General features: G+C 51.8%; 45 protein-coding genes (1 of these 45 running past the window's edge). 17 read left to right on the top strand and 28 right to left on the bottom strand.

Annotation, left to right across the window (positions count from 1 at the left end):
• Together A3193_RS00250 and A3193_RS00245 are read right to left on the bottom strand one after the other, a co-directional pair.
• On the bottom strand, positions 1 to 3 hold the 5' portion of the coding sequence (locus A3193_RS00250) for a hypothetical protein (RefSeq protein WP_069004210.1). 270 nt of this gene lie to the left of the window's left edge; only the first 3 of its 273 coding nucleotides appear in the window; it begins with the start codon at positions 1 to 3; the stop codon falls past the left edge of the window.
• 127 nt (positions 4 to 130) lie between these two features.
• Complete coding sequence (locus A3193_RS00245; RefSeq protein WP_069013767.1) at positions 131 to 946, bottom strand: sterol desaturase family protein; 816 nt, start codon at positions 944 to 946, stop codon at positions 131 to 133.
• A 497-nt stretch (positions 947 to 1,443) separates the two neighbouring features.
• On the opposite strand from A3193_RS00245, the gene A3193_RS00240 reads away from it, so the two are divergent.
• Positions 1,444 to 2,409 carry a TolB family protein gene (locus tag A3193_RS00240; RefSeq protein ID WP_162273721.1) on the top strand — a complete coding sequence of 322 codons (966 nt, stop codon included), beginning with the start codon at positions 1,444 to 1,446 and terminating at the stop codon, positions 2,407 to 2,409.
• A complete protein-coding gene (locus A3193_RS00235; protein ID WP_069013765.1) occupies positions 2,410 to 5,736 on the top strand; it encodes a M20/M25/M40 family metallo-hydrolase in 3,327 nt (1,108 codons plus the stop codon).
• A 33-nt stretch (positions 5,737 to 5,769) separates the two neighbouring features.
• On the opposite strand, the gene A3193_RS00230 is transcribed toward A3193_RS00235, so the two are convergent.
• Positions 5,770 to 6,804: an acyltransferase family protein gene (locus tag A3193_RS00230; protein WP_069013764.1), complete on the bottom strand. Its 1,035-nt coding sequence runs from the start codon at positions 6,802 to 6,804 to the stop codon at positions 5,770 to 5,772.
• Positions 6,805 to 8,126: 1,322 nt separating this feature from the next.
• Between A3193_RS00230 and A3193_RS00225 the strand changes: the two genes are divergently transcribed.
• Positions 8,127 to 9,071, top strand: coding sequence for a glycosyltransferase family 2 protein (locus A3193_RS00225; RefSeq protein WP_083218230.1), 945 nt, complete (start codon positions 8,127 to 8,129; stop codon positions 9,069 to 9,071).
• A gap of 355 nt (positions 9,072 to 9,426) precedes the next feature.
• Positions 9,427 to 10,437, top strand: coding sequence for a glutamine synthetase beta-grasp domain-containing protein (locus tag A3193_RS00220; RefSeq protein ID WP_069004204.1), 1,011 nt, complete (start codon positions 9,427 to 9,429; stop codon positions 10,435 to 10,437).
• Between the two features lie 99 nt (positions 10,438 to 10,536).
• Here the strand turns inward: A3193_RS00220 and A3193_RS00215 are convergent, their stop codons facing one another.
• From A3193_RS00215 to A3193_RS00165, 11 genes are all read right to left on the bottom strand, one after another.
• Positions 10,537 to 11,493 (bottom strand): serine/threonine protein kinase, encoded by a 957-nt coding sequence (locus tag A3193_RS00215; RefSeq protein WP_069004203.1) that lies wholly within the window; start codon positions 11,491 to 11,493, stop codon positions 10,537 to 10,539.
• A 400-nt stretch (positions 11,494 to 11,893) separates the two neighbouring features.
• Positions 11,894 to 13,726, bottom strand: a complete 1,833-nt coding sequence (locus tag A3193_RS00210; RefSeq protein WP_069013763.1) for a nitric oxide reductase activation protein NorD — start codon at positions 13,724 to 13,726, stop codon at positions 11,894 to 11,896.
• The gene (locus A3193_RS00205) at positions 13,726 to 14,709 is read right to left on the bottom strand and encodes a 4Fe-4S binding protein (protein ID WP_083218528.1); all 984 of its coding nucleotides are present in this window, start codon (positions 14,707 to 14,709) and stop codon (positions 13,726 to 13,728) included. The genes A3193_RS00210 and A3193_RS00205 overlap by 1 nt, the downstream gene beginning before the upstream one ends.
• Positions 14,702 to 15,100, bottom strand: coding sequence for a magnetosome magnetite crystal formation protein family (locus tag A3193_RS00200; protein WP_083218229.1), 399 nt, complete (start codon positions 15,098 to 15,100; stop codon positions 14,702 to 14,704). The genes A3193_RS00205 and A3193_RS00200 overlap by 8 nt, the downstream gene beginning before the upstream one ends.
• Positions 15,093 to 15,875 carry a CbbQ/NirQ/NorQ/GpvN family protein gene (locus A3193_RS00195; protein ID WP_069004200.1) on the bottom strand — a complete coding sequence of 261 codons (783 nt, stop codon included), beginning with the start codon at positions 15,873 to 15,875 and terminating at the stop codon, positions 15,093 to 15,095. The genes A3193_RS00200 and A3193_RS00195 overlap by 8 nt, the downstream gene beginning before the upstream one ends.
• Positions 15,876 to 15,885: 10 nt before the next feature.
• Positions 15,886 to 16,167 carry a cytochrome C oxidase subunit IV family protein gene (locus A3193_RS00190; RefSeq protein ID WP_069004199.1) on the bottom strand — a complete coding sequence of 94 codons (282 nt, stop codon included), beginning with the start codon at positions 16,165 to 16,167 and terminating at the stop codon, positions 15,886 to 15,888.
• A 7-nt stretch (positions 16,168 to 16,174) separates the two neighbouring features.
• Positions 16,175 to 16,756, bottom strand: coding sequence for a cytochrome c oxidase subunit 3 family protein (locus tag A3193_RS00185; RefSeq protein WP_069004198.1), 582 nt, complete (start codon positions 16,754 to 16,756; stop codon positions 16,175 to 16,177).
• Positions 16,757 to 16,840: 84 nt separating this feature from the next.
• Entirely contained in the window at positions 16,841 to 18,229 is a 1,389-nt protein-coding gene (locus tag A3193_RS00180) for a cbb3-type cytochrome c oxidase subunit I (protein WP_069004197.1), read from the bottom strand.
• A 14-nt stretch (positions 18,230 to 18,243) separates the two neighbouring features.
• Complete coding sequence (locus A3193_RS00175; RefSeq protein ID WP_069004196.1) at positions 18,244 to 18,690, bottom strand: c-type cytochrome; 447 nt, start codon at positions 18,688 to 18,690, stop codon at positions 18,244 to 18,246.
• 100 nt (positions 18,691 to 18,790) lie between these two features.
• Positions 18,791 to 18,994 (bottom strand): zinc ribbon domain-containing protein, encoded by a 204-nt coding sequence (locus A3193_RS00170; protein WP_235614873.1) that lies wholly within the window; start codon positions 18,992 to 18,994, stop codon positions 18,791 to 18,793.
• The gene (locus tag A3193_RS00165) at positions 18,991 to 19,731 is read right to left on the bottom strand and encodes a Crp/Fnr family transcriptional regulator (RefSeq protein ID WP_069004195.1); all 741 of its coding nucleotides are present in this window, start codon (positions 19,729 to 19,731) and stop codon (positions 18,991 to 18,993) included. Before A3193_RS00165 ends, A3193_RS00170 begins: the two co-directional genes overlap by 4 nt.
• Positions 19,732 to 20,501: 770 nt before the next feature.
• On the opposite strand from A3193_RS00165, the gene nhaD reads away from it, so the two are divergent.
• Positions 20,502 to 22,034, top strand: coding sequence for a sodium:proton antiporter NhaD (gene nhaD / locus A3193_RS00160; protein WP_201258760.1), 1,533 nt, complete (start codon positions 20,502 to 20,504; stop codon positions 22,032 to 22,034).
• 748 nt (positions 22,035 to 22,782) lie between these two features.
• Here the strand turns inward: nhaD and A3193_RS00150 are convergent.
• On the bottom strand, positions 22,783 to 25,317 hold the full coding sequence (locus A3193_RS00150) for an EAL domain-containing protein (protein ID WP_083218527.1): 2,535 nt from the start codon (positions 25,315 to 25,317) through the stop codon (positions 22,783 to 22,785).
• A gap of 887 nt (positions 25,318 to 26,204) precedes the next feature.
• Between A3193_RS00150 and rsmA the strand changes: the two genes are divergently transcribed.
• A complete protein-coding gene (gene rsmA, locus A3193_RS00145; RefSeq protein WP_069004191.1) occupies positions 26,205 to 26,999 on the top strand; it encodes a 16S rRNA (adenine(1518)-N(6)/adenine(1519)-N(6))-dimethyltransferase RsmA in 795 nt (264 codons plus the stop codon).
• Positions 27,000 to 27,180: 181 nt separating this feature from the next.
• Here rsmA and A3193_RS00140 read toward each other — a convergent pair whose 3' ends face one another.
• Entirely contained in the window at positions 27,181 to 27,915 is a 735-nt protein-coding gene (locus A3193_RS00140) for a hypothetical protein (protein WP_141694744.1), read from the bottom strand.
• Positions 27,916 to 28,470: 555 nt separating this feature from the next.
• On the opposite strand from A3193_RS00140, the gene A3193_RS20235 reads away from it, so the two are divergent.
• Positions 28,471 to 29,868, top strand: coding sequence for a cytochrome b/b6 domain-containing protein (locus A3193_RS20235; RefSeq protein ID WP_235614872.1), 1,398 nt, complete (start codon positions 28,471 to 28,473; stop codon positions 29,866 to 29,868).
• A gap of 25 nt (positions 29,869 to 29,893) precedes the next feature.
• Here the strand turns inward: A3193_RS20235 and A3193_RS00130 are convergent, their stop codons facing one another.
• Positions 29,894 to 30,313, bottom strand: coding sequence for a hypothetical protein (locus A3193_RS00130; RefSeq protein WP_069013758.1), 420 nt, complete (start codon positions 30,311 to 30,313; stop codon positions 29,894 to 29,896).
• 524 nt (positions 30,314 to 30,837) lie between these two features.
• On the opposite strand from A3193_RS00130, the gene A3193_RS00120 reads away from it, so the two are divergent.
• The 4 genes from A3193_RS00120 (at position 30,838) to A3193_RS00105 (ending at position 32,856) form a co-directional block, all read left to right on the top strand.
• Complete coding sequence (locus A3193_RS00120; RefSeq protein ID WP_069004187.1) at positions 30,838 to 31,260, top strand: c-type cytochrome; 423 nt, start codon at positions 30,838 to 30,840, stop codon at positions 31,258 to 31,260.
• Between the two features lie 43 nt (positions 31,261 to 31,303).
• A complete protein-coding gene (locus A3193_RS00115) occupies positions 31,304 to 31,741 on the top strand; it encodes a DUF302 domain-containing protein (RefSeq protein WP_083218226.1) in 438 nt (145 codons plus the stop codon).
• The gene (locus A3193_RS19945) at positions 31,738 to 32,334 is read left to right on the top strand and encodes a TlpA family protein disulfide reductase (RefSeq protein ID WP_071938081.1); all 597 of its coding nucleotides are present in this window, start codon (positions 31,738 to 31,740) and stop codon (positions 32,332 to 32,334) included. Before A3193_RS00115 ends, A3193_RS19945 begins: the two co-directional genes overlap by 4 nt.
• A gap of 84 nt (positions 32,335 to 32,418) precedes the next feature.
• Positions 32,419 to 32,856: a c-type cytochrome gene (locus tag A3193_RS00105; protein WP_069004184.1), complete on the top strand. Its 438-nt coding sequence runs from the start codon at positions 32,419 to 32,421 to the stop codon at positions 32,854 to 32,856.
• A 139-nt stretch (positions 32,857 to 32,995) separates the two neighbouring features.
• Here A3193_RS00105 and A3193_RS00100 read toward each other — a convergent pair whose 3' ends face one another.
• The 6 genes from A3193_RS00100 to A3193_RS00075 all read right to left on the bottom strand — a co-directional run bounded on the left by A3193_RS00100 (position 32,996) and on the right by A3193_RS00075 (position 39,964).
• Positions 32,996 to 33,766 (bottom strand): ankyrin repeat domain-containing protein, encoded by a 771-nt coding sequence (locus A3193_RS00100; protein WP_162273719.1) that lies wholly within the window; start codon positions 33,764 to 33,766, stop codon positions 32,996 to 32,998.
• Between the two features lie 54 nt (positions 33,767 to 33,820).
• Positions 33,821 to 34,729: a sulfurtransferase gene (locus A3193_RS00095; protein ID WP_069013757.1), complete on the bottom strand. Its 909-nt coding sequence runs from the start codon at positions 34,727 to 34,729 to the stop codon at positions 33,821 to 33,823.
• Positions 34,729 to 35,658, bottom strand: a complete 930-nt coding sequence (locus A3193_RS00090; protein WP_069013756.1) for a metal ABC transporter solute-binding protein, Zn/Mn family — start codon at positions 35,656 to 35,658, stop codon at positions 34,729 to 34,731. The genes A3193_RS00095 and A3193_RS00090 overlap by 1 nt, the downstream gene beginning before the upstream one ends.
• 23 nt (positions 35,659 to 35,681) lie before the next feature.
• The gene (locus A3193_RS00085; protein WP_069013755.1) at positions 35,682 to 36,263 is read right to left on the bottom strand and encodes a hypothetical protein; all 582 of its coding nucleotides are present in this window, start codon (positions 36,261 to 36,263) and stop codon (positions 35,682 to 35,684) included.
• The gene (locus tag A3193_RS00080; protein WP_069004179.1) at positions 36,263 to 37,378 is read right to left on the bottom strand and encodes a NapC/NirT family cytochrome c; all 1,116 of its coding nucleotides are present in this window, start codon (positions 37,376 to 37,378) and stop codon (positions 36,263 to 36,265) included. The genes A3193_RS00085 and A3193_RS00080 overlap by 1 nt, the downstream gene beginning before the upstream one ends.
• Before the next feature lie 234 nt (positions 37,379 to 37,612).
• Positions 37,613 to 39,964, bottom strand: coding sequence for a multiheme c-type cytochrome (locus A3193_RS00075; protein WP_069004178.1), 2,352 nt, complete (start codon positions 39,962 to 39,964; stop codon positions 37,613 to 37,615).
• A gap of 869 nt (positions 39,965 to 40,833) precedes the next feature.
• Here A3193_RS00075 and lon point away from each other — a divergent pair.
• The gene (gene lon, locus A3193_RS00070) at positions 40,834 to 43,215 is read left to right on the top strand and encodes an endopeptidase La (RefSeq protein ID WP_069004176.1); all 2,382 of its coding nucleotides are present in this window, start codon (positions 40,834 to 40,836) and stop codon (positions 43,213 to 43,215) included.
• A 43-nt stretch (positions 43,216 to 43,258) separates the two neighbouring features.
• Here lon and A3193_RS00065 read toward each other — a convergent pair whose 3' ends face one another.
• Positions 43,259 to 43,513 (bottom strand): hypothetical protein, encoded by a 255-nt coding sequence (locus A3193_RS00065; RefSeq protein ID WP_069004175.1) that lies wholly within the window; start codon positions 43,511 to 43,513, stop codon positions 43,259 to 43,261.
• Between the two features lie 439 nt (positions 43,514 to 43,952).
• On the opposite strand from A3193_RS00065, the gene A3193_RS00060 reads away from it, so the two are divergent.
• Together A3193_RS00060 and A3193_RS00055 are read left to right on the top strand one after the other, a co-directional pair.
• Positions 43,953 to 45,149, top strand: a complete 1,197-nt coding sequence (locus tag A3193_RS00060) for an NnrS family protein (protein WP_069014681.1) — start codon at positions 43,953 to 43,955, stop codon at positions 45,147 to 45,149.
• A 158-nt stretch (positions 45,150 to 45,307) separates the two neighbouring features.
• Positions 45,308 to 45,628, top strand: coding sequence for a sulfur globule family protein (locus A3193_RS00055; RefSeq protein WP_069013754.1), 321 nt, complete (start codon positions 45,308 to 45,310; stop codon positions 45,626 to 45,628).
• Positions 45,629 to 45,720: 92 nt separating this feature from the next.
• On the opposite strand, the gene A3193_RS00050 is transcribed toward A3193_RS00055, so the two are convergent.
• Positions 45,721 to 46,467, bottom strand: a complete 747-nt coding sequence (locus A3193_RS00050; RefSeq protein WP_305781986.1) for a sulfite exporter TauE/SafE family protein — start codon at positions 46,465 to 46,467, stop codon at positions 45,721 to 45,723.
• Positions 46,468 to 46,662: 195 nt separating this feature from the next.
• Here A3193_RS00050 and A3193_RS00045 point away from each other — a divergent pair, with 195 nt between their 5' ends.
• Entirely contained in the window at positions 46,663 to 50,097 is a 3,435-nt protein-coding gene (locus tag A3193_RS00045; protein WP_069013753.1) for an EAL domain-containing protein, read from the top strand.
• Positions 50,098 to 50,169: 72 nt separating this feature from the next.
• Here A3193_RS00045 and ssb read toward each other — a convergent pair whose 3' ends face one another.
• On the bottom strand, positions 50,170 to 50,625 hold the full coding sequence (gene ssb, locus A3193_RS00040; protein ID WP_069004173.1) for a single-stranded DNA-binding protein: 456 nt from the start codon (positions 50,623 to 50,625) through the stop codon (positions 50,170 to 50,172).
• Between the two features lie 51 nt (positions 50,626 to 50,676).
• Positions 50,677 to 52,065, bottom strand: coding sequence for an MFS transporter (locus A3193_RS00035; protein ID WP_069004172.1), 1,389 nt, complete (start codon positions 52,063 to 52,065; stop codon positions 50,677 to 50,679).
• A 105-nt stretch (positions 52,066 to 52,170) separates the two neighbouring features.
• On the opposite strand from A3193_RS00035, the gene uvrA reads away from it, so the two are divergent.
• Entirely contained in the window at positions 52,171 to 54,993 is a 2,823-nt protein-coding gene (uvrA, locus tag A3193_RS00030) for an excinuclease ABC subunit UvrA (RefSeq protein WP_069013752.1), read from the top strand.
• A gap of 5 nt (positions 54,994 to 54,998) precedes the next feature.
• On the opposite strand, the gene A3193_RS00025 is transcribed toward uvrA, so the two are convergent.
• Entirely contained in the window at positions 54,999 to 56,918 is a 1,920-nt protein-coding gene (locus tag A3193_RS00025; RefSeq protein ID WP_069013751.1) for a right-handed parallel beta-helix repeat-containing protein, read from the bottom strand.
• Between the two features lie 381 nt (positions 56,919 to 57,299).
• Between A3193_RS00025 and A3193_RS00020 the strand changes: the two genes are divergently transcribed.
• Positions 57,300 to 57,548, top strand: coding sequence for a GlsB/YeaQ/YmgE family stress response membrane protein (locus tag A3193_RS00020; RefSeq protein WP_069004169.1), 249 nt, complete (start codon positions 57,300 to 57,302; stop codon positions 57,546 to 57,548).
• Positions 57,549 to 57,671: the final 123 nt, after the last annotated feature.

The raw sequence follows: 57,671 nt of genomic DNA, 5'->3' as shown, positions 1-57,671 counted from the left end.
CACAACATCTCTCCTCACAATTTTTTTAGGTTATAGAATCTCTGCATGAATCCGGTCTGAGCACTCTTAATTGGACACACCATCCAGACTGGTTCAACAAATCGCTTGGTATATATATGATCGCCGTACCTCAGTCAGCCAACCCCATATTTCTCCGACTGAATGGCTCAATCAACCAGGCCTTGAAGGAGAACGCCGTCTCCCGGGCCTGAGGTAAGCCGATCAGGTCTCCATGATCCGCACCTTTTTCCTCTCTGGGCATCTGATTATAGCTGCCGAACAGAGGATCCCAGAAACTGAATATGGTGGAGAAATTTGCATCACCATAGGTCCGTTCAACCCGATGATGGGAGGTGTGAAACCTGGGAGTCACAATGACTCGGCACAAAACCCGCTCAATTGGCTCAGGCAGATCAATATTGCTGTGGTGAAACTGGGCACACAGACTGATCAATCCTTCAAATACAAACCAGGCAATTGCGGTGGGCCCCCAGATCAGTATCCATAGTGCTTTGGCGAAGGATGAAAGAAAAAGTTCACCCGGATGGAAACGCAGTGCAGTGGTCACATCCATCTCGGTATCCGCATGGTGGGCTTTATGAAAACGCCACAGCAGAGGAAAACGGTGATTCGCTCTGTGCCAGAAATAATCAAACAGATCGAGCATAATCAGTGATATCACAATCTCCAACCAGCCATTCAGACCCAGCCAGCGGGATATACCCCAGCCCTGTTGCTCGACATAGACGATCCACAGCAGAAAGGGCACATAGATCAATACCCTGACAATCACGGTGTTCAGCGCCGCTACAGCGGCATGAAACATGAAGCGGTTGATTCGTTTCCCCTGCCAGACACGGACAGGAAAGATGGTTTCAAGGAGGATAAAAAGACTCAATCCACCCAAAAACAGAATCAAGCGGCCACCATCCAGGTCCAATTCCATAATCAATCAGCTCTCAGTTAAATACTAATGGTCTATCCGAACGGCTTCATTGAGCCCTAACCAGGACGATCATCTTAGCCATATCGAGTGGATAAAATTCAATAATATTAACCTGGAATTTTCACTGGCCTACATATTATCGAACTTTCCGACTGTTCGGAGGCAATGGCTTGTGTTAAGGAACCTCTGAATAAGTCTGAGCTGAACAGATTGTCGATCAAAATGTGCCGATTCAAGGCGCAGATCGCACGTAATAACCAGCGATTGTGAAGATCTGCAACGCAGAAGCGGTGCATTTTGGCGACAAGATGCCGGTTCATGACTTGTTCAGAGGTTCCTTAACTTGTAGGTTATCAATCTGAGTAGTTCACACACCACTAAAAATCCGAAGACGAGATCCAATGTACTACAGAATAGCCCTATTGTTTAGCTTGACTTTTACCCTTCCAGTTTACGCAGAACAGGCGCCAGTCTTGAAACAATCGGATGATCGTCATATGTCAGACCTGACTCAGCTGACCTTCAAGGGGGACAATGGTGAGGCCTATTTCAGTTTTGACGGGCAGCAGTTGATCTATCAGTCGAACCGGGGTGGTTTTGAGTGTGACAAGATCTGGACCATGAACATCGACGGATCCAACAAAACCATGGTAAGCCCGAATCATGGTGCACACACCTGCGCATTCTTCCAACCCGGGGAAAAACAGATCGTTTTTGCTTCCACCAGCCACCTTGAGGGAAGCTGCCCAAGCAAACCCGAATGGCCCCCGCATATACGATATGCCTGGCCCCTGCACCCTTACAATATCTACCGGGCCAATGTCGACGGTTCTGACCTGACACCACTAACCGATAACCCCAAATATGACGCTGAACCGATTGTCTCCGCAGATGGGAAGTCGATCGTTTTCGGTTCACAGCGCGAGGGGGATTTCGATATCTACCGGATGGATGTGAATGGTGGCAATCTTCAACGTCTGACTGATACAGAAGGCTATGATGGTGGGCCATGGTTTTCTCCAGACAGCACAAAGATTGTCTGGCGTGCCTGGCATCCCACCACCGCCGCTGAAAAATCCCAGTGGCAGGAAAACATGAATCAGGATTACATTCAATCCACACCACTGGATATCTGGGTAATGGATGCAGATGGCAATAACAAAATACGTCTCACGGACAATGGCGCCACCAACTGGGCACCCTCCTGGCATCCTGACGGTAAACGAATCGTCTTTTCAAGCAACATGGATGACTGGCGGGATGATTACAAAACATTTGGTCACAACTTCGAACTCTATCTGATTAACAGAGATGGATCGGGGCTTGAGAGGATCACCTACAACCAGGTATTCGACAGTTTCCCCATGTTCTCACCCGACGGCAAAAAGATTGTGTTTGGCTCCAACCGCAACCCGAACAAACCTCGCGCAACGGATATTTTCATTGCTGACTGGATTGAATAGATGAATAGAGGCCTTCTGTTTCTACTCTGGTTGATTTGCACTCCACTTCTGGCGCTCGAGAATCATCCTCCCATCCACCATCAACTTGATGTCAAGCTGGTACCGCAACGGCAGACGCTTAGCGTTATTGATCGTATCTCATTCACACAACCCCTGTCTGATCTCAAGCTGATCCTGCACGCCGGCCTGAAACCACGCTTTTCGACAGACCAAGGCGAGCTTCAGGTCAGACTTGACCATCGGGATGGTTTTGCCGAGCGTTATGAGATCAGCCTGCCCAAAGGAGTAAACCATTTAACTGTGGAATACACAGGCCGCATTCATCATAAATTGACTTCCAGCCGCAAGGAACAGTCAAGGGGATTTAGAAACAGTGCAGGGCTAATCGATAAAAAGGGAATTTTTCTTGCCGCAGGCAGCTTGTGGTATCCACAAATCGAAGCACACCCCTATCTGACTTTCAACATGAAGGTTACCCTGCCAACCGGCTGGTCCTCGGTCACTCAGGGTCATCGGCAGAACTCTCAAAACAGCAGTGAACAGAACATAGATCATTGGCATATCGACAAGCCACAGGATGAGATCTATCTGATTGCAGCAGAGTTCACCGAGTATCAGAAGATTGCAAAACTGCAGGGGAAACCGGTATCGGCTCAGGTATTTCTTCGTATGGCAGATCAGAAACTGGCAGACCGATATCTTCAGGCAACAGTCAAATATCTGAAGATGTACGAACAGTTGATCGGAGCCTATCCCTACAGCAAATTCGCATTGGTTGAAAACTTCTGGGAAACCGGATTCGGTATGCCTTCATTCACGCTGCTTGGTTCCAGAGTGATTCGTCTTCCCTTTATACTCAACACATCCTATCCCCATGAGATCCTGCACAACTGGTGGGGCAACGGCGTCTATGTGGATTTTGACAGCGGTAACTGGAGTGAGGGATTAACCGCCTATCTGGCAGACCACCTGATCAAGGAACAGCAGAACCAGGGTGTCAGCTATCGTCAGCAGAGCCTGCAAAAGTATCGGGACTATGCAGCCAAGCAGAGAGACTTTCCCCTCTCAGCATTCAAAAGCAGACACAGCTCAGCTACTGAGGCGGTAGGTTATGGCAAAACCCTGATGATGTTTCATATGCTGCGCAAGCAACTTGGAGATCAACTTTTTACCAAGGGGCTTCGGCAGTTCTACCAGCAATACGAGTTTAAAATTGCCTCATTTGCAGACCTTCAACGAACATTTGAAGCCATCAGTGGAGAATCATTAGCAAGCTTCTTTACTCAATGGGTCGAATACACAGGCGCGCCTGAACTTCGACTCAAATCGAGCAGAATCGACAGGCAAGCGGACAAAGTTCGTTTACAGTTTACTCTGCAACAGCTTCAGCCTGACCATGTATATGCTTTGAATATCCCAGTCGCAGTTTCACTGACCAATCAAACCGAAGCACAACAGTCGGTCGTCACCATGACGAATCGAAAGCAGACTTTTGAAATAAATCTGCCTTCGACTCCGACCCGACTCGAGATTGATCCACAATTCGATCTATTCAGAAAACTGGCACTGGAAGAGACTCCTCCGGCTTTCACACAAATCTTCGGCTCGACCAAATTGCTGGTAATCTATCCCAGCAATACAACCCGCGAGATGAAAAAAGCCTGGCAAGACTTTGCCGATGACATCTCCCACATGGGACCGGAACAAGTCACCATAATTGCAGATGATAAGATCGAGAGACTGCCTGAAAACAGTGCAGCAGTAGTACTCGGCTGGAACAACCGTTTTACAAAACATGTTCAAGAAATGCTGAAACAGCATCCATTGGCCTTTACTGCCGATTATGTCCGGGTGGACGCAGAACAGATCAGCCGACAAAACAGTGCCTTTGCATGGGTAACAAGAATCAGAAACCAGACCAGTCAACCCCATCCATTGGCACTGATCACTGCGGACCTGCCCGACGCACTGCCAGGACTGGGGCGAAAAATACCCCACTACCATAAATACAGCTACCTGGCCTTCAGCGGTACGGAACCAAAAAACAGCCTGAAGGGACGCTGGCCGGTTGCAAATTCACCATTGACCAGACTCTTCACACCGGGTGCAGCAAGAGCGAAATTAGAGTCTTCCTCACCATTGATCGAACCGGTACTTGAATACAATCCTGAAAAAATGATGCAAACCGTACGCTATCTCAGCGATCAGCAGCTGCAGGGGCGAGGACTGGGCTCTAAAGGTCTGGATCTGGCAGCAGACTATATCGCTGCAGCTTTCAAAAAAGCGGGATTGAAACCCGGCGGTGAGCAACAGGAGTACTTTCAATACTTCCATGCGAATGACGACCAGGGGAAGTCACATCGCTTGAAAAACATCATCGGCATTATTCCAGGCAGACACCCACAACTCTCACAACAAAACCTCGTGATCGGCGCTCACTATGATCACTTGGGGCTTGGCTGGCCCGATGTTCGTGAAAACAACCGGGGCAAGATCCATTTTGGTGCTGATGACAATGCCAGTGGCATTGCTGTCATGCTTGAATTGGCACGAATACTGGCAAAAAATCATAAACCCGATCGTAATATTGTTTTTGTTGCTTTCAGTGGTGAAGAGGCAGGTCGCCTGGGTTCAAAACACTATGTAAAGCATCAACAAAGGTATCCTGTCTCCGAGACGATTGGAATGCTCAATCTCGATTCTGTCGGTCGTCTGTTTGACAACAAACTGATTGTGCTCGGCGCAGAGAGCGCTTCAGAGTGGCCCCACATCTTCAGAGGCATAGGTTTTGTTACCGGCATAGAGTCGGCGATGGTCAATGAACCACTCGACGCCAGTGACCAGATCAGCTTCCATGATGCCGGAATCCCGGCGGTACAACTCTTCTCCGGTGCCCATACGGACTATCACAGACCCGGGGATACTGCTGACAAGATTGATCTCGAAGGCATGATCAAGGTAGCCGAGGTCAGTAAACAGATTGTGGAGTATTTAGCGGCACGTGAAGAGCCAATGACAATTCAGCTGTCAGGCATCCAGCATTCCCATAAGCCACCCAAACAACGCAAAGTCTCTCTCGGCACAATCCCCGACTTCACATATCAAGGCAATGGTTACCGTCTGGGTGGCGTGGTACCCAACTCTCCTGCGCACAACGCGGGACTTAAAAAAATGGATATCATTGTCGGCATTGACCAAACACCCATCAAGGGCCTGCGGGATCTTTCAATAACACTAAAATCCCTGAAACAAGGTCAGACGATTCAAATAGAATACTTGAGGGACGGCACAACAAACCAGACCAGTGCACAATTGAAAAACAGATAACCTGCCTGGCACGTTTGAAAAAAGAGCACCTCTTTATCTGACTTTTGCAGGCAGAAACAGAAGCGCCAAAAGATCACTTTTCACTACAAACCATCTGATAAGCAATGGAATTGAAATGCTTAAGCCAAAACAGAGAAACGCAATCGCAGTCAATATCTGAACATCACTGATACCTTCGGAAAAATAGGTATAGAAAAGTGTATTGATGATGTTGTGGAAAATAAGAATAAAAAGGCTCGCCTCACCCAACCTCAGGGGAATGATACTGAGCCACTCACTCTTCGAAATCAACCAGGAAAAGGTAATAACAACATAGCCACCGCAGATCGCCCCGATGGTAGCGTACAGAGAAAAATCATACTGTCTTTTATTAAGCGTAATCCGGGCATCCGTAAGCGTCTCGATAATGAGAAATACAACAACAGCAAGCAGAAATAACCAGATATTCGGCTTAAAGTTAACCACTTGATCTCTCATCATATAACCGAACAGAAAGAAGACTGATGTGATCAACAAAATATCAATTGAGAAAGGAAGGCCTGGTAACTGGTACCCATTACCTAGAAAACTGACCTCTCTGTACCAAAAGGTACCGATAAACTCCGAACCAACGCCTAACAGAAGTAACAAAAAGAGTACTTTCGTACCAATCGACCAATCCGAGAACTTAAACCAACGGAATAACCCATAGGCAAACAGGAATACCGCAAAGAGGTGAGGCAGAAACCACATCGGTATCCATTCGATCGTGTCACCAACCCCATAAAAAATCCCCACAAGCCGCTCTGCCAACCCTTCCTCGCCAGATAAAAAACTCAGCAGAAACAGGGACAGCAGAACGACCAGATAAGGCTTTAAAAGCGCCTCAAATTTGTGGCTTATAAACGCTCCAGGGGCTGCTGCCCATGAAAAGAAGATACCCGACAAAAAGAAAAACAGGGGCAACCTGAAAAGAGAGAGGGGATCCACAATATCGGGAACAAATATCCTCAGCTTGGTATGAAACATCGCTACCAAGGCAATTGATACCCCTTTCGCTATGTCTACATGCTTGACGCGAGAGCCCATTACCACCCCAATACCAACTCTACTGTTTCTGCCATTATTTATGCTGCAAATCTGATTGTCTATCAGTAATTGATTCTTGCTGCAGGGCTCTATGAATCGGTTAGCACGCTATAACCCAATCTAACCAGATCACGCAAATTGCGACACAATTCCAGAAACACTGCCCCACCCAACAGCTCATCACACGCATCACTCTATGCAGATCCTGCGATCGACCTATCTTACGTGTAGCAAAGACCATATATAACAAATGACCGCCTGTTCAGTTGGCGATTTCTGATTAAAAGAATCAAACTTAACCAGATGGTGTCAGCACTGTGGTTTAGGTTTTTTTAGTAGTCGATCCACATCAGTCAGTGACTTTCGCGGAAGACAAAACGGTCGCCAGCACCTTTACCCGTATGATTTTTAACCTCTCTCATTCTAGTTTCTGTTGTAAAACAACCTCAATAAAAGTGTCAGTAGTTGAGGAGATTCAATCATCTTTTAGTATTTAAATTCCTATCCTGACAATCATTCCACAAACAAACCAATGTAAGAACAGACTATTATTAATTCTCCGCAGATGAGTGCCAGTCGACAGTTCAAGACAAATCCACCACTTCAGGCTGTAACAATTAACGAAAATTAACAAATCATAAGAGCTGATCTTCAGGGTAACAATCTGCAGCAAAAGATAGCGTCAATTCAATTGCAAACCGCTCAGGCAAACCTCTCCTTGACCACTCGCAAAGGAGATTCAGATAGGACTATCTGATAGACGAGGATGGATCCAGGCAAACAAAAATTTCGACCTGTAACGACCACAGCATGACTGGCAACACCGTTTAAATACTGTAACAACCATTCTCAATGACCCAATGACTCCGACCAAGGCCTACTACACCACTTCTGTGAAAATCATAAGTAAGCTTGATTACCCTACCAAAACAAAGCAAAACAAAGCGCAATGACGCTGCAGATTCCAGGACTGGATGAATAAATCCCTCCACTAGATTTCATAACAGCCATACACTATAAATACATTAAGCCGGGATCCTGATACTCTCTCCAATGCTATAACTATTTGGTAAATATAAGGCCACACAGTCACCTGAAGAGACACTGTCACTGGCCTCAGAACTTAACTCCGTTTCATCTTTAAGCTTCATATTCCGGTCGCTAATAAAACAGCCAATTCATCCCACTTGAGTACGATATTTCATGTGTAAACCAACTATTTATAAGCCTTTCCATAAAGATGATTAGATTCGGTAATTACGTTAAACTAGCGCTCATCTCAACACTGTACCCAGTGCACTATTCACTGACAGCCTATCGATATGCCAAGTGACAACGCGCCCAGGAGGCAACCAGATCTTTCCGTCGTGATCCCTGCGTACAATGAAACGGCGCATCTCGGCAACCTGATCGAATCCATTCGTCATAATCTGTATGACCTGGATCTCGAGATTATTGTGGTGGATAACGGTTCAACCGATGACACAGCAGAGCTGGCACAACAAGCAGGCACACACCTGGTCAAAATTCCTAAAGACTCCATCTCCAAGGCACGAAACATTGGCGCTGCTACTGCTGCCGCCGATGTAATCGCATTCATCGATGCGGATGTTCGTCTGACCCGGAGCTGGGCAGTAACAATGAAGCAACGTTATCCGGAGATCCGCGACCACTACATGATCACAGGATCACGTTACATGATCCCGGAAAACCCAAGCAATCTGGATAAATATTGGTTCGAGCCACTTTCGGAGAAAGAGGTGACCTACATCAATGGCGGCAACCTGATTTTAAGCAAGACAAGCTTCGACAAGATCGGTGGATTCGATGAAGCGTTGAGTACCGGTGAAGACTTTGAGTTTTGCGTCAGAGGACGCAACCGAGGCGCTCAAATCAACATAGACAGGGAGCTGCAATCCATACACGATGGCTTCCCAAAAACCCTGCTGCAATTCTGTAAACGGGAGATATGGCATGGTATTGGTGATTTTCAGGGCTTGCATCGATTTCTGGAGTCGAAAGTCGCCATCGCCGCTGTCGTCTTCGTACTGATCCATCTGTTTTTTATCGGCGCCCTGCTGAGCAAAGCCTATCTGACAGCCCTCTTCTTTGGCCTCTTACTGCTGTTGATCAGCTTTGCAGTATCGAGAAAAATCTTCCGCAACAGCAGTCTCGGTATCATTCTGCACAATACCCCCTACTGTTACTTCTATCTGATTTCCCGCTTTTTGTCCCTTCCCAAGCTTTTGCTCAATAAAATCTCGTGACACACACCAGCGCACCAATATAGTGCATGTAAAAAGCGCATGCGCCTCATTATGGTGCACACCCAAATTATTTGGTACACCAAAATATTGCTAACTAGCTGTTTATAAAATGAAAACAGAAAGTGGCATGGATGATGCTGCTCAGAGATCGCGCTAGCTGTGATCGACGGCATATTCAGGCACATTGCTCTTTTTGGAACAAGCTGCACTCCACGCTTAATCCGATTGGTGCATTCAGAGAGGCCTGATCATGACCATGTTGTCCGCCGGGAATCTTGCACGACTTACCGTCATTGATTTCTATCGCATTACGCCAAAACGTAATTCTGATCTTTCGTTTGGAGATATATAAAGTATGAAAAGTAAGCTGGAATATATTTGGCTCGACGGCTACAAGCCGACCCAGAGCCTGCGAAGTAAAACCATGGTCCGCTCCGATTTCAGCGGTAAACTCGAAGACTGCCCGATGTGGTCGTTTGACGGTAGCTCGACCGAACAGGCTGAGGGTAGCGCATCTGACTGCCTGCTGAAGCCAGTCGCGGTAATTCCTGATCCGGCGCGTAAAAATTCTTACCTGGTGATGACCGAAGTCCTCAACGCCGATGGCACACCGCACCCCTCCAATGGTCGGGCCACCATTGAAGATGACGATGAAGATTTCTGGTTCGGTTTCGAACAGGAGTATTTCCTCTGGGATCCTGTTACCAATCTCCCACCAGGCTTCCCGGCTGGCGGTTACCCACCTCCTCAGGGCCCTTACTACTGCTCGGTCGGTGCACGCAACGCCTATAACCGCGACCTGATCGAAGAGCATCTGGATCTGTGTCTGGAAGCCGGCCTGAACGTTGAGGGTATCAACGCTGAAGTGGCTGCAGGCCAGTGGGAATTCCAGATCTTTGCCAAGAGCGCGAAAACCGCCGGTGATGAAATCTGGCTGGCTCGTTATATGCTGGAGCGCACTGCCGAGAAATATGACCTGGCAGTCGACTGGCACCCCAAACCACTTGGCGAAACTGACTGGAATGGTTCCGGCATGCACGCCAACTTCTCGAATGGCCCGATGCGAGAAGCCGGTAATGAAGAGATCTTTACCAAGATCTGTGATGAGTTCGGCAAGAATGTCGGCCCCTGTATCGCGGTCTACGGCGCGCACAATGAACAGCGCCTGACAGGTCAGCATGAGACCCAGTCCATCGACCAGTTCAGCTACGGTGTTTCCGACCGTGGTGCGTCGATTCGTATCCCGGTTGGTACGGTCGAGGATGGCTGGAAAGGTCGTCTGGAAGATCGTCGTCCGGCATCCAATGCGGATCCCTATAAGGTTGCCGCAATCATCGTCAAGATCACCAAAGAGGCTCTTGGCTGATCCGACTCTGGTTGAGTGCGATCAACAACCGGAGCGGCTATGCCGCTCCGGTTTTTTTATTAGTGCTTCAGTGACCGGGTAACAGAAGCTCCCGACACCTCACTTCACACTTGCCCACTCATGTTCCAGAGTGCGTATCACCTCTGTCATGGACTCCGGTCTTGAAGCGGGATCCTTGGCCAGGCATCTCATACAGAGATCTTCGAGAACTTTCGGTAGCGCATATTTACTCACTTCAGAAGGTCTCTCCGGTTGGCGGTTTTCCACCATTTCAAGGATCTCATAGGTCTTGTCACTGTCAAATGGGGTCTGCCCTGTCAACAGTTCATAGAGGACTGATCCCAGACTGTAGATATCCGTACTGAAGCTGATATCCGGATCACGCCGAATCTGCTCCGGTGACATATAACAGAGGGTACCTTGCAACTTGCCATAGCCGGTTATCGATTTATCGCCATCAGCCACAGTTTTGCTTTCCCCTGGCTCTTCCAGAGTAGTGCCATCCTTTCTCCAGACCTTGGCCAGCCCCCAATCCATCAACAGCACTTCATTGTATGGACCGACCAGTATGTTCTCGGGTTTGATGTCACGATGAGCGACCCCATGCACATGGGCGTAACCCAAGGCATGTGCAATCCGCACAACAACCTCGACCAGCTGAGTCAGATCATAACGCTCACGATAATTCAGGATTTCCCGCAGCGTATAGCCATGCACCAGCTTCATGGTGAAATAGTAGTGCCCCCGATTGTCTCGTCCGATCTCATAGATAGGCACTGTATTTGGGTGTTGAAGCATGGCGGAGACCCGTGCTTCGCGGAGCAGACGGATATTCTCTATCTCATCATCGACAAATTCGGAGCGGAGGGTTTTATACGCAACCACCCGGTTCAGATGCATATCCTTGCAGGTCTTGATCAAGGATTTGCCACCCTTGGCGATGGTGCTCAGAAACATGTAACGGGTGTTTTGATTGAGAACCTTGGGCAGCGGTTTGTCAGTGTCTTCCAGGAAGACATCGTTGTATTCTTTTGGTGGCTCCTGAAACTTGAGCATAATGAGTCACTTCATATTCTCTGTGTCAATCAAGTGTAGCACTGTTCCTGGTCTGGTTTATGAATATTTCTTTGAATCGAGACACCGCAAGACAGCCCCCCGATCACCTGAAATTCAACACATTTGTGACAGAGAGATTCAAAGACTTGCGCATAATGCACCACACCGGTGCGCAATCATTCAATCAACTATTTCCCGCATCAAACGACATAAGGTGGAATATCAAAACAGATTGGACTTGCGGCAATCAGTCGCAAGCCTTGGCGAAACACTTGACCGGTCTAGAAACAGTCTCTGAAAAAGTCTGTTAAGCGCATTAAAACCAACCAGTAGACCTTATTCAGCCACAGTCAAGCCAGGGTTCATCGGCTTCATGATCGATCATCTTCTCCCGAATGATTCAACTTGTCAGTTTGGCATAGAGTCGCGGCAGTTCACGAGGCAGCTCTGACGGCTTGCGGATGACCACATACCCGGTTGAACCGAACAGATGAGGCAGATAGTCATTAGCCTTGCTGTCGATGGTGACGCAGAACGGCTCCAGACCCTCCGCACGAGCCTCACGAACAGCCTCACGGGTATCCTCGATACCGTATCGACCCTCGTACTTATCCAGATCATTCGGCTTACCATCACTGAGTATCATCAACAGGCGACGCTCCGACTGATGCTCTTTGAGAATCGAGGTACTGTGACGGATTGCCGCCCCCATACGGGTGTAGTAACCGGGTTTAATGGCCTGAATGCGTCCACGTATAGCGCCGTTGTAATGCTCATCAAACCGCTTGATCTGATGAAAACGGACAGGATCCCGTTTACGGGAAGAGAAGCCATAGATGGCAAAGGCATCTCCGGTTGCGGATAGACTTTCGGAAAACAGGAACAGGCTGTCACGGATCACATCGATCACCCGGGCATGGTTGTCCACCCAGGTATCTGTGGAGAGTGAGAGGTCCGCCAGCAGCAGGCAGGCCAGATCCCGGGATCCCGCTTTCAACAGGCGATAGAGACCGTTATCGGTGGAAGCGTGACCGGCGATACGATCGGTGGCAAAACGCAAGTAGGCGTCCAGATCGATCTCACTGCCATCCTGTTGGCCCTTGTACCACTTCCGTGAAGGCGCCAAATACTGGAATTGAGCCCGCAGCTTTTTTGCTGTCCGGTAGAGATGAGACGGCAGCGTACTACTACCGGCGTCAGCCGCCAGCATCGGCACCACTCGACACAGGTCGGGAATCAGCTGGCGCTTTTTGAAGTCCCATTCCGGCAGCAGGAAACCCTCATGCAGTACCAGATCGTCCTCCGCTGCGGCCGGCAGATCGAGATCAAAACGCAACTTTCCAGCGGCGCCTCTTGCGTCACGACTGATAGTGATAAGATCCATATCCTGAGCGGCATCGGCGGCGCTCTCCAAATCCTCATTCTCTTCCGCATCCCGATCCAGTTTGAGAAAGCCGCCCCAGGTAAAGATATTCTCCATGCGAATGGTGACCAAGCCCCGTCCCTTGGTCTCTTTCTTATCACTCTCCTCGGCCAGTCGCTTAGTCTCAGATTCCAGTGCTTTACTACCGCCGCCGCTGCTGCTCTCACGGTAATCCCGGTTTTGCTGGCGACTCATGCTGACGGGTGGGCAGGGATGAAGCCAGAGTGGCACGGGATGCGGTGGCCGGTGTGCCTGAGGCAGATGTTCAATGCTGCCGGGTTCAAGCAGTGCCTGGCGTATAGCGGACTCCTGAGCCAATTCCAATGGCTGATGGGATGGGGGCTGCAGACGCTGTGCCAGGTGAGCCGACACCAGCCGCTGATAGAGCGGCCGGATGCTGGGGTAGTGTTCCAGCACCTCACAGGTCAGACGCTGATTCCGACTGAACCAGGGTTCATCCTCCAGCTGTTTACCCACGGCAAGAACCACCAGCCAGCGGTAGAGATCCCGATTCAGTTGCGTGGTAGAAAAACAGTCGATCACTGCGGGCAGCCGAAGATACTGCTCATCACGCCAGGCCAGTTCGGCCTTCTTATTATCCCCGGCAATGCGATGCAATAAACTGCGTCGTGCGGCGTGTTCCGTTGCATGGGCGGCTTCAACCTGTAAACCACCATCACCCCCCAACGCTCGAAACAAAATACTGACACGGGTATTAACCTGCTGCAGCGTGACGGCCGCTTCCGGGTAACGGCTCTGCGCTGCACGTGTGATCAGTCGATGCCAGAGTTCACCAACCCGCTCTTCCATCAGTGGCCACCATTGAACGGTATCGTTCTATCTGCAGGCTTACCGCCCTCCTCTGCTGTAGGCCGGCCGGTTGCCACGGCAACGGCCTCCGCATCACTGACCCATTTGAGGAGAGATCTCTGTTCGAGTGATCCCTGCACCTGCTCACAAGCAGTAATGCATTGAGCACACTCGGTACAGGTAAACATGCGACGCTTGATCGAGCGTGGCTTCAGGCGCATTGGACAGATATTGTCACAAGCACTGTTGCAGCTTGAACAATGCCTTGCCCGGTCTCGATCGAAGCCAACGACCAGACCCCGATCATTAGCCATCCAGGCGAGGCTTTGAAACAGACCCACTGCACAGCCAAAACGGCAGAAGAGATGCCGGGCGAAAGTGAATTCAATAAACAGCAGCAGTGTGCCAACACCAATGAAACGGGCCTGGTTAGGGGTTAACGATGCATGCAGCAGGTTGTGGTAGATCTCCTCCGGAGGCAACAGATAGGTGAGCAGTACCACCGCCCAGAGCAGGGCAAAAAAGGCGGCGGACAACAGGGTAAGCGGCCAGTAGCGCCAGTCGAACTTCACCATCGTCCCATCCGCCTGGCGCCGTGGCAGCGGTTGACGCTCCCACAGGCTCTGCCTGCCACTGGCATGAAACATCAGTCGATTGATCATCTCCACCACCGAGAAGTGGGGACAGAGCCAACCGCAATAGAATCGTCCGAATCGCCAGGCGACCCAGATCAACCCGCCGATAACCAACAGCAGGGGCAGAAAACCACGCAAGATGATATTGAAACTGCCCTGCAGAGAGCTGATGTCTCCCTCGATCAGAGCATCCAGGCCAAGCGTCCAGTGGTTGCCAAACAGAATAAAGTGATTGAGGTTCAGGTCGAAACGAAACAGATCGAGGGGCGGCGCCAGGATAAACAGACAAAAGAAAGCCGCCTGAAACAGAGCGCGTCGACGTTGCAGGATTGAGCTGCGCCTAAACATCAACCCGGCCGATCAAGGGAAAACGATAGGTCTGCCCCGCCATGGCTTTGATAAGGCCAAGCAGACCCGGAATCAGTAACAGGGGCACACAGATGATGTAGTAGAGCTCAAAGATGATCAAAGCATGCAGCGAACGATAACCTCCCAGAACAATGATCAACAGATTTGCCGCGGTGAAGAGCAGGGTTGCGATAACGGCACCAATGAATGCCTGATGCAGATGATTGGCAAGCAAACCCGTAGCGCTACCCCGATGGCGCTGCCAAAGCCAGGCCAGCGCTAACAGCGGCAACAGGGGAAACAACAGATTCAACAGATAGAGACCTTCACTGATCACAGCCAGCGTCTTATCCTCGCTGAGATTCTCAATCTGCCGATCCGGCTCAACCACCGAAGGTAACCTCGACCACATCCATCAGCGCAGCAACGGTCTCTTGATCGTCACTCAGAGGCTCAACCAGGGCGGCGCGACACGCCTCCAACGGTGCGTATCCACCCTCAATCAAGGTAGCGGTATAGACCAGCAGGCGGGTTGATGCCGCCTCTTCCAGATCATGATCCTTGAGCGCACGCAGGGCATTGGCCAGGGTTACCAGGCGCTTGGCAAGGGACGCCTCAATTCCTGTTTCGCTGATCAGCACCTGCTGTTCCAGTTCGCTTTCCGGAAAATCGAAACGGGTTGCCAGAAAGCGCTGACGGGTACTCGGCTTCAAGCCTTTGAGTAGATTCTGATAGCCGGGATTGTATGAGACGATGAGCATGAACTCCGGCGGCGCATGCAGGATCTCACCGGTACGCTCGATCGGCAGAATACGCCGATCGTCGGTCAGCGGGTGAAGCACGACCGTGGTATCCTTGCGCGCCTCCACCACTTCGTCCAGATAGCAGATCGCCCCCTCCCTCACCGCCCGGGTCAATGGACCATCACTCCAGAAGGTCTCCCCTTCACCGATCAGATGACGCCCCACCAGGTCGGCCGCGGTAAGGTCATCGTGGCATGACACGGTGTATACGGGTCGCCCCAGACGGGCTGCCATGTGGTTTACAAAGCGGGTCTTGCCGCACCCGGTAGGCCCCTTGATCAACAGGGGAAGTTGATGACGATAGGCGTGCTCAAACAGCTCGATCTCATTCCCCTGGGGTTTGTAGAAGGGTAACTCGTTCAAACCGGACACCTCACTGATAGGATAGATAGAAGGCCATTCCGATCAGGATACCCGGAATGAACAACCAGATAAAAACCGGCCAGCGCCATATACCGCGGACACTGCCGAGCCCCATAAAATAGCTTCCCACCAACTGTCCTTTGATCAACGCCAGAAACAACACCAACAGAGACATCCCAAGACCGCTGAATCCCAGTTTACCAATCAGAAAGGTGGTCAGACTGATGGCGATCAACAACAGATAAGTCAGGGTACAGGGACGAATACCAAGATAACCGCTTAGCTGCTTCATGGTCCGATTACCGCATCAAATAGACGAGAGGAAACAGAATCAACCAGACCAAATCGACCATGTGCCAGTATGAGGCACCGCTCTCGATTCCGGTATGCTCCTGGCGACTGTATTTACCCCTGGCTGCCATCACTGCGATTGCCGCAAGAATGACCATCCCCATGATGACATGCATGAAATGGAAAAAAGTCAGGGAGAGATAAAACATATAAAAAGTATTACTGCTGAGATTGATCCCCTCACTGTAATGGTGGATATATTCGATACTTTTGACAATCAGAAACAGCAGTCCCATGGAGAGTGCTGCCAGCAGCCAGTGGACACAGCGCCTGCGATCGTCCTGCTTAATGGCACTCACTGCACGAACCACAAAATAGGAGCTGGTGATCAACGCCAGGGTATTGATCAATGCCGCCTCCCCGTCCAGTGTCAGCTGGTACTCATTGAACAGCTCCACATGCTGCAGACGGGTAAACGCATAGGCGGCAAAGAAGATTGCAAACACGGCCAGTTCCGCCAGGATGAAGATCCATATCGCCAGATCACCCGGCGGGTAGTTACTCTGTAAAACTGATCTATCTGCCGTCATGGCCACTCAAAGACCTGTTAAAAAAAGGCCGGCACTTCAGTGCCGGCCACAGGAATGAAGGAATTAATCCTTCAGAGGGTATTCTCAACTTGCGGTGGTAGCCTCCGGATCGTTCTGACCCACAAAGAAACTGGCGATGTAGACCACCAGGCCGATCAGAAAGATCACACCGGCAATCTCACGCAGCCAGTAGAAGAGGGAGATCTGCTCCTGTACCACCATGAAGGGCTGTGGATTCTCTCCCATGCGCTGCAGATAGGCTTGCAGAATGCCGGCACCGGTGAGGAACAGGGTAATGAAGACCATGGCAATGGTCATCAACCAGAACGACCACATCTCCCAAACCTGGGACTTCACCGGATTGGCCGCATTACGGCCGCGCAACAGGGGCATCGCGTAGGAGATAATCGTAATGTTGATCATCACATAGGCGCCATAAAAGGCCATATGGCCATGCGCTGCAGTGATCTGTGAACCATGGGTGTAATAGTTGACCGGTGAAAGGGTATGCAGGAAGCCCCACACGCCGGCACCGAGGAACGCCATCACAGCGGTTCCCAGAGCCCACAGCATGGCCGGTTTGTTGGGATGGTCGCGACGACGCTTGTTCACGATATTGAAGGCGAAAACCGTCATCATGAAAAATGGGATCGGCTCCATGGCGGAGAAGATGGAACCCCACCACTGCCAATATTCCGGTGTACCGATCCAGTAGTAGTGGTGTCCGGTGCCCACAATCCCGGTGATCAGGGTCATGGCGATAATCACATACAACCACTTCTCGATCACCTCCCGATCGACACCGGTGGTCTTCACCAGGACGAATGCCAGAATCGCACCGAGGATTAACTCCCACACACCCTCAACCCAGAGGTGTACCACCCACCACCAGAAGTACTTATCCAGAACCAGGTTATCAGGATTGTAAAAGGCGAAGAGAAAGAACACAGCAAGCCCGGTCAGCCCCATCAGCAACACCAGATTGATGACCGTTTTGCGTCCCCTGAGAATTGTCATACCGATATTGAACAGAAACGCCAATGCAACAATGACGATACCAATTTTGGTAATGGTCGGCTGCTCTAGAAACTCTCGACCCATGGTTGGCAGGAGCTTGTTCATCGTGACTTCCGCCAACGTGGAGTAGGAAAGTAACAGATAACCCACAACAGTCAGCGCTGCGGCACCCAGAAATACCCAGAACATCAGAGTAGCCAGCCCAGGTGAGTAGAGCTCAGTCTCCGCCTCTTCAGGCACCAGATAGTATGACGCCCCCATGAAAGCCATCAGCAGCCACACGATCAAGGTGTTGGTGTGGACCATACGGGCCACATTGAAGGGAATCTCCGGAAAGAGAAAATCACCGACCACATACTGCAGGCCCATGATCAGACCAAAAAGTACCTGCGCCACAAACAGGGCGATGGCAGCGATGAAATAGGGTTTGGCAACCGCTTGTGATTGATATTGCATGTTCTTTTCCTCGCTTAACCCTGGATATTCGGCGGCCAATTGGCGGTGTTGATTTCCGAGACATATTTCAGAAATTCAGCAATCGCAGTGAGCTCTTCGTCGCTGAAATTAAACTGCGGCATGCTGCGACGGCCGGGAATACCTTCAGCCGGGCGACTGGCGATAAAGGCTTTGATGGCGTCTGTTGAATTACCGTATCGCTGGTAGACATTCCCCAGCTCCGGAGCAAAGTAGGCACCTTCACCCAACAGGGTATGACAACCGATGCAGTTGTTCTCCTCCCAGATCAGTTTGCCTTGGGTAATAACCGGCCCCAGCTCCCCGGAGAGCGCATCACGGTTATCCCGCTGTGGCAGCTGGCCCATGGTATCGAAGGTGAGGGCAAGAAATAGCAGAAAGAAAAAAGCGGTACCACCGTAAAAGATGTTACGCGCCACTATTTTTGTAAACGGCTGAGCCATCGGAATGTCTCCTGAATCCTATCGTGAGGTAGATTGATATCACAGGAGAAGACTGTGGCTTTGACCTTCGTCAAATTGCGTTTCCCCGCCGGGTGTCGGGTTAACGGGGCAACCAGAAAATAAAGAAACCGCAGAAGACAACCAAGCCAATGAAAAATATAATGAATTTCTTTCTTGCCCCAGAACGGAAACCGCGTTTCTGGAAGTGTGATACGGCGCCGCAGTGGGGACATTCGGCTTGATCATCGGCGATCTTTTTACCGCAATAGAGACAGTTCACCTCGGCCATCTGTCGATCACTCACTCAAGATCCTTGTGTGAAACACAGGGATGGTGCGCGACCGCGGAACCATCGGGCTCAAGTCCGACAACAGCCTCGGTATGGGCCAGCTGTTTGAGCTGTTCAACATCCAATACCGAGACCTCATTACTGGTCACCTTGATAATCTGTTTACTGCTCAGGTTATGTAAAATTCTGGAAAAGGTTTCAGGCTTCATAGAGAGACGCGCCGCCAGCACACCCTTGGCCGCCGGCAGTTTGAAAACCTCACTCCCGGCCTCCTCCATATAACGCAATAGGGTGGCACAGAGCCGGGTGGTGGCACTCTGCAGAGTCAACTCATCGATCTGCCGGATCAGGCCACGCAACCGTTGACTCATGGTCCCCATGATCCTGAAGCTGGTCTCATTGGAATGACTCAGAATATCCAGAAAGCGCTTGTTGTCGAAAGACATCACCCGGGCTGGCCCCAAAGCCTGAGCACTGACCGGATAGACCGGATTGTTCATGAACATGACTGCTTCGGCAAAAGTATTGCCGGGTTGAACGATGTCGATAATCTTCTCATCGCCACTGGGTGAACCCCGAAACAGCTTGATCTGGCCACCAATCACGAGATAGAACCGTTCGGCTTTGTCACCACTCTCAAACAGGGATTCGCCATCCTGCAGTTTCAGTGTATTGCTGTTCTCCAGTATCTGTTTGACCTGCTCATCATTGAGGGCTGAGAAGAGATTGGCTAATCGTATATTGGCAGTCATTTTTTAAAATCACGATTGGATTGGTTTGGTTTGCGGTGAAACATGGTAATAACAAATTGCTTTTTCAGTTCTGAACGATACCGGACTGAGACGCCACGGTAGATCATTGACCCTTTACAGCAGTCTAGTGCCAACTGAAATAGTCTGTCTATACCAGGCGAAAAGAAAGATCTTGATAGGGGCAAGAGAGATAAATCCGACGGCCGCAGGCAGGCTACCTGATAACCGGGTAGAAAAAAAGCAGCCGTACTGAGTATTCAATCGTGACCAGCATGAGGCTATGACCGGAATGCATCGCAGATTTGAAATCGGCCTAGTGTCACCATTCGGAATACAGATCAGTAGGGATAACAAAGAGGAGTGGTTTTGGACTTAACCAGGCGACTCATAAACGGGAGAAAGGACGAATCCGGCACCTTCTTCAATCTTTTTTCCTAATTATTCAGCATGTTATGAAGTTAAATATTTAAAAATACCGCCATAATTGAAGCCATATGTCAACATAAGTCAAAACTCGAAATTAGAGATATCATTCTCATCAAATGATTTTTCCACAGTTCCCCCCAGATCCAACCTTCAACAAGATCTGATCGGATCGATAGTCAGCAATTGCCATTGTGGTAATTGCGGAAGTCAGACTCATTCCAATCCATGTTGAGCCCGAATCCACTATATTTAGTGAAAAAATAATAAATTACCGTAGTTTTCTGCCGCTACCTGAATAAAGCAGTATAAAAAAAATGAGATCAGAATCGAAAAGGGAGATACCAATGAACATTTCAAAGTGTTTGATCGCACTTTTGCTCTTTGCCCTGCCAGGACTGGTAATGGCAGGTGGTGACGGCATCCAGCTTCAGGACTTCACGACTCATTGGGCAGGCATAGTCTGTGTCATAATTTTCGTTATGGCTTATTCACTTGTCATTGCTGAAGAAGCTCTGCATCTGCGTAAGTCCAAGCCTGTGATGGTAGCTGCCGGCATCATCTGGATGATTGTGGCGATTGTCTATGCCAATTCCGGGGACACCCACACGGCAGAAGCGGCTGTTCGGCATAACCTGCTGGAATTTGCCGAACTCTTCCTCTTCCTGTTGGCAGCCATGACCTATATCAACACCATGGAAGAACGGGGGGTATTCGATCTGTTGCGTATTTGGCTCGTTTCGCGTGGGTTTTCATTAAAAACAATCTACTGGCTAACCGGTGTTCTGGCCTTTGTCATATCGCCAATTGCCGACAACTTAACTACCGCCCTGCTGATGGCAACTGTGGCAATGGCCGTAGGCGGAACCAATACAACCTTTGTTGCCATTGCCTGTATTAATATTGTGGTTGCAGCGAATGCCGGAGGAGCTTTCTCTCCATTCGGTGACATCACCACACTGATGGTCTGGCAAAAAGGTATTGTTCAGTTTCAGGAGTTCTTTGTTCTGTTTCTCCCTTCACTGGTCAACTGGCTGATACCGGCAGCCATCATGTCAATGGCGGTATCCAATGAAAAACCGGAACCGATTGAGTCCGGTGAATTCAGATTACGACATGGCGCATGGTTCGTTGTCGGTCTGTTTATCCTGACAATCGTCATGGCCGTTTCAGCGCACAACTTTTTACACCTTCCTCCAGTAGTCGGCATGATGACAGGCTTGGGATTGCTCAAGTTCTACGGATACTATTTGAAGCGCCGGGATGCCATTAAGACCGCAGAAAAGAGTGAAGCGGTTGCCGATGACAACCTCAATCTTGGTGAACACCATATGGCATTGGAGGATAATGCGACACAACAGCGCGGCGCTCAGGATGATCATGGCCATGGCAGTAACCATTACAATATCTTCAAATCGTTGGAGCGCGCCGAGTGGGATACGTTAATGTTCTTCTACGGCATCATCCTCTGTGTTGGCGGCCTGGGAACGCTCGGTTACCTCTCGCTGGTATCTCAAATGATGTATGTCGACCTGGGCACAACCAATGCCAACATCCTGGTTGGTTTTCTCTCTGCGATCATTGATAACATTCCGGTTATGTTTGCGGTACTTGCCATGATGCCTGATATGTCTCATGGCCAGTGGTTGTTGGTTACTTTGACGGCCGGTGTTGGCGGCTCAATGCTTGCGATTGGTTCAGCCGCAGGCGTGGCAGTCATGGGAACCGCCCGTGGCGTTTATACCTTCATGGCCCACTTGAAATGGAGCTGGGCAATTGCGCTCGGCTACGGGGCCAGCATCTGGGTACACTTCCTGGTCAACGCTTCCGCATTCAGTGTACCTGCCGGAGCGGCTGCAAAAGCTGTTGGCGCCCATTAAGAACCTTATATTTCAGCACCAGCCGGGCGATGCCCGGCTTTTTTATTGAAGGATTGAGAAAATCATCACTTCTTAATGAATACACAAGCATGATAACTGTATTGATATCAGATAAGCCTTACAAACTCGCTGATCACAAGATACTTAGTTGTCGGATTAATAGATACTCAATTTGCTTTGGATCAATGCCATTATGATTGTATTCACAGACAATGAGCCATTTGAGCAACAAAGCCTGGATGGACATTCCTAACCGATAGAGACACAGGTCATTCACTTGTACCAACTTTCACCGCAGCGAATCTCTTCCCGTGAAACGCTGAACTGTCCCCATAGGCAGTAGATCTCACCGGAATCTTTATTATCGATAAGAACACTATTGATCGAGACACAATGTGTTCGGATAGAGACGATCTGAAGAAGAGCTTTCAGTTTCGCAAGGTCGGCATCTTGCTTATCTAGTTCGTTAAAGGATTCCATGCAATCACTAAGTTCCATTTCAGGTAACAGACAGTTTAATGCTTTAAGCCCCTTGTGATGACTCATTACGCATACAGTCAGTAAGTACAAAAAACGCCACGGCCTGTATATTAGGGAAGAAAAAAAAGCGTCATGAATCCATCGGGCAAGCCATTTACCGGTTGCCTGTTTATTGCGACGGTCGATTGGTAACGATTGTCCTCAAGTGACCCTCTATTCAAGAGCAAGGTAATTACGGAATGAAAAAATTCATCATTCTCGAAAAGACTCAGTTGGTCAAATTGCGATTCCAGTGTCCATCCTCGCGTATCAGCTTTTCTATGGCGGCAGCATCGACCGGACGACTGAAAAAGAACCCCTGCCCCCGCTGACACCCGTTTCGTACAAGACATTGCCATTGCTCTCGGCTCTCAATACCCTCAGCCAAAGCCCGTTTATTGAGATTCTTGGCCAACTCAATGGTGGTAAGTACAATCTGTTCATCATCCCGGTCTGTCACTACACCGTTTACGAATGATTTATCGATCTTCAATGTATCAACCGGTAGATTCTTAAGGCGACTGAGAGAGGAGTAGCCGGTACCGAAATCATCAAGACTCAGACCGATGCCCAGTTCATGCAGCCGTTCCAGCCGCTCGATGACGATGGGGGAGGCATGCAGTGTGGCACCTTCCGTGATCTCCAGAATCAGTTTCGAAGCAGGAATCTGTGCATCCTCCAAGGCCTGGAGTACAATTGCTTCCAAATCTTCTCGTTGAAGCTGAAGCGTCGACAGATTAACGGCCACTTTCAGATCCAAGCCCGAGCCATACCATTCTGCCATCTGCCGGCAGGCAGTCTGCAGCACCCAACGGCCGATAGGTAGAATCAGACCGCACTCCTCCGCCACCGGGATGAACTCTACGGGCGAGACTTTACCAAGTGTGGCCGAGTCCAGACGCAGAAGGGCTTCCACGGCCAATATTCTGCCGTCATTCAGGTCCACGATGGGTTGGTACGCCAGGTGAAACTCCTCTTTTATCATTGCCTGGTTGAGCCCCGTCTCCAACATATGGCGGTGTTGGATCCGCTGGGCCAGATCGCCAGCGTAAAGCGCATAGGTGTCGCGTCCCTCGCCTTTAGCGGTGTACATGGCGGCATCGGCGTTCTTCAATAACTCAACTCTATCCTTGGCGTCCTCCGGATAGAGACTGATGCCGACACTGGCTTTGACATAGTAGCTTTTACCGTCCAACAGGAAAGGTTCGCGCATGGTATCCAGTATACGTTGGGCAAGGGTTGTAGCTTTTAAAGCCAGATACCCAGCAGCATCCTCCATCTGCTCTTCTTTTCCATCCGGCATCATTAGAATGAGGAACTCGTCACCACCCTGACGGGCTACAAAGTCAGGCTGGCGAATCTCAGGTCGTAAACGTTTCGCTACCTCGCTCAACAGTTCGTCGCCGGTTGTATGCCCGGCGCTGTCATTGATCACGCCGAAGTTGTCCAGGTCCAAAAACAGCAGGGCAAGGCCGTGGTCGTAACGATGGGCATGGGCCAGTGCATTATCCACAGCCTCCAGAAATGCGGCCCGATTGGGAAGACCTGTAAGGCTGTCGTGATGGGCCAGGTATTCGATACGCTGCAAATTGTGTTTTTGCTCGGTGATGTCCTGAAAGGCCACCACGCCACCTACGATACTATTTTGTTCGAAGAGGGGTGTGGTGATGTAGGAGATGGGTATGGCCTTGCGCTCCCGACTCATGAACTGGTCATCTCGACTGGAGTGTGATTCACCACTCTGCAGCACTCCCAACATGGGACACTCATCCTCACTGCAGGTAGAACCGTCCGTTTTCAGATAGTGGATGAAACCGTGAATCGATTTGCCAAGAAGTTCGTTTTCTTTCCAACCCAACAGTTGTTCCGCCGCTGGATTAAGGAAGGTCAAGCGTCCCTTGTCGTCGAATCCGAGCAACCCTTCTCCCAGTGCGCCGATGACCGACCGGTTGTAGTTACTCGCCTGGGCCAGTGAGTGTATGGCGTTCTGGCGATCTTCAAGATGACGGCGAGCCCGCTGTGTATAAAAGCCGATACCCAACAATCCACAGAGCCAGATTCCCCCATGGGTTGTGCCGATCAGCAGCAAATGTTCACTGCTGTCTTTCCGATAGGGCGCCATGGGAATGGCGATGGAGACTCCACCGCGGATGTCACCGACTTTATAGCCGTGCCGTTCATGGCACTTCAGGCAGCGTCGTTTTGTGACCATCGGGCGCATCATCCGCAGCGTGGGTTGGCCGCGAAAATCTACAATTTTTGCTACCTCGTCCGACTCCCCTTCAAGGTTCTCGAGCACCCCCCGCTCCCACTCGTCCGGCTCATTCTCCTCGTGCAGCGGTTCCAGGCTGGTGATGTGGATATAATCATTATGCATCCGGCTGAAACGCTCGTTGATCTTGCGAATCATATAGGCCGGATTCATCAGGGTGAGCTGTTGCTCCGCATCGGTGGTGACATCCCGATGTGGCAGGTCCACCAGGTGGGGATTAGGCTGTGTCTGTTCTGTGATCTTCACATAGACACCGCCCTGAGCCGCAATCCACTGGCGTACTGCCTGATCTTTCTCGTAGTAGGCGCGAGCCACGCTGAGTGCGGTGGCGAACTCACGGTTACCCTGATCGTGTACTGTCCAGGCAAAAACACCTGTGATCAGCAATGTCCATGTTAATACGGCAACCAGGGTATACTTTCGCAAAGACCCAAGCGCTGAAGTGAAACCGATTTGGAGATCGTTGCTGACTTCGGATGTGGTCGGGTTCACCGCTGATTCTCCGTGATTAACTAGGGTTACGGATAGGGTGTTACTCCTTTACTCTTATTTGTTCTTGGTACTTTAGCGACTGCTGTAGGAAAAGGTTTAGTATAACAGTGAAAATCAGCCAATCCGGCTTTTCACGTAGATCTCGCCCCATTGATTTACAAAGAGAAACTCTTTTCAAAACAGCGTCTCACCAAGTGGTAGGAAAGCAAATATCTCTTTGCGACAAGTGTTGATTTGGAAATGGTAAAAAAGTTATTAAAAAAGCGCTGAAACGAATTATCGACTTTAGAAAAGCTTTTGATTACAATCGGTTATAATAAGTTACGATTATTTTCACAGGTGATGCCAATTCGGCCCGTTGCTCTCAATAAACAAGCCCTAAGATTCTGCGGCGACCTTTGCCACACTTGGCAGGCGTCAAGTCGATACGGCAATTGCTGTTACTAACCCGGCGACCAAGTGTTCTTGATGGCAGCTTATGCATTACACCCGCCAGGTGCCCATAACCCAGGCAGCTGCATTTGAGATACTTCGAAAATTCTTGCTGAACATGTACAGGTAAAGGCTTACCCTGTGCTACCATCAGATTCCTGAATTCCGGGCCATACCGATCGACAATCTGGTAAAGGAGGGATCTCTCCAACCGGTGTCGTTAGTGTGGTGGGGGTGGGTGCAGCACACTTTTATTGATGGCTGCCTGTGGCATCCCGCATCTCCATACCTGGAGATTTCATTGTTTTATTGTGTGCAAGTGTGAAGCTTGACTCAAACCACTGTCGTGGTTTTCGATACGACTCAACATCTCACGACTGATATCATAAACGCCTGGTCTTTGTGGATAATCTCAATCCATTGATTCCTAACATATTGTTAATACTAATTTCAGCATGGGCAACCCTACACCACACAGAGCCAGAAAGAGGTTTGGTCAGAATTTTCTGCATGATCCGGGCATCATCCAGCGTATCGTCCAGGCCATTGCCCCGCAACCCGATGACAATCTGGCGGAAATCGGTCCTGGACAGGGGGCAATCACAACAGAACTCCTGCCTCTGGTCATCCAGATGCACGCCATTGAACTCGACCGGGATCTGATCGAGCCACTGGCGCACCGCTGTGCGACGCTCGGCAAACTGCAAATCCATAACATCGATGCACTTAAATTCGACTTCTCCAGGCTGGCTGAGCCGGAGAGACCCCTGCGGGTAGTTGGCAACCTGCCTTACAACATCTCCACACCGCTGCTGTTTCACCTGCTGGATCAATCAGCCAACATCAAAGATATGCATTTTATGTTGCAAAAGGAGGTGGTGGAGCGGATGGGTGCCGATCCAGGATCAAAGAGCTACGGCCGTCTCTCGGTAATGCTGCAGGCCAGAGCGGAAGTGACCCCCCTGTTTACTATTGGTCCCGGGGCGTTCAATCCCCCCCCGAAAGTCGACTCAGCCTTCGTCCGGTTAATACCCCATGAGAGCCTGCCATATCGGATCGACAATTGGGATAACTTCAGCCAGGTGGTTGCCGATGCCTTTTCACAACGTCGAAAAACGCTGCGTAACTGCCTGAAGAAGACACTCACCGCAGAAGCGATCGAGTCTGTCGGAATCGATCCAGGCATCCGTGCCGAATCACTCGCCATTGAAGAGTTTGCCAAGTTGGCAAGCCTGTTAAGCAATCCATGACCCGCTTTATCGGGTAGATGTTCATTTCCACAGAGACTGAATAAACCTATGAACAGTCTGACTTTGTGATCATGCCGGGTTTAGTATTTTACAGTAGTAAAAACCTGATCGCGGATGGACGACAAGTACCGCAAATATTGGCCAATAAATAGAACCGTGATAATTCCAACACTAATCAATACTATTTGTTGAATACAACATCTTCCAGAATAACCGGATAGAAATACCCATACCCAAAGTCCTTATTGGTAAACAGCATACCCTTGGCAACTACCTCATCACCGACACCGACCCCGGCTTGAGTCGTTCGCAGAATGATCTTGTGATTCTTCGCCTGTTTGCTACCGGTTCCATCTTCCAGATGCACCCAATCCCGGCCCATGATCTGGCTGGAAACTTTTGATACTTTGCCTTTCACTTCTATCACCCGGCCACTCAGCTCCTGCTTTTTCTCAAAGACCTGCTCTACCGTATAGCGCCCTACCGGGTCACCCAGCTCGACGGGTGGCTGTGGTGCCGCGATCGGTTTCGGTGGCTGTTTGTTTTTTGACGGCTGAGCATGGGCTTTGGTCGGAAGAGCTTCACCTTTGCTGATGGCCTCGACAAAGAGGATTCTGTCAAAGGTTCTGTTCAACGTCTTACTGGTAAAATTCTCCATCAGCATCTGTTCGTAAAAGCTGATCTTTTCACCAACCTCAACCTGAGTCTCCGGCACGGCAATCCAGTAAACGCTGCTTGACTCCTCCACCCGGATATAGGTGTAACCGGCCGTGGAAATTGCCTCCAACACACTGCCCGTATGGGGAATTGCATCACGATTCGGAGCCGCTCCGGTTTTACCGTAAGCGTAGACTTGTCCACTGCCAAACAGAAGCAGCATCGATGCAATCCAGGAAATCACTCTCGTTCTATTCATAATAGTTTTCTCTAATCTGTCTACCGTCGAAACAATCTCTGAGAATCGTATCTGACCACCTTACCAGATAACTGCGTCAAGTAAGGCAATGTCGTGTCACAATGTTGGACCCGTTAACAGACAACGGCATGAATCTGAACAGAACCAGCCAGACTCCACCAGAACACCACATCATTTACCAACTACACGGCGCCACCGGGGAAACCCCAATATCACTGGGTATAAATAATCTCTCATGCAGCTTACAAAGCATGAAAGATCAGCACAAGCCATATATATTGTTGTTTACAGGCCAGGGATACTAGATCGGCACAAACAAACTGAAACACCACACTCAGATTCATATCGAATATCCGGTTTTCGAAGGCTATCCGGTAAAACGACCCAGATCAGTCAACTGGAAGGCAGTAATCCACGAACTCTATTGATCTGCTGAGTGTGACTGAAAATCCCCAGAGGTTGGCTGAATCCAAGTTAAAGATGGCTCAATACCCCTTAACCTGTCGTTACCACCTGATTCGCTTATTCAGCATTGCCGGCTGCATAGTCTGCCTGATGGCTCTGTTCAGCCACACCGCCTCGGCAAACAGCGGTTTTGAAGACCCCAACGATCCAAGTCTGTTCGTGCCAGCGGACAAACAGCACAGCAGCTGGCTGGAGTCCATCGGCCCAGGACAGGGGCCGGTAAGACGCAACTCCGTCAAGGCGGATGCTCATGAAAATGTAAAATCCTTTTACCACGCCCGCTACTGTCTCAGCTGCCACGAAGGGCAGCAGAAAAATCTGCACTATGCCCGTACCGAACTGGTCTGTCGGGACTGCCACATCTCGAAACCTGTGGCCGGCATAAACAACCCAAACGCAGCGGCCTATGCGGAACACCGTTACGAGAAGGTCTGCGCCAAATGTCACGAAAACGCCGGCCCCGGCATGGGCAGCTATCTAATCCATGAGAAGCCCCCCTGGTCGAGTCAGACCCGGGAAGGATTCCCCGCCCTCTATTGGTCAACCATGGCCATTCTCGCTTTGGCGTTTGGGGTGTTTCTGTTCTTCATGCCCTACACCTCAGTCTGGGCCTGGCGTGAAATCAGACAACACTGGAAGCAGCGGGGGAAAACCACTCAAGCCGATGGCCAGACTCTTCTGATAGAACGATTTTCCCCGGGTGAACGTTGGCTGCACACAACCCTTATCGTCTGTTTCATGCTGCTCTCTCTGACCGGTGTGGCATGGATGACCATCGAAACCGAATTCGGCAAGTTGCTGGCACTCCCGTTCGCCGGTGCCGAAGGTACGGTATGGATTCACCGACTGTTCGGGCTGCTGCTGCTGGGGATATTCAGTGCACATATCATCTACCTGATTCGCTCAGCCGTTATCGGCAAACCGGGCTTTCTCAGAGGGCCGGACAGCCTGGTCTGGAGCTGGAATGATTTCAAGGCGATTCATCAGCATATGGCCTGGCTGTTTGGTCGAAGAGAGCATCCGGTATTCGACCGTTGGTCCTGGTGGCAGAAATTCGACTACTGGGCGGTTTGGTGGGGACTGGTGATCGTTGGCACAACCGGCCTGGTGATGTTTGATTCAGTGCTCACCACATCTGTATTGCCTGGATGGATGATGAATGTAGCCCGCTGGATCCACAAGGTGGAGGCCATCTTGGCGATGGCTCACATTTTTGTGGTGCACTTTTTTATCGAGAGTTATCGCCCCAGCGCCTTCCCATTGAATGCACATATTTTCCATGGCGCAGCCGAACTTCAAGCATTGGAGCAGGAGCATCCCGCCTGGATCGAACGCATGCAGAACGAAGGCAATCTACAACAACGCGTCATTACCCAGCCACCCCGCGCGGTACAGATCGCCTTCTTTGGATTTGGTTTGAGTATGGTTGCCCTGGGTCTGCTGCTGCTACTGGGCATGCTGCTGTTTGCAGTGGAATTGAGTTTCTAAGGCAGTGCCTGCCTAAACCAGGCACTCACCACTTGGGGCAACGGGTAAAGATGAATTGATAGGTTTTATCTTTCCAGGCCCCACCCCAGATCCGGGTAAGATGCATCTCCTCACCTTCCAGGCGCAGAATTTCAGTCACCGGTGTCCCCCAACCACGAATAGTCTGGGCCTCGCACTCGGTATAGTCGTGATTGCAGTTGAGATCGGCCCTGTGGGTCCGTCCGCTTCGACCGCCACGGATAAACAGACTTCCCTGCTTGACCGCATAGTGGGTGATCATGCGCTTCTTCTCCCGACACCAGTCCCCGATCAGACCGACAGGCTGCTGGGTCGCTTCAGTCTGAGCAGCTTCCGCCAGCAAATCCTTACCCGAGAGGAGTGCAAAAAGTGTCAGTAACGCCGCCAGCCAGCGTCTCTGAAATCGTGTTCGATGAAACAGCTTCACGCCTTGCCTCCCGATGAATAATCAGCAGCCCGGAACCCCGTTACCGGTACTTCCTCAAGCTGCTGGGATAATACGATGTCTGTTCCGAAGGGTAAACCCAGCGATCCACTAGGGCCTATTGGATTAGTGTTAACAGGCTCTAGGAACTCTCTCTTTAACTGCTGACTTCGGAATCTCTGGAACGGTCTGTTCATATCCATGCTTTTCGATTGAACGATTCGTTCAATTTCACATCCTTATCAAGCAATCAACAAGCCAACGATCAGCTGTAAACGTTCTGGAAAGGATTCAGACTGGAGACGACTTAGGGCGATGATTCCCCAACTATCAAACATATATCGGCCCCTTACCGTTAGCAGCCAATTCCAGCAACGGGAAACCGACAAAATCCACTTCAGCTGGCATGGATATTGCGGCATACTCAGGTTAGCAAAACCCATACTGTATTAAACACATACGCGGAACTTTCTCAGTAGAAACTTCTGTTTCTACTTCAGCAGGTTTCCAGTTTTAGGAGTTTTTTGATGAAGAAGTTTGCTCTGATTGCCCTGGCTATTGTCATTGCCCTACCGGTGGCCAGTGTTGAAGTAATGGCGATGGATGATGCCAAAATGATTAAAAAGATGGTGAAAAAGGGGAAAAAAGTCGCCATTAAGCAGTGCTTTGCCTGCCATGATATCACGGCAGAAAAACAAAACAGGGTTGGCCCACCACTCTGGGGGGTGTATGGAAAACCTGCCGGTTCAGTGGAAGGCTATGAATACTCTGCCGCCCATCTCAGCAAAGCAGACTCCATCGTCTGGGATGAAGCCACGCTCGACGCCTATCTGCAGGATCCCAAAGCGCTCATCCCGGACAATAAAATGGCGTTTCCTGTTGTCGGCGTGAAACCGATGTCGGATAAGCAACGCAGGAACGTAATCGAGTTCTTGAAGTCGTTAAAGTAATCGTCCGTATTTTTAAGATCCAGCAGTCAGGAGATCATTAATCATGAGCCGTTTACTAAGGGGTATTACCCTACTCCCATTGTTAACCCTGTTAATGATTACCCCACTACTGGCAGCCGATGGTGATCTGGTAAAAATCGAAGCCAAGGCCTCTGCCAACGAGATTGTGGAAAGCTTGAAAAAGCAGCTCGCAGAACAGCGTTTCAAAGTCTTTTCTGTCTACGACCACGGTGATGCAAACTCTGTGAAAAAGGTGATCTCATTCGGCAAATCAAACCAGAATGCGCGCATCATGTGGCACGACCCCGCCGCCGGATTGGAGTTACCGCTTAAAATTGCGGTATTCCAGGATGATGTGGGCACCCGGGTGATCTACCGCAAACCCAGCTCTCTGCGCAGCACCTACAGCCTGGAGGATTGCCGCCTGCTGGATGACCTGGACCAGATATTCGCGCAGCTGGCACAGCAAGCCGTCCAGTGACTTATTTCAAACCTCGCAGCACTCAGCTGCTCCTGCTTGGACTTATCCTTATCTCGGGGCCTGTGGTGGCAGAGCCGCAGGCTCCGCAAGGATGCCAAAGCCAGGCATTCGGAAGCGGTCATTTCCGTGCTTATGCCGATCCTAAACCGGTTTCCAGAAACGCGTTTTATAACAGCGAAGGGCAAAAGGTTCCTCTTGATACGCTCCCCGGCCCACGTGCGTTACTGATCAATTTCTGGACTACCTGGTGTACCCCTTGCAGGGAGGAGATGCCATCCATGGATCGGCTTCAGGCTCGCATCTCACAGGACAAATTGATGATCCTCCCTCTGGTCCGGGACGGTAAGGGTGTCTCGCAAGCGAACCGATTCTATCGAACCCATGAAATTACCAATCTGCCGGTTGCAGCTGACCGGTTTGGTAAAATCTCCTACGACCACAGGATTGGCGCTCTGCCCCAGACACTGTTTGTCGATCAGCAGGGTATGGTAAAAGGGATGCTGATCGGTGCGGTGGATTGGGAAAGCAAGCCAGTCCTGAAGTTGCTGAGCAACTGCCTCGATGTGAGTTTGAACGAAGCTACATTGCGTTAGTGCCAGTTAGGGCCTGTTAACCCTAATCCAACAGCCCCTAGTACTAATCCAATTGATTACTGCAATTAACCAGTAAGAGGAAACATGAAACTTCTTGCCCGTCTCAGTTTGATTTTAATGCTGCTGCCATCCACTGCCACCACGGATGACAGTGTGGAGGAGATCTATCACTATCGCTCAAGAATCATGGAAAATGCCTCCAATCATCTGAAAGCTCTGCAAGGTTATGTAAAAGGTGAACTGTCGATCGAAAACCACATCCCAACCCATGTGGATGCATTGTTGAACCTCAATGATATCTATCAGGATCTATTCCCGGTCGGGGATCAACACCCGGAGTCAGAGGCACTGGCCCTGATCTGGAGCGATCCACGAGGGTTTCAAAGCGCCATACAGCACAATCGCCGTAAGATCATGGCGCTTAAAGCGGTCGACCCAAGTGATATGAAAACAATGAAACGAGCTGTCAACGATGTGCGCATGAGTTGTGGTGACTGTCACTACTATTTCAGAGAGCGATGAACACTGATGGCGCCAATAGACAACAATCAACAATTGGACAGATGATTCCAATCCCTGTCATACCTGAATATATGAAACGTAATGATTGACTACCTGATGAGTGAGTAATCCTTCACTATTTTTATGAAGAAATTTTCGCCTACTCCTGGGCTACGGTTCTATCGCCACACTTCAACAACACTGACATTTCGCGCTTTTCCAGTTTGTTGGCAAAATCACAGGCATCCACAACGTCCTTCTCCATTTTCAGATAGTCTGGCGCGATCATCGTCTGTTTCACATCAGCACCATACTCGAGCAGCTGCTTGACCAACTCCTGATTGCCTGTATTGATGGCATACATGAGCGGTGTCAGATCCTCTTCACTGACCCGATAGTTGACGTCCACTCCATTCTCCAGCAATAACTTGACCGCTTCCCCCTTCTCCTCACTGACAGCCTCTTGCAGAAGCGTCCTGCTGAACATGGTTGTCACATTCAGATCCAATCCCTGTTGGATCGCCTTTTTCAGTTGTGCACCCCGATCCACAATGCCAGGTTCATACAGCACCAATTGAAGCAGCTCCCCCTTCTCAACAGCCCCTTTATAGGCCTCACATCCGGACTCGGAACCATAGTCACAGGCAAGCTTGGTATATTTGTAGGCTTCAACGATATCTTTTGTTTCAATACCGAACTTGATCTCACCTTCAAAATAGGCAGAGGCCAGAACCAGGCAAAGCTCACCACTTTTCTCATCCACACAGTAGCTTTTTAACTTCTCTCCTGCCTCTTTGTACTGCAGCTGAGAAACAAGCGCAGTGACCTCTCTCTGCCAACCGAAGGGCGTCCCTTCCGCCATTGCCAGGAGAGGCAGAACAAGCAGGCCCATGAGTGGGAGAATCATTTGTTTGATGTTTTTTCCATTCAAGCTGTAATCCTGTCGCATTTTGATTACCTACAGATCTGAATTGAGTTAAAAAACTTAACCGATTGGGCCACCCATATCATCGGTACTGTCATGCATCTCGCCACCCCAGTCTATCCACTCCACCAGGGAGCCATCATAGAGCCGGGCATTCGGGTTTTGCAGAATCTGGTGCAGCACAAACCAACCCAATGCGGCCCAGACACCGGTATCGCTGAATGCGGCAAGTGACCCTGTTGTCTGGATGTCATAACGCTGAAACTCCTGCTGCAGTCTCTCCACTGGCAGGAACCGCCCGGTATTCTTATCCAGCAGACGCACAGGCGGTATCCCCACACCATCGTAAATCGTGCCCCCTTCAGCTACCTGCGGATTACGCTTGTAGCCATCAAAATAGAGGCTTGGACGGAAATCAATTACCGGTCTGTTGTTGTCCAGCAGATCCTCCACCCGATTGCTGTCGGCCAAAAGATCAGGCTGCCAATTGATGGTGCACCGCTTCGCCTCAATGGATGAGATACCCTGTTGCAGATCATCACTGGAGAGAGACTCAATACCTCCATCCAACAGCGCCACCTGCTGAAAACCAGCCATCATCAGGCTCCAGACAACACGCGATGCCTCTGCAATCTGCCTGGGACCTCTGGCGGATCCGACGACAATCACAGACTCCTGCCCCGCCAATCCGAGACTGCCCAATAGAGCTGCCAGTCCATTCTCACCGGGCAGGTACCCGGGCAGTCCGTAACGCTCAACCTGCCAATCGAGCTCATTGAAACCGGCCCAGCGGGATTGCGGCCAATGACCTGCCATGAATTCGGCACGGGATCTGACATCAAGCACAACAACCTCATGTCGGTTCTCGGAGAGCCAGGCTCCATTCACCAGTACCGGTAACGAGGCAGAGAAAAGATCCAGTGGCCCGAGACATCCCAGCAGCGCCAGGATGCGTAACAGCGAATCCATCAGGAGCGGATCACACAATCATTCAGTTTGGAGGCCAGATTGCCAAACCACTGAAAATAACCACCCGTGGTTTTCGGCATCTGTTGACCGGCGGGATCCAAAACCACCCGGTTCAATCCGGCCTGATCCAGCACCGACATAAGATGCTGATCAAAAGGTTCTGCCGCCACCACACACTTAGCCCCTCTGGCCTTGGCTTTCTCGACGATATCCTGGGCCGTTCCACCGGCAGGGACCGTATGCAGCTTATAGCGCTGTTCAAGGTATTGAAACTCATCCTGCAGGACCACAAACGGCTGACTGCTGGCTTCATGCAGAAGCTTGTTAACCCGGATATCCAACTCCCACAGGGCCTGAATAATCTGATCCGAGTTACCTTGATAAGCCCAGTGGTTACGTTGGTCCAATCCCTGATAAACCATGGTGATCGCTTCCAGCGCGGCCATTGCGTTCAGTGGATCGAGCCAATACATGGTATCGATCATGCCTTCCGGCCGAATCGTCTGCACCATGCCATACCCTTTACCCAATGACTCCATGTGCGGATCTTCATCCTCATTCGGACCTTTCCAGTCTGCCGGAGTCCGCTTGGCCAGCTGATGTACACCAGCCGCATCGATCAGTGAAACAGCGGCCTGATCGGACGCTTTCAGCTGCTTGGCAAGCACAGGCTCCAGTGTCGCGCCACTCCAGAAGAGTACGGTAAGACCGGTGGGGATATCCCAATCCCCACTCTGGTCCCGCTCCACCAACACAACCTCCACCGGACTGCCCCAGGCCAGGGCAGATGCCAGTGTGAACATGGGCGGTTGGGTAACCCCCACGCGAAAACTCTTTTGCGATGTCTGTTCGCTATCCATTTCGCCAGCAATCAGCGGTGTCATCATACCCAAGCAGAGTGCAATGACTGTCGCCATAAATTTAGCCATAACGCCTCCTCTCCGATCCATGCCTATTCAGAACTCACTGGCTTACTGTTTCCAGCCAATTGATCTTTTACTTTGCTCAGCAGCGCTTGATAGGGTCCCAACTCAGCCAGGGTGAGATGGCGCACCCCACTGTGAGAATTGAACGTCACTACGATCTTATGACCCTTCTCCATCTCATCGAGGATTTTCGCGGTGATATCCGGGGAGATCATCAGATTGTTGCCTTTTGGTGCGGTGATCTTATGACGGCTCTGTTTATCGATACCGATGGTAACCGTTGTTCCGGCTTTGAAACCCTGATAGGTGGCAACCACAAATCCAACCGAATCGGGCGTCCAGGCCGGTCCCACCTGAATAAAATTCTTCGCTTGCCACTCACCGAACTGTTCGATATGGAACATACGGCAGTAGACCTTGCTCTGCTCCATCTCATCGCAAGTCGCCTTCCAGGTTCCCGCCCGCTCTTCAAACAGGTGATTCCGTTTCATCGGCATCGGCATCTGTTGCGCCTGCATGCCGTTCTCATCAGCCGCTTTTGCCAACGCCGGTCCGACACCGAGTCCAATCATCGAGAGTAACAGAGCCGTTACGACAGGCTTGTTCATCAATCCGCCTCCGAATCGTTACGTGCACCACGCAGCACCCAGTTACTCACCAATTGTAACTGCTCCTGGCTCAACTTGGTGTAACGGCGCATCTCCTTCAGGTTATTGCGCCAATCAAACATGATCCACTTATCCCGCGAGTAGGTTTTATGACATAAGTTACAGTCCAGCTCATAGAGATCGGTCACATAATCCCAGTAGCGCTCCTCACTGGGTCCGATCGCCGTGCGGGGCACCCATCCGGTGAGTTTGATCCGGTTCCAGGTCAACTCATATTCAGGTTCCAGCTTGCTCTCGATCTTCTCTATCCGGTCCATGCCGTCAAAACTCATCTTCGCCAGTGTGACAGCCCGATTGAAGTCGATGAAGATCTGGCTACCCTCTTCCCTGTCCCAGCCTTCGCTTGCTACCTGAACCCAATCCCCCTCCTGTTTGACAACCGCCAATGGCGTACCGCCATACAGGGTTGCCAGAGGATCGTCGCCGCCTGGGGTTGCTGTCATTGCCACTTCATGGGGTAATACCACCGCTTGATCGCCCAATTGAGCACTCTGTGCCTCAGCCAGATATTCGGCTTCCATCTCACGATAGAGCTTCTCCATGTTCGGCAGTTTGTGGGCGACGCCTTTATGACAGTTGATACAGGTCTGCTCACCGCTCAACAGCTTTTTGTGCATCTTTTGCGCCAGTGAAGTCTGCTTTTCCGTCAGCATGGTTTCATTGGTATGGCAGTTGCGACACTCACGGGAGTCACTCTGCTCCATGGTCGACCAGACATTCTGCGCCAGTTGCAGACGGTAGGCTTCAAACTTCTCCGGCGTATCGATGGTACCCAGAGCCCAATGGTAGAGCTCTTTCGTCGCCTGGATTTTGCGCACCAGTTTTGCACCCCAGGGTCTTGGCACATGACAGTCTGAACAGATTGCCGGAACCCCGGAAGGATTATGTGCATGAGCCGACTGCTCATACTCTCCCTGCACTACATTCATTTCGTGGCAGGAAGTACAGAATTCATAACTATTTGTATATTCCATGAAGGTGTTGAAACCACCCCAAAGAATAATGCCGGCGATAATACCGACACCCAGCGTCAACCAACTGAAAGCTCTCTTCATCATCACATTCCTACCAATTAGTTCCGCCATTCATTCCGAGAATTGTCATTCACTTTGTCATCAAGACCTCTTGTCGAGCAATGGCAGAGCGCTGTAAAGCAAGCAGCCTCTCTGACCAACATCGGCATAGATGATGATCACAGTGCTCAAATCGAGGGGGAAGGAAATAGTGGAGCCAGCCCAGAGGGCTGGCTCCATCCAATCAGGTGATAATCACCTGTTTACTACATGCCCTTACTTCTTCTGGGCAGCAATCGCTTTCAGCGCTTTCTTCATGAACTGCTGGTGCTCGAAGCTATCCATAACGCCAGGTTCGGATACCTTCTGCCAGAAGTCAGGATTGAAACGCTCTTCGTGACAACCGAGGCAGACACCGGTCTTCTCGATGGCATCACGCTTATCGTCTGGCAACGGACCAGTCAGCGGCCAGTGAGAACCTACGGAACTCAGCTGCTCGCCATCCTCAGTAACAATCGCAGACCAGTCATAGGTCAGACCGGGGATACCGGGGATCTGAACCTGGGTCTTCTGAGGAATGATCTTACCAGTGGCAGAGTCCTTCAGATCCAGTACGAAGTCCTTGTCAGCACCCAACAGGAAGCGACCGCCTTCAACACCGTAACCCAATGCCTTTGGATTGTCGTGACAGGACTCACAGCTACGGGCACTACGGCCAGCGGTGTGAGGCTGTACAGCTGCGGTATCGATACCGGGACCTTCAGGTGTTTCCCAGATCTTGTTGTTGACCAGGGTCTTACCATCTTTGTCGATAACCGTCGTGGTTACCTGACAACCAGGCATCATCGGGCTGACGCGACCTTCACCATTGATACCGAGTACCGGAGTCTCCCAACGCAGATAGGAGCGGGTCTCCATGACTTTACCAGGGCTCTTCATGCCGTTGGTGCCAGGAGGCGCATCCGGAGTCAGACCGGTCTTGGGATCACGATTACTGGCGTTGACCAGCCAGTCGGTACCCTCATTGCCTTTCGAGTAGTCAACTGTGACATGACAACCGTAGCACTGTGGAACCCAGTCGGCATGACAAGCGTAGCACTCCATGTTGTTCTGATGCTGTGGGATCAGGAACATGGATACTTTCGCCAGAGTCGACTTGAAGGTGCCTTCGTCGCCGATCTGTTTCAACAGAGGTACTCTGAAGTCCAGACCGTTGGCGGAGTGAACGATAACGTCCTTACCCTTCTTAACCACATTACCCAGAGGATTGCCGCGCGCGGTCAGCAGGTAACCATCCTGAGGTTCATACTGAGTGGCGTCTTTCATGTACTCAGGCCACTTCGTGCCAAGTCCACGAGGCTTGGTGTAGGCGGTCGGCAGACCGTCTTTCATCTCACCAAACTCTTCGCCACGACCCAGCGGCAGATCCCAAGGCAGTTTGTTGAAGGTGCCGTGGCAGTCTTCACACTCGACCTCGACCTGAGCCAGGGTGGTACCCGGGATATTGCCATCACCATGCAGATCGATGGTGGTATGGCAGTCCTGGCAGAGCATGCCACCCTGCGGGTTACCGGCAATCGAGTTCATCTCATGATGCAGGTCTTCCTTGATGAACAGGTAACGCTTGGTGTGCATCTTAGGCTGCTTCTTACCCTTTTCATTGAAGGGCGAACCGTAAGGTGCTTCCATGATGCCCTGATAGCTCACGCCAACACGCTTTCCGCGGTTGTGACAGGAGACACAGGTTTCAACAGGAATACCGGAGAACTCAACTTCACCAACCTTGACTTTGGTCTTACGGGTACCCTGCATGCGGTGAGTCAGGATATGGCCCGCTTCGTCCTTCTTGATGGTTGGATCGCCACCTTCATAGTAGCCATCATTGGAGTAAGGCACGTGACAGGCGGAACAGCCGGATCCACGGTAGTCACCACGCTTATCCCGACCGGTCACACCAACATGACAACGCTGACAATCATGACGGGAGTAGGTCAGACCCGCATGGTTGGGATTGTCGGTCAGTTTCTCCAGATCAACCTGTGGCAGCTGTTTCAGACGCTTCGGCATCTGATCCGGATGCTTCTTGACGAAGTCCTTCATGTACTTCTTGTAGGCCTTGGTACCAACCAGAGGCACAGGACCATCGTCATCCATCACATCATAATTGCCCCAGACAACCTTCATGTCTTTCTGGTAACCCCATGACCACATGTTACCCTGCAGTTTACCTGCCTCAGTATTCATCAGGGATTTATTCAGACGGTCATAGTATCCAGAGTGGCACTGGCCACAGGCTTGGTCGTTAACTGGCATGGCGCCAGGATCGGGCAGGAAGTTTTTAGGTCCACCCTTTTTTGCTAGTCCGGCGGGGGAGCCCATATGGGCTTTCATTTTATCTTTTTCTTCTTTCGGGTTACCACCATGACAGACCACACAGCCGGCCGGGTCTCCCAATTCTGCACCCATCTTTTCAATGTCTTCCTGCATCACACCATCACTAAAGCGTTCTATGCCGTCGTGACATGCCAAACAGGCTTTGCCTTGGGCCTCAGCTACAGGGATCAGCGTATTGCCTCCGCTTCCCCAAGCAACCAACGCCACTACTGCAAGTAGTGCTAGGCGTTTCATTATCAGACTCCCAATATAATGGTTAAAAATTGCATCCGACCAGCGGAAGCGACGAACACGGGCATCTGCCCCATCAATTTTTCTTCCTCAGCATCGCTCTCCCCTGCAATGCACATGCGCATAACGCACACAACAGAATCGCAAGATCTATACCAAGGCCGCCGGATATGATTCAAAGTGAGATAAAAGCCCGCTCAAGCTGTGGATTATTTTCGAGTGACAGGCAGATAAACCGGGGCTTTCAAAGGGTTATAGCTGGCTACCTATTTGTAGCTATTTTGGGCTACTCACAAATGGAATGGGGGATGCGGAGCACAGTGTGGTTGCAACCTATTGAACGAATCGTTCAATCACCTTCCCTTCAGGTGAATAAACCGTTCCAACCAAACAAAAACCAAGAAAAACGGTAAGTTATAAATGATCGGTTTCGTTTGCAGAGAAAAACCGCTTCAGTAAAAAACAGCAACCGGCTTATCGCTGTATTGCCATCCACGGCAAGCGAAGCGGTCTTTAACCAACATCCGAGATCTCGGCGGTTCGTAAGCTGGCGCTTGAATGATCAACTCCCGGCAGTAAACGGCTCCAGACTCCCCAGGTCAACCACTGTCTCTATCCAGTCTGACCCGAGGGACTTGCAACTGAGGTAACCGTCCCCATATCTCACTGACCACCGGCAGACTCTGAAAGATAATCTCTGTGGTGATCAACAGCCAGCTGAGACATTGTCCGATTGTTAATGCAAAATGGTGGAAAGTGTTCCGATAAACTGAGCATAAACAACCACCGAGAGCCGCACCGAATAAGTCTCTGTTACGATTTTTTCAGGTCAGATCAATCACTCAGAGCAACTACAAACTGAAGGTAGCACGATGTCAGAAGAAGAATATACCCAAGACGAAAACGTCGAAGTCATCAGCGGCAATACCCTGGCACGCCCCAATGAGGTGCTACCGGGCCTGATCCATCTCCTGCCTGTCTCCGCACGCCCCTTCTTTCCCGGCCAGGCGGTGCCACTGCTGATGGAACAGGAGCATTGGGATGCAACCATGGAGGAGGTGGCCAACTCCACACACATGCTGCTTGGTGTTGTCCTCTCTTCATCGGAAAGCGCTGAGTCTGCCACGCCGCAGAGTTTCAAACAGATCGGAACCGTCTGCCGGGTTCATCGCATTCAGCGATCTGAAGGCAGACTGCAGGTTCTGGTTGAGTGCCTGCAGCGGTTTCGCATCAAAAAGGTGATTCGTGGGGAAGCACCTTTCACCGCCAGCGTCGAGTATCTTCCGGAACCCGCCAGTGACAGCAAAGAGATCAAACCCTATGCGGTGGCGATCATCAACACCATCAAGGAGCTGCTGCCGCTGAATCCTCTCTATGCCGAGGAGCTGCGCATGTTCCTCGACCGGTTCGGCCCGGATGATCCTTCTCATCTGACCGATTTCGCCGCCAGCCTGACCACCTCAGATAAATTTCAACTGCAGGGGGTGTTGGAAACCGTCGAGCTGCTGCCACGGATGGAGAAGGTCCTCGAGCTGCTGCATCGTGAACTTGAGGTGGTCAAGGCCCAGGCCTCAATCCGTAAGACCGTCGAAGAGCGGATGGAAAAACAGCAGCGTGATTTTCTGTTGAGGGAGCAGTTGAAGGCGATCCAGCAGGAGCTGGGAATTGAAAAGGATGACCGAACCGCGGAACTGGACAAGTTCAAAGAGCGCCTGGAGAAACTGACACTCTCCGAACAGGCCCAGGCGAGGGTCGATGAGGAGATGGGCAAGCTGGCTGTGCTGGAACCGGGTTCACCCGAATATTCCGTCACCAGAAACTACCTGGATTGGATCACTCTGCTCCCCTGGGGTATCGATTCCGAAGACAAACTCGACCTGCAGTTTGCCCGTAAAACTCTGGATAAGGACCACTACGGACTTGAGGATGTGAAAGAGCGTATTCTGGAGTTTCTCGCGCTTGGTATCATGAAAGGCCAGATTGCCGGATCGATCATCCTGCTGGTAGGTCCTCCCGGTGTCGGTAAAACCTCCATTGGCCACTCCATCGCCGAAGCCCTGGGCAGAAAATTCTACCGCTTTTCAGTTGGCGGTATACGAGATGAAGCCGAGATCAAGGGCCATCGACGCACCTACATCGGCGCAATGCCCGGGAAATTCATCCAGGCGATGAAAGATGCCGGTACCGAAAACCCGGTGATCATGCTTGATGAGATCGATAAGATCGGCGCATCCTACCATGGCGATCCCGCCTCAGCCTTGCTCGAGGTACTTGATCCGGAACAGAACAGTGACTTTCTCGATCACTATCTCGACCTGCGCTTCGATCTGTCGAAAGTGCTGTTCATCTGTACGGCCAATCAACTCGATACCATTCCACGCCCGCTGCTCGACCGTATGGAGACCATCTCCCTGTCGGGCTATATCGCCAGCGAGAAGTTACAGATTGCCCGTAAATATCTGGTGCCGCGCCAACTCGACAGGGCCGGCCTGAAACGTCGGGACATAAAACTCAACAGTCCGGTGCTGCGGGCGATCATTGAAGGTTATGCACGGGATGCAGGGGTTCGCAGACTGGAGAAACAGATCGGCAAGATTGTACGCAAGGCGGTGGTCAAAATTCTTGAGGGGGCGAAAAAACCCATCGACATAACCCTCGACAATCTCAAGGACTATCTGGGTGGACCGCTGTTCAAAGATGAGCGAAACCTGAGTGGCGCCGGAGTTGTGACCGGGCTTGCCTGGACCGCCATGGGCGGTGCGACGCTGAACATCGAGGCGGTCGCCACACACGAGTTCAACCGGGGCTTCAAACTCACCGGACAACTGGGTGACGTGATGCGTGAATCGGCTGAGATCGCCTATGGTTATATCGTCAGCCACGCAGAAGAATTCAAGGTGGATCAAAGCTTCTTTCAAAAAGCCTTTATCCATCTTCATGTGCCAGCCGGCGCCACTCCAAAGGATGGCCCCTCTGCCGGCATCACCATGGCTTCAGCACTGCTATCACTGGCGAGAAACAAACCGGTGCGCAACATTGCCATGACCGGTGAACTGACCCTCACCGGACAGGTGTTTCCAGTCGGCGGTATTCGTGAAAAGGTGATTGCCGCAAGGCGCGCCGGGATCAGGGAACTGATCCTGCCGGAGGATAATCGCAGTGACTATGAAGAGGTGCCGGACCACATCCAGAAAGGTCTCAAGGTCCACTTCGCTTCAGTCTATGAAGATGTGGTACCGCTGCTTTTCCGTTGAAGCCGATATCGACAAGTTGATCCGCTGACCGAACAGCCCAGACTCAAGGCAGCAGGCTACGGCAATCCGCTTCAATGCAAAACGACTCAATGCGGGGGATTTTGACCCAATTCTTTAACCGGCAGGCGATGCAGTGACCCAATTCATTGACCAGACTGACCATCACACCGGTTGCAATCAGAGACCAGAAAACGGTATCGATCCAGGCATAGTGAACCAGGCCTTCGAGCCCATAGACCATAAACGAGAACAGTCCGAACAGCATAGCGATAATCAATCCAAGTAATATCGGTAACATGACTAGCTCCTTATTCATTTAATATAAGTATATTAGTAATTGCTTATTTATACAATTAATTTGATCCTCCTACCACCAACAAGTTCACAGAAATCAATCATTTCTTAAAATTCATTCACTTCAACGGTTTGTCCAACGCGCTTGAATGCACCCCAAACAGCTGTAAATTTGAGACGACGCCTTACAACAGAACGGACCTTTAACCTCTCTATCCGCTTTACCGGGCAACCCCCACTCGGCTGATGCAAAACAATCTGTCACGCCTGACTGATTGTTGGATCCACTCAACCGGGCGGATGGTCCCTTCGGGGGCTAATGATCCAGACCGGCAGAACCAGGACTGCAACGAAACGACCTCGGTCCGGCTTTGATGTATATCAAGGTCTGACGATAACAGCAGTTCTAGGGTTGTCATCTTTCCCTCTTTTAGGTGACAACCTTGAGCACGATTCCTTTGGGTGACCCCGGATCGCCCGCCTCTCCACCCAGGGGTTACGCCCTTTTTGCACTAGGTTTTCGTCCGTTTTTCCTGCTCGCAGCAATCTCCGGACTGGCACTGATGCTGCTCTGGCTCTGGTTTTGGCTCAGCCCGACAGGGTTTAACCACTACTCGCTGGTCGGCTCGCACAGCCATGAGATGCTGTTTGGATTCAGCCTGGCGATCATTGCCGGGTTCCTGCTCACCGCTGTAAGAAACTGGACTGGTATCGATACGCCGACAGGTACCCCCCTGGCCCTGCTGGCCGGTCTCTGGTTTGCCGGCCGGTTATTGCCATTCGTGCCAACGACTCTTGTCGGATTGTTTGTCCTGATCGATCTGCTTTTCCTGCCCGCACTGATTACGGCCCTTAGCCGACCACTGGTGAAAGCGGAGAATCGAATCAACCGACTCTTTCTCCCCCTGCTGGTCATGATGGCCGTCGCCAATCTTCTCTACCACCTTGAAGCCGTGGGTCTCCTGGCGACGAGCAGAAGCGGTATCTCACTGATGATCAACTCAATCCTGCTGCTGTTGATATTCGTCAGCGGCCGGGTACTCCCCTTTTTCACCGATAAGGCGGTTACAGACGCCGCTCCCCGTTTCAGTAAGCAACGGGAGCAGGCCGTTTACGCCTTGTTTCTTCTCTGGGCGCTAAGCGACCTGCTGCTGCCGAACAGTTGGCCACCCATGCTGTTTGCTCTCGGCGTCGCCATCACTCAGGCCTGGCGTCTCTACGACTGGCACCACCCCCAGATCTGGAACAAGCCCATATTGTGGGTGCTGTTTGCAGGATTAGTCTGGCTGGTGGTCGGTTTTCTGCTGAAAGCCATGGCCCAGATCGGACTCTTTGCGGATAACCTGGCCACCCATGCACTCACCGCCGGCGCCATCGGCGTTACCACCCTGGGGATGATGGCCAGGGTGGCTCTGGGTCATACCGGCCGGGAGATCGGTGCCAATCGAGTTATGGTCCTGGCGTTCATACTGATCAATATCGCCGTAGTTATACGGGTCTTCATACCGGTCACCGAACTGCTCAGCTATCCGACCTGTATAACACTCTCAGCAGTTGCCTGGTCCATCTGCTATCTGCTGTTCTCAATAATCTATCTACCGATACTGATCCGCCCCCGCATCGACGGCCGAGCCGGATAGCTTCTGACACCACCCATAGGTCATGACTATAGAATTTAAACACCCGATAGATAAATAGTCTTTGATTATTTTAGTAATTACTAATATTCTTTCGCTCCATGAGTAACGCAGTACTTACTTGTACATTTTCTAACACTTAAAAATTTGAGGAACATCTCATGTCCAAAATCGTTAAAATCGCAGCCGCTGCTGCTCTGATCGCCGCTTCTGCTTCCGCTTCTGCATGGTGGGGCAACCCTTGGAACAACGGCTGGGGCAACGGCAATGACTTCATGGGCGACGGCTTCGGCGACGGTGACTTCTCTTTCAACATGAGTGGTAACGCTCGTGGCGCCGGCAACGGTTATGGTCGTGGTTACAACAACTACTACAACCGTCCTTACTACGGTTACGCTCCTTATGGTGCTCCTTACGGCGCTCCTGTAGCTCCTTACGGCGCTCCTGCTGCTCCTCAGGCTCAGGCTCCTGCTGCCAAGTAATCATCTTTGATGACACTTGGAAACTTGCCCAGGCAAGTTTCAGCCTAAAAAAGGCGGGCCTTGGGCCCGCCTTTTTTTATCCCTCAAACAAATCAGAAGAACAGCAGCTTGATGATAAAAGCTGATAACGCGAGGTAGAGCACCCGGCGAATCAACGCCTCCCCATGAGTGATGGTGGTATGAGCGCCCAACCAGCCTCCAATTGAATTGCCGATGGCCAGGCTGATTCCAATCCACCACATAAGCTCAAGATTGGAAGCAAAAATGCCCAGGGCGAGAATGGTATAGACCAACACAATCAGGACCTTGTGCATATTCACTCGAACCAGATCGAGTCCCAGCACCTTGTGCAGTATCGGCATCAGGATGAAACCGACACCTATCTGAATGAAGCCCCCCCAGAACCCGGCAGCAACCATCAAAAGATGCCCGGCAAACAGATTCTTAGGCTTGCTATCGCCCCCTGTCGGTTTGATTTTATCGTGACCGGTGGCCATCAAAATCATCACGCCCACCATCACCAGCGCCAAAACCCGGTCGAACCATACTCCGTCGAGTTTCACCCCAACCATTGCGCCACCAATCGCCCCCAGGGAAGCCATCGCCGCAAGACTGAAACCCAGCTTGAAATCGGAGTAGCCACGACGCCTGAATGCGGTCACAGCGGTGATATTCTGAGCCAGTATGGCGATCCGATTGGTGCCGTTAGCCACCGGTCCCGAGATCCCCATGAACAGCATCACCGGTATGGTCAGTAACGATCCCCCTCCGGCCATCACATTCAGCCAGCCGGCAGCAACACCAACCATGGCAAGCAGCAGAATCTGCCAGATTTCCACAAAACCACCCCTGCGTATCTTTTTTGATCCGCCTATCAGACTAACAGACTTGATCCAGATCAGTGTATACAGTGTTAAAAAAGAGTTTGTACTGCCGACATATAATTAAATAGCCGGTAATATCGGCTTTATCCCTCCGTCCTAAATTTTGCAGTAATCCGGAAAGTCACTGTCCGACTGCAACCAACAGAGTCAATGAACAACAAAAAGCCTTCATTCATAGCAGTTGTATTTGTTCTTGCTCTATCCATATCATCCGGCCAGAGAGGGTGGACTCTTCAAGCTGAAAACCAGCTTCAGGAGTCGCAGCCATCCCATCTGATTGCGGCTGTCCCCCGCGCCTTCCCCCCCCAGTATGCTGTCAATGCGCAGGGCAGACCCTATGGATTTGCCATCGATGTGATGAACGCATTGGCCGAACAGGCGGGATTGAGCGTGGAGTACCAGATCCATGAGACCTGGCAGGGTGTCCATCAGGCCATAAAATCCGGGCAGGCTGTACTGATCCCCAATATGGGGATAACAGCTGATCGACAGGCTTATGCGGACTTCACCGCACCGGTTGAGACCTTCTCCGTATCACTGTTCGTGCGGGCAGAGACTGAGACGATTAGCTCGTTAGAGGATCTGGTCGGCCACCATGTCGGGGTGATCAAAGGTAATGCGGCCATCAAGCTGCTTGCCGACAAAGCACTGAGACTCGAACATTTTGATCGGTTGTCCGAAGCCCTGCTTGCGCTGTTGAGTGGTCAGATCGACGCCCTCGCCTACCCGGACCCGGTTGTCTGGCGCTATACCCAGCAACTTGGCCTGGATGACCATATCCGCAAGCTCAGCCCTTCGTTGATAGAGATCAAACGCGCCATTGCTGTACGCAAAGGTGAGCCTCAGCTTGTGAAACAGTTGAATCAAGCAGTCGATACTTTCATCCAGAGTGATAGATTCAAGGATATCTACTCCCGCTGGTATGCCACACCCGCCCCATACTGGAATACCCAAAGAACACTGCTCGCAATGTCGCTGCTGTTGATGCTGGTCGCTACCGGCATGTTGGTCTGGCGCTTTCGCAGTCTGCAACAACTCAACCGGCGCCTGACCGTTGAAACCGAGATGCGTCGCGATGCTGAGAGCCAACTGCAGCTGCTCAATGCCGACCTCGAGGAGACTGTGCGCCGCCAGACGGAGGGGCTGGCCGAGGCACAACGCATGAGCAAGATGGGCAGCTGGGTCCTCAACCTGCAGCTGGACTCTCTGGAGTGGTCTGATGAGACTTTCCGCATCTTCGAGATTGACCCGGAGCGCTTTGCCGCCACCTATGAAAAATTTCTTGAGAACGTTCACCCTGACGACCGGGAAAAAGTTAATAACGCTTACCTAAGTTCATTGGAAGAGCAGCAAGATTATGAGATAGAGCACCGCCTGCTGTTTGCCGACGGCAGAATTAAATGGGTGAAAGAGCAGTGTGAAACCCAGTTTGACAGTCATGGGCTACCGATCATCTCCCGTGGCACAGTTCAGGACATTACGGAGCACAAAGCGGCCGAGCGCCAGCTGGCCTTGACCCAGCATGCTCTGGACCATATCTCAGAAGCGGCCTATCTGATCATGCCCGATGGCCACTTCAGGTACGTCAATACTGCCGCTTGTGAAACGTTGGGTTACACAAAAGAGGAGCTATTGAAAAAATCGGTGATGGATATCGATCCCACTCACTCAATCGAGCGGTTTCTGGAGGTCGACAGGAAACTCGAAGAAGCCGGATCACTACGCTTCGAAACCACCCACCAACATCGCGACGGCCACAGGATTCCGGTGGAGATTGTAGCCAACCACATCAAGTTCGAGGATGAAGAGCTCTCCTTTGCTATCGCCCGAAACATCAGTGAGATCAAATCGGCGCAGCAGGAGATCGAGCGCCAACACGCTCTGTTGCAGCAGGTCATCGACGGGGTCAGTGACCCTATCCTTATGATCGACTCAGACTACACGGTACAACTGATGAACCATGCCGCGCGGATAGCCGCCCCGGCCAAGGCACTGGCGTCTGCCCAGCCGAAATGCCATGCCATTTCACACCACATCGACCACCCCTGTCAGGGAGAAGATCACCCATGCCCGCTGGAACAGGTTCTAGAGAGTGAAAAAACCGTTAAAGTGGTTCACAACCACCCGGTACAGGATGGCACGACACGTACCTTCGAACTACTGGCCAACCCCCTGTTTGACAAGCAGGGCAAAGTTACCGGCATCATCGAATCGGGTAGAGATATTACCGACTACCTGAGCGTCGTTGATCAACTCAGAAAAAATCAGCACCGTCTCGACCACATCGCCCATCACGATCCGTTGACCGGCATGCCCAATCGGCTGCTGTTTGTGGATCGCCTGCAACAGGCCATCTTTAAAGCCAAGCGCAATGAAACCAGGGTCGCCCTGTTGTTCATCGATCTGGATCGCTTCAAACAGATCAATGACAGCTTCGGCCACCCGACCGGGGATCTGATCCTGAAAGAGGCGGCAATCCGTCTCAAAGCGATGATCCGGGAAGTCGACACCATCGCCCGAATCGGTGGTGATGAGTTCACCGTTATCCTCGATCAGATCGAGCAGACTCAGGACATCGTAAAGATTACTGAGAAGCTGCTCGGTGCTTTTACCCAGGGTTTCAAGATCCTGGATAAGGAGCTGTTCCTCTCCAGCAGCATCGGCATCAGTATCTACCCCGAGGACAGTGACGACCCGAACACCCTGATACGTAATGCGGACTCCGCCATGTACAAGGCCAAGGAGCTGGGTAGAAACGCCTACAGTTTCTATACCGCAGAGATGACCTCACTGGCATTTGAGAGACTGATGATGGAGAACAGTCTGCGTAAAGCCCTGACCATGAAAGAGCTGGTTCTCCACTACCAGCCGCAGATCGATATCCGCAGTGGCCGAATAATCGGTGTCGAAGCCCTGGTCCGTTGGCAACATCCGGAGCTGGGTCTGCTGCCACCCGCCAAGTTCATTCCACTCGCCGAGGAGTCAGGGCTGATCCGTCCCATTGGCGAATGGATTCTTCGCCAGGCCTGTCAGCAGGCAAGCAAGTGGCGCGATCAGGGTTTCACCCCGGAGCGCATCTCAGTCAACTGCAATCTGTCTGCGGGTCAGTTGAACAGTGAAAACTTTATTAGCGGTATTCAGACTATTCTTGCAGAGGCCGGGATCAACGCCGATCTGCTGGAACTCGAGATTACGGAAACCACCATCATGAACGATCCCGTGCACATGTCGGAAATTCTCAACCGTCTGCGGGATATCGGCATCAGACTGGCGATTGACGACTTCGGTACCGGCTACTCATCCCTCTCCTACCTGAAAGCCCTGCCGATCTCCAAACTGAAGATCGACCAATCCTTTGTACGGGATATTCCCTCCGATGCGGATGACATGGCGATTACCCGGGCCATCATCGCCCTGGGTGAGAGTCTGCAGATGCAGGTGATCGCCGAAGGGGTGGAGACCGAGGCCCAGGCTGACTTCCTGAAACATGAAGGTTGCTACCTGGCGCAGGGATTTCTCTATGCCAAACCGATGAATTCTGAGGATCTGGACCGATACATGACTTCGGTTCAGGCAGATTCCTGAGCCAGGTATAAACTGAAAAAGCCCCAGGAATGGGGCTTTCAGGACGAGTTTCTGTTTCAACCTTGATGCTCTTCAGAATGGAATATCGTCGTCGAAATCGTTGTCAGGCATGGAACTAGGAGCAGGCGCCGGTGCCGACTGTGGCCGCGACATCCCCTGGGACTGGGGTGCATCAAAGGAGGCGCTGCCGCCACGACTGTCGAGCATCTGCATCTCGCTGGCGACGATTTCCGTGGTGTAGCGGTCCTGGCCATCCTGTCCCTGCCACTTGCGGGTACGCAGGCTTCCCTCCACGTAGACCTTGGAACCCTTCTTCAGATACTCACCGGCAATCTCACCCAGACGATTGAAAAACACCACCCGGTGCCACTCGGTCCGCTCCTGCTGCTCGCCGCTGTTCTTGTCCTTCCAGCTCTCGGAGGTGGCCAGGGTGACGTTGGTGACCGCACCACCACTCGGCATGTAGCGGGTCTCAGGATCCTTGCCCAGGTTACCGATGAGTATTACTTTGTTGATTCCTCGTGCCATCTAATTATCTCCACAGCAGGTTAAAGCTCCTTCCACTGGAGCCAAATCCGGCTAGTGTACCTCACCCACCGCATAGTCATCCAGAACCTGCTGGTCGACCACCTGCAGATCGACTTTGAGATAGGCGACCTCGTCCTCGGCGATGATTACCGCATCATCAACCCCGTCGATGGCCATCAATTTGGCTGCCAGCCGGGCAACCTCCGACTCATCCAGCTTGCCCACCGGTAACAGATAGTTGCTCAGGTAGCTCGGATCGGGCATACCTCGGGCGATCAGCAGCCAGACCAGCGCCATCACACCACACAACAGAAACACCCCCTCATTACCAAAGTAGGTATGTATCCAGCCCCCCAGGGCGCCACCAAGAAAAGCTCCGATGAACTGGGAACTGGAGTAAACCCCCATGGCGGTGCCTTTGCGCTCGCCCGGTGCTGATTTCGCAATCAGCGAGGGCAGGGTCGCTTCCAGCAGATTGAATGCAGTGAAAAAGATGAACAGACCGACAACCAACACCAGCAACTGCTGACTGAAACCGTAGAGTAGTGCCGCAGCCAGGCCCAGGGCGGCGATACCACCGAGAAACACCGGGCGCATACGCCGGCGGCTTTCGGCAATGATCACGAAGGGCACCATCATGACCATCGACAGCAGCATCACCGGCAGATAGATCTGCCAATGGGATTCACTGGCCATCCCCAGGTCTCGTAGTGACAGCGGGTAAGCCAGAAACATCGCTGTGAGGGTCATGTGCAGGGTCAGTATGCCCAGATCGAGACGCAACAGCTCAGGATCGGCCAGCACCTTGCCGAACTGACTCGGCACCGCTTCCGCATCCCGATGGAAATGACTCTCCTTCGGCGTCGGCACCACGAAAAGTACGATGGCAACACCGCACAAGGCCAAAACGGCGGTGAGCCAGAATATACCGGGCACACCGATCCAGCTGTTGAGGATCGGTCCAAGAATCAGTGCAACCGCGAACGCGAAACCGATACTGATGCCGATGATCGCCATCATGCGCAAGCGTCGCTGCTCGCGGCTGAGATCCGCCGCCAGTGCCATGATCACCGCCGCAATCGCACCACTGCCCTGCAGGGCGCGCCCAAGAATGATGCCGTAGATGGTTTCCGAAGTGGCGGCAACCACGCTGCCGAAAGCAAACACCAGCAAACCACCGATCAGCACTGGCTTACGGCCGATCCGGTCGGACAGCATACCGAAAGGGATCTGCAGCAGGGCCTGGGTAAGACCGTAGATACCGATGGCGATACCAACCAGCAAAGGCGTCACATCCGGCAGCCCCTCCGCGTAGAGGGAGAAGACCGGCAGAATCAGAAACAACCCTAACATTCGCAGGGAAAAGAGGCCGGAGAGGGAGTAGGCGGCTCGTCGTTCAATTGCATTCAGGCCTGAGCCATTCCCCCGCTTGTTACTCATCGCTAAGTCACTTTGCCAGTCAATAAAAAGAGGGCGTATAGTATCAGGTTCGCTTAGGGCCTGTTAACAGGCCCTAATTCACTGCAGTACTACCACGACAAGATTATGGACACCATCAGTATTCGCGGCGCCCGCACCCACAACCTGCAAAATATCGACCTGGATCTGCCACGAGACAAATTGATCGTGTTCACCGGACTCTCCGGTTCCGGAAAATCCTCGCTGGCCTTCGATACCATCTACGCCGAAGGTCAACGGCGCTATGTGGAATCCCTCTCCGCCTACGCCAGACAGTTTCTCTCATTGATGGAGAAACCGGATGTGGACCATATCGAGGGACTCTCCCCGGCCATCTCCATCGAACAGAAGACCACCTCACACAACCCCCGCTCCACGGTGGGAACGATCACCGAGATCTACGACTATCTGCGGTTGCTGTTCGCCCGTGTCGGCACGCCCAGATGCCCCGAGCACGACACCACCCTGGAGGCCCAGAGCATCAGCCAGATGGTCGACCAGGTGGTAGCCCTGCCCGAGGGGGAACGGTTGATGTTGCTGGCGCCGGTGATCCAGGAACGCAAGGGTGAACACCACAAGCTGCTGCAGGAGCTGCATGCCCAGGGATTCATTCGCGCCCGTATCGATGGCGAGGTGTTCGAACTCGATGACGCTCCCACCCTGGAGCTGCATAAAAAGCACACCATCGAGGTAGTGGTGGATCGCTTCAAGGTGCGGCCGGATCTGAAAACCCGTCTGGCCGAGTCCTTTGAGACCGCACTCAACCTGGCGGACGGTCTGGTGCGGGTCGCCTGGATGAACGGCAACCAGCAGGAGCTGGTGTTCTCCTCGCGGTTCGCCTGCCCCCACTGCGGCTACAGCCTGACCGAACTGGAACCCAGATTGTTCTCGTTCAACAATCCGGTTGGTGCCTGTCCAACCTGCGACGGTCTGGGCATCGAACAGTTCTTCGATCCGGAGAAGGTGGTCGCCCATCCGGAACTCTCCCTGGCGGGTGGCGCGGTGCGCAGCTGGGACAGACGAAACGCCTACTACTTCCAGATGATCTCCTCGCTGGGTCGGCATCTGAAATTCGATCCGGAAACCCCCTGGAAAAAGCTGCCCAAACGGATTCAGAAAGTCATCCTCCACGGCAGCGGCAGCGAAGCGATCGAATTCAGCTACCACAATGAGCGGGGACGCTCGGTCAAGAAGCGTCACCCCTTTGAGGGCATCATACCCAACATGCAGCGCCGCTACCGGGAGACCGAATCGAATGCGGTGCGCGAAGAACTGACCCGCTATATCTCAAGCCAGCCCTGTCCCGATTGCGAGGGTACCCGGCTCAATCAGGCGGCACGGCATGTGTTCATCAAGGCGCATACCCTGCCCGAACTCACCCGGATGCCGATCGGCCAGGTGAAAAAGAGCTTCTCTGCGCTCAAACTGCCGGGCAAGCGGGGCAAGATCGCCGCCAAGATCCTCAAGGAGATCGACCAACGTCTGCACTTTCTGGTCAATGTGGGGCTGGACTATCTGACTCTGGACCGCAGCGCCGAAACCCTCTCCGGGGGTGAGGCCCAGCGGATCCGTCTGGCCAGCCAGATCGGCGCCGGACTGGTCGGGGTCATGTATGTGCTGGATGAACCCTCGATCGGCCTCCACCAGCGGGACAACCAACGCCTGCTCGACACCCTGACCTATCTCAGGGACCTGGGCAACACCGTGATCGTGGTGGAGCATGACGAGGAGGCGATCCGCAGTGCGGATCATGTGGTGGATATCGGCCCCGGCGCCGGGGTCCATGGTGGCAAGATCATCGCCCAGGGTACGGCCAATCAAATTGCAAAAAGTAAGGGTTCACTCACCGGTGAATATCTGAGCGGCAAACGTTGCATCGAGATTCCGGAACGCACCACTGAGATCGATGAGCTGCGCACCCTGGAACTCCTGGGCGCCACCGGCAACAACCTCAAATCGGTGGATCTGGTGATTCCTGTGGGCAGCTTCTGCTGCATCACCGGAGTATCCGGCTCCGGCAAATCGACCCTGATCAACGACACCCTCTACCCGATCTCCGCCGCTGCCCTGAATAAAGCCAATACCAGCCCCTCCCCCTACAAAACCATCAACGGCCTGGAGCACTACGACAAGGTGGTGGATATCGATCAGAGCCCGATCGGCCGCACGCCCAGATCCAATCCAGCCACCTATACCGGTCTCTTCACACCGATCCGGGAGCTGTTTGCCGGCACCCCGGAAGCCCGCTCCCGTGGCTATACCCCGGGTCGATTCAGTTTCAATGTGAAGGGTGGACGTTGCGAGTCATGCAGCGGCGATGGGGTGATTAAAGTAGAGATGCACTTTCTCCCCGACATCTATGTGCAGTGCGATGTCTGTAAAGGCAAACGCTATAACCGGGAGACCCTGGAGATCCACTACAAGGGCAAGACGATCGACGAAGTGCTCAACATGACCGTGGAAGAGGCGCTGGACTTTTTCGATGCGGTGCCGGCGATCAAACGCAAACTGCAGACCCTGATGGATGTGGGACTCTCCTACATCTCCCTGGGACAGAACGCCACCACCCTCTCCGGCGGTGAGGCCCAGCGGGTGAAACTCTCCCGGGAGCTCTCCAAGCGGGATACCGGCAACACCCTCTATATCCTTGACGAACCGACCACCGGCCTGCACTTCCACGACGTCAACCACCTGCTTGAGGTGCTGCACCGCCTGCGCAACCATGGCAATACGGTGGTGGTGATCGAACACAACCTGGATGTCATCAAGACAGCGGACTGGATCATTGACCTGGGACCCGAAGGAGGCGACAAAGGCGGTGAGATCGTTGCCCAGGGCACGCCTCAACAGCTGGCCAAAACACGGGGCTCCCACACAGGAAAGTTTCTCAAAAAGCTGCTGGCCAAGTAGTCTGGTCAAGGCGTCTCATAGGCGCCGAGGTCGGGGGTTGCATCCCTTGGATTACCCAGCATGTCTGTCGTGGGGACAGAGAGGGTCGTACCCCTGTCCCTGGCCGCAGAGTCGCTTTCGAGACGCAGATCGTCAGGCGCATCGAGAAAGCCGGGATCAGCACTTGAAGCCATGCCATCCAGACCGCTGGTTCCACTGTCGAAGCTTGCACCGTAACAGAGATTGCTGTTGACCAGCTGATAGGCATCGGCACTCAGATCGAAATCGTAGCAGCTGTCCCCTGATTGTGGGTTGGCGAAGTAACCGATGTTGTTGGTCACCACATAATCCCCACCCCGCTCACCAACATAGTAGGCTCGTCCACTCGCTGCACCGCCGAAGTAGACACTGTTGTTACGCACCACTGTACCGCTGACATCCAGATCAGGCGCCGCAGTCGACCGGTTGGGTGAGGCAATACCGGTGGCACCGCCAATCAGGGTCTGAATCACAATATTGTTTTCGATGATGCAGTCGACACAGCTGGCGACACCGATCGCGAGATTGCCCACATTGCGCACCAGATTGCCACGGATGACTGCCCTCTGATGGCCTTCCGTGGTTGATCCCGCTGCGTCCACCGTCAACCCCCAACACCCTGGCGAGGGATTACGCTCCTCGATCAGATTGTTTTCGATCAACAGATCAACCGTGTTGTCATTGTGTGCCACCAGACTGGTACCGACACAGTGATCATTCATATCCAGTGCCGAATCACTCAACCAGTTACCCCGCACGACACCATCGCTTTTCATCTGACTGAGATAGACGTTGTGTTGCAGTGCACTGGCATTCAACCAGCCATTGTTGTGAAAACGGTTGCGCTCCAGCCGGGTTCGATGGGTACCCCCCAACCAGCCCATTACCCCATTGTCATGAATATGCGAGTCACTGAGAGTGATATCGCCACTCTCCAGGTCGTTGCTGTTGAGATAGACACCAATGCCGAAGCCATCCACTTCCAGACACTGCATCACAACCTGGTTGAGATTACGAAACAGAAACAGTCCGAATCCCTCGCCATCCCGACTCTGTTTGGATAATTGAAGGTTATGGATCTGGATACCTTGCCAACTCAGCTGATCATCGCTCGGATCGAAAACCATACCATCGACGTTTCCCGCCTGAGTAATCCTGATCGTCGGTCTGGCCTGGACCGAATCGCCATAGTCCTGCAGCGTGCAAGGTGTACCACTGCGGCAGCCTGAAGCACTCAACTGCAGAGCCGTGTCACTATGCCAGACGCCACCACGGCAGAAGGCCAGGTCACTCCCGGCATTGAAGGCGGCTATCGCTGCCATGATGGAACGCTTGGGTGATAAGGCACTGCCGAGATTGGCATCATCTCCGGGCGTGCAATCCGTAACAGCGCCACTCTGGCAATCACAGAGATGAATCACCCTATCGCCCCTATCACTGAGAGTAGCTGGACAGAGATCAAGGTCCGGCCCGTAATCCGGGAGTGCTGCGAGTTGCTGAGGATTGACCGTAATGGTCACGCGATCACTCACCATCTCCCCTGCATCGTCGGTAATCGTTAGAGAGAACTCCAGGTTTTCAAAGCTCAATACTGATGGGGCTGTAAAGCTGGCCACCACCTGATCAGCATTGGTCAGGTCTATGGCCGATCCACTGAGTTGTGTCCACTGGTAGTCAATTACTGTGCCGTCACCATCGCTGCCGCTACCGGCGAGTGTGACACTTTGACCTGCAGTAACCGTCTGATCTGAACCTGCATCAACCTCAGGTGGTGTATTGATCACCGGCGTGGGTTCATCAGTTCCATCTCCACCACCTGCCTCACTGTCACTCTCTCCACCACCACCGCCACATGCCGACATCAATGAGAACAACAAGATGATGATCATCTGCCTTGCCCGGCTCATTGAGTAGCTCCCGATACGACCTGAGTCACCAACAACTTCAACATCCGTAACCCCTTAAACAAACACCCAATCTCTCTATAGATTAAGTGGCGAGAGGCAAAATGGCATCCCCAGAAAGCACCACTGATCAGCAAATCGATACCGTCAAACTCAAAATCTGAATTGAGTTGAGAAATTAGAATTCAGATTCCCGAGCGAAAGCCTGAATCAGCATTTCGAAGCAAATAAACAGCGTGTAACGAATAGTTAACGGGAATGTTCACAATCGTTATCAATGTCGTGCTTTTTCCCAGCGGACAAACTTGTAAACTGCTGACACAGGTCAGTCAGTGAACCATTTCACGACCGATTCATTTCCTGTAATCATGTAAGGAGACCATCATGGATTTGACCTCCCTTTTAATTTTCCTCGCCATTGGCGCAGTTGCCGGCTGGCTGGCCGGTACCTTGATGAAAGGTGGCGGGTTCGGCCTGCTGGGCAACATCATTGTCGGTGTGATTGGCGCCTTTATCGGCGGCTTTGTTTTCAATCTTGTGGGAATCTCAGCAAGCGGCCTACTCGGCTCACTGATCACGGCGGTAGCGGGCGCTGCAATTCTGTTGTTTGTTGTCAGCCTTATAAAAAAATAGAGATATCATTCAATAGATTTTACGGCTGTCCCTTTAACTCAAAATCAACCAAGAAGATACATAAAAGCCCCTCTCCCCCGACCCCTCTCCCGCAAGGGGAGAGGGGAGCCACTCTCGCCATCC

Origin of the sequence: Candidatus Thiodiazotropha endoloripes (assembly GCF_001708965.1) — a bacterium.
Taxonomy (GTDB): Bacteria; Pseudomonadota; Gammaproteobacteria; order Chromatiales; family Chromatiaceae; genus Thiodiazotropha; species Thiodiazotropha endoloripes.
Note: the sequence above shows the minus strand (reverse complement) of the source record. Positions and strands in the feature narration are given on the sequence as shown.

What these genes read in the sequence shown, in the direction of transcription:
- ssb (WP_069004173.1), bottom strand. Translation starts at nt 50,625, where the DNA reads ATGGCACGAGGAATCAACAAAGTAATACTCATCGGTAACCTGGGCAAG.
- nhaD (WP_201258760.1), top strand. Translation starts at nt 20,502, where the DNA reads ATGAACATTTCAAAGTGTTTGATCGCACTTTTGCTCTTTGCCCTGCCA.
- A3193_RS00140 (WP_141694744.1), bottom strand. Translation starts at nt 27,915, where the DNA reads ATGAATAGAACGAGAGTGATTTCCTGGATTGCATCGATGCTGCTTCTG.
- A3193_RS00230 (WP_069013764.1), bottom strand. Translation starts at nt 6,804, where the DNA reads ATGGGCTCTCGCGTCAAGCATGTAGACATAGCGAAAGGGGTATCAATT.
- A3193_RS00025 (WP_069013751.1), bottom strand. Translation starts at nt 56,918, where the DNA reads ATGAGCCGGGCAAGGCAGATGATCATCATCTTGTTGTTCTCATTGATG.
- A3193_RS00175 (WP_069004196.1), bottom strand. Translation starts at nt 18,690, where the DNA reads ATGGCTCAGCCGTTTACAAAAATAGTGGCGCGTAACATCTTTTACGGT.
- A3193_RS00225 (WP_083218230.1), top strand. Translation starts at nt 8,127, where the DNA reads ATGCCAAGTGACAACGCGCCCAGGAGGCAACCAGATCTTTCCGTCGTG.
- A3193_RS00045 (WP_069013753.1), top strand. Translation starts at nt 46,663, where the DNA reads ATGAACAACAAAAAGCCTTCATTCATAGCAGTTGTATTTGTTCTTGCT.
- A3193_RS00205 (WP_083218528.1), bottom strand. Translation starts at nt 14,709, where the DNA reads ATGTTTAGGCGCAGCTCAATCCTGCAACGTCGACGCGCTCTGTTTCAG.
- A3193_RS00120 (WP_069004187.1), top strand. Translation starts at nt 30,838, where the DNA reads ATGAAGAAGTTTGCTCTGATTGCCCTGGCTATTGTCATTGCCCTACCG.
- A3193_RS00215 (WP_069004203.1), bottom strand. Translation starts at nt 11,493, where the DNA reads ATGCTCAAGTTTCAGGAGCCACCAAAAGAATACAACGATGTCTTCCTG.
- A3193_RS00090 (WP_069013756.1), bottom strand. Translation starts at nt 35,658, where the DNA reads ATGGCTAAATTTATGGCGACAGTCATTGCACTCTGCTTGGGTATGATG.
- A3193_RS00220 (WP_069004204.1), top strand. Translation starts at nt 9,427, where the DNA reads ATGAAAAGTAAGCTGGAATATATTTGGCTCGACGGCTACAAGCCGACC.
- A3193_RS00210 (WP_069013763.1), bottom strand. Translation starts at nt 13,726, where the DNA reads ATGGAAGAGCGGGTTGGTGAACTCTGGCATCGACTGATCACACGTGCA.
- A3193_RS00075 (WP_069004178.1), bottom strand. Translation starts at nt 39,964, where the DNA reads ATGAAACGCCTAGCACTACTTGCAGTAGTGGCGTTGGTTGCTTGGGGA.
- A3193_RS00245 (WP_069013767.1), bottom strand. Translation starts at nt 946, where the DNA reads ATGGAATTGGACCTGGATGGTGGCCGCTTGATTCTGTTTTTGGGTGGA.
- lon (WP_069004176.1), top strand. Translation starts at nt 40,834, where the DNA reads ATGTCAGAAGAAGAATATACCCAAGACGAAAACGTCGAAGTCATCAGC.
- uvrA (WP_069013752.1), top strand. Translation starts at nt 52,171, where the DNA reads ATGGACACCATCAGTATTCGCGGCGCCCGCACCCACAACCTGCAAAAT.
- A3193_RS00180 (WP_069004197.1), bottom strand. Translation starts at nt 18,229, where the DNA reads ATGCAATATCAATCACAAGCGGTTGCCAAACCCTATTTCATCGCTGCC.
- A3193_RS00115 (WP_083218226.1), top strand. Translation starts at nt 31,304, where the DNA reads ATGAGCCGTTTACTAAGGGGTATTACCCTACTCCCATTGTTAACCCTG.
- A3193_RS00105 (WP_069004184.1), top strand. Translation starts at nt 32,419, where the DNA reads ATGAAACTTCTTGCCCGTCTCAGTTTGATTTTAATGCTGCTGCCATCC.
- A3193_RS00240 (WP_162273721.1), top strand. Translation starts at nt 1,444, where the DNA reads ATGTCAGACCTGACTCAGCTGACCTTCAAGGGGGACAATGGTGAGGCC.
- A3193_RS00065 (WP_069004175.1), bottom strand. Translation starts at nt 43,513, where the DNA reads ATGTTACCGATATTACTTGGATTGATTATCGCTATGCTGTTCGGACTG.
- A3193_RS00035 (WP_069004172.1), bottom strand. Translation starts at nt 52,065, where the DNA reads ATGAGTAACAAGCGGGGGAATGGCTCAGGCCTGAATGCAATTGAACGA.
- A3193_RS00165 (WP_069004195.1), bottom strand. Translation starts at nt 19,731, where the DNA reads ATGACTGCCAATATACGATTAGCCAATCTCTTCTCAGCCCTCAATGAT.
- A3193_RS00185 (WP_069004198.1), bottom strand. Translation starts at nt 16,756, where the DNA reads ATGACGGCAGATAGATCAGTTTTACAGAGTAACTACCCGCCGGGTGAT.
- A3193_RS00235 (WP_069013765.1), top strand. Translation starts at nt 2,410, where the DNA reads ATGAATAGAGGCCTTCTGTTTCTACTCTGGTTGATTTGCACTCCACTT.
- A3193_RS00020 (WP_069004169.1), top strand. Translation starts at nt 57,300, where the DNA reads ATGGATTTGACCTCCCTTTTAATTTTCCTCGCCATTGGCGCAGTTGCC.
- A3193_RS00080 (WP_069004179.1), bottom strand. Translation starts at nt 37,378, where the DNA reads ATGAAGAGAGCTTTCAGTTGGTTGACGCTGGGTGTCGGTATTATCGCC.
- A3193_RS00190 (WP_069004199.1), bottom strand. Translation starts at nt 16,167, where the DNA reads ATGAAGCAGCTAAGCGGTTATCTTGGTATTCGTCCCTGTACCCTGACT.
- rsmA (WP_069004191.1), top strand. Translation starts at nt 26,205, where the DNA reads ATGGGCAACCCTACACCACACAGAGCCAGAAAGAGGTTTGGTCAGAAT.
- A3193_RS20235 (WP_235614872.1), top strand. Translation starts at nt 28,471, where the DNA reads ATGGCTCTGTTCAGCCACACCGCCTCGGCAAACAGCGGTTTTGAAGAC.
- A3193_RS00085 (WP_069013755.1), bottom strand. Translation starts at nt 36,263, where the DNA reads ATGAACAAGCCTGTCGTAACGGCTCTGTTACTCTCGATGATTGGACTC.
- A3193_RS00095 (WP_069013757.1), bottom strand. Translation starts at nt 34,729, where the DNA reads ATGGATTCGCTGTTACGCATCCTGGCGCTGCTGGGATGTCTCGGGCCA.
- A3193_RS00055 (WP_069013754.1), top strand. Translation starts at nt 45,308, where the DNA reads ATGTCCAAAATCGTTAAAATCGCAGCCGCTGCTGCTCTGATCGCCGCT.